General features: G+C 62.9%; 58 protein-coding genes (1 of these 58 cut by a window edge). 36 read left to right on the top strand and 22 right to left on the bottom strand.

What is annotated here, in order from left to right; translation table 11 throughout:
- The first annotated feature begins 31 nt into the window (after positions 1-31).
- Complete coding sequence (locus BR24_RS11495) at positions 32-985, top strand: diguanylate cyclase domain-containing protein (protein ID WP_496541623.1); 954 nt, start codon at positions 32-34, stop codon at positions 983-985.
- A 12-nt stretch (positions 986-997) separates the two neighbouring features.
- Here the strand turns inward: BR24_RS11495 and BR24_RS11500 are convergent, their stop codons facing one another.
- Together BR24_RS11500 and BR24_RS11505 are read right to left on the bottom strand one after the other, a co-directional pair.
- Entirely contained in the window at positions 998-1741 is a 744-nt protein-coding gene (locus BR24_RS11500; protein ID WP_496541624.1) for a UPF0280 family protein, read from the bottom strand.
- Positions 1742-1743: 2 nt separating this feature from the next.
- Complete coding sequence (locus BR24_RS11505; protein WP_496541625.1) at positions 1744-2397, bottom strand: lactate utilization protein; 654 nt, start codon at positions 2395-2397, stop codon at positions 1744-1746.
- A gap of 222 nt (positions 2398-2619) precedes the next feature.
- Here BR24_RS11505 and rpmH point away from each other — a divergent pair, with 222 nt between their 5' ends.
- From rpmH to BR24_RS11540, 7 genes are all read left to right on the top strand, one after another.
- Positions 2620-2754 carry a 50S ribosomal protein L34 gene (gene rpmH / locus BR24_RS11510; protein WP_018123721.1) on the top strand — a complete coding sequence of 45 codons (135 nt, stop codon included), beginning with the start codon at positions 2620-2622 and terminating at the stop codon, positions 2752-2754.
- Positions 2742-3125, top strand: coding sequence for a ribonuclease P protein component (gene rnpA, locus BR24_RS11515; RefSeq protein ID WP_496541731.1), 384 nt, complete (start codon positions 2742-2744; stop codon positions 3123-3125). Before rpmH ends, rnpA begins: the two co-directional genes overlap by 13 nt.
- Positions 3125-3370, top strand: coding sequence for a membrane protein insertion efficiency factor YidD (gene yidD / locus BR24_RS11520; RefSeq protein ID WP_018123719.1), 246 nt, complete (start codon positions 3125-3127; stop codon positions 3368-3370). Before rnpA ends, yidD begins: the two co-directional genes overlap by 1 nt.
- 4 nt (positions 3371-3374) lie before the next feature.
- Positions 3375-5030 carry a membrane protein insertase YidC gene (gene yidC, locus BR24_RS11525; RefSeq protein WP_496541626.1) on the top strand — a complete coding sequence of 552 codons (1656 nt, stop codon included), beginning with the start codon at positions 3375-3377 and terminating at the stop codon, positions 5028-5030.
- A gap of 51 nt (positions 5031-5081) precedes the next feature.
- Positions 5082-6197 carry a Jag family protein gene (locus BR24_RS11530; RefSeq protein ID WP_496541627.1) on the top strand — a complete coding sequence of 372 codons (1116 nt, stop codon included), beginning with the start codon at positions 5082-5084 and terminating at the stop codon, positions 6195-6197.
- A gap of 64 nt (positions 6198-6261) precedes the next feature.
- A complete protein-coding gene (gene mnmE, locus BR24_RS11535; RefSeq protein WP_496541628.1) occupies positions 6262-7653 on the top strand; it encodes a tRNA uridine-5-carboxymethylaminomethyl(34) synthesis GTPase MnmE in 1392 nt (463 codons plus the stop codon).
- Positions 7654-7655: 2 nt separating this feature from the next.
- A complete protein-coding gene (locus BR24_RS11540; RefSeq protein ID WP_496541629.1) occupies positions 7656-7913 on the top strand; it encodes a hypothetical protein in 258 nt (85 codons plus the stop codon).
- On the opposite strand, the gene BR24_RS11545 is transcribed toward BR24_RS11540, so the two are convergent.
- Positions 7910-8575 carry a TIGR04282 family arsenosugar biosynthesis glycosyltransferase gene (locus BR24_RS11545; RefSeq protein WP_496541630.1) on the bottom strand — a complete coding sequence of 222 codons (666 nt, stop codon included), beginning with the start codon at positions 8573-8575 and terminating at the stop codon, positions 7910-7912. The genes BR24_RS11540 and BR24_RS11545 overlap by 4 nt on opposite strands.
- Entirely contained in the window at positions 8572-9291 is a 720-nt protein-coding gene (locus BR24_RS11550) for a TIGR04283 family arsenosugar biosynthesis glycosyltransferase (RefSeq protein WP_496541631.1), read from the bottom strand. Before BR24_RS11550 ends, BR24_RS11545 begins: the two co-directional genes overlap by 4 nt.
- A gap of 47 nt (positions 9292-9338) precedes the next feature.
- On the opposite strand from BR24_RS11550, the gene BR24_RS11555 reads away from it, so the two are divergent.
- The 5 genes from BR24_RS11555 to BR24_RS11575 all read left to right on the top strand — a co-directional run bounded on the left by BR24_RS11555 (position 9339) and on the right by BR24_RS11575 (position 12383).
- Positions 9339-9788 (top strand): pyridoxamine 5'-phosphate oxidase family protein, encoded by a 450-nt coding sequence (locus tag BR24_RS11555; RefSeq protein ID WP_496541632.1) that lies wholly within the window; start codon positions 9339-9341, stop codon positions 9786-9788.
- Positions 9789-9790: 2 nt separating this feature from the next.
- Positions 9791-10384, top strand: a complete 594-nt coding sequence (locus tag BR24_RS11560; RefSeq protein ID WP_496541633.1) for a GDSL-type esterase/lipase family protein — start codon at positions 9791-9793, stop codon at positions 10382-10384.
- The gene (locus tag BR24_RS11565; RefSeq protein WP_496541634.1) at positions 10381-11412 is read left to right on the top strand and encodes a threonine aldolase family protein; all 1032 of its coding nucleotides are present in this window, start codon (positions 10381-10383) and stop codon (positions 11410-11412) included. Before BR24_RS11560 ends, BR24_RS11565 begins: the two co-directional genes overlap by 4 nt.
- Positions 11413-11420: 8 nt before the next feature.
- Positions 11421-12005 (top strand): LOG family protein, encoded by a 585-nt coding sequence (locus BR24_RS11570; RefSeq protein ID WP_496541635.1) that lies wholly within the window; start codon positions 11421-11423, stop codon positions 12003-12005.
- Positions 12006-12101: 96 nt separating this feature from the next.
- A complete protein-coding gene (locus BR24_RS11575) occupies positions 12102-12383 on the top strand; it encodes a peptidylprolyl isomerase (RefSeq protein ID WP_496541636.1) in 282 nt (93 codons plus the stop codon).
- A gap of 541 nt (positions 12384-12924) precedes the next feature.
- Here the strand turns inward: BR24_RS11575 and BR24_RS11580 are convergent.
- Entirely contained in the window at positions 12925-14748 is a 1824-nt protein-coding gene (locus BR24_RS11580; protein ID WP_496541637.1) for a bifunctional lysophospholipid acyltransferase family protein/GNAT family N-acetyltransferase, read from the bottom strand.
- Positions 14749-14921: 173 nt separating this feature from the next.
- Between BR24_RS11580 and BR24_RS11585 the strand changes: the two genes are divergently transcribed.
- The 3 genes from BR24_RS11585 to groL all read left to right on the top strand — a co-directional run bounded on the left by BR24_RS11585 (position 14922) and on the right by groL (position 17523).
- Positions 14922-15341: a bacteriohemerythrin gene (locus BR24_RS11585; protein ID WP_496541638.1), complete on the top strand. Its 420-nt coding sequence runs from the start codon at positions 14922-14924 to the stop codon at positions 15339-15341.
- 170 nt (positions 15342-15511) lie between these two features.
- The gene (gene groES, locus BR24_RS11590; RefSeq protein WP_496541639.1) at positions 15512-15799 is read left to right on the top strand and encodes a co-chaperone GroES; all 288 of its coding nucleotides are present in this window, start codon (positions 15512-15514) and stop codon (positions 15797-15799) included.
- A 71-nt stretch (positions 15800-15870) separates the two neighbouring features.
- Positions 15871-17523: a chaperonin GroEL gene (gene groL, locus BR24_RS11595; RefSeq protein ID WP_496541640.1), complete on the top strand. Its 1653-nt coding sequence runs from the start codon at positions 15871-15873 to the stop codon at positions 17521-17523.
- A 442-nt stretch (positions 17524-17965) separates the two neighbouring features.
- On the opposite strand, the gene BR24_RS11600 is transcribed toward groL, so the two are convergent.
- Positions 17966-18856: a LysR substrate-binding domain-containing protein gene (locus BR24_RS11600; protein WP_496541641.1), complete on the bottom strand. Its 891-nt coding sequence runs from the start codon at positions 18854-18856 to the stop codon at positions 17966-17968.
- 93 nt (positions 18857-18949) lie between these two features.
- Here BR24_RS11600 and BR24_RS11605 point away from each other — a divergent pair, with 93 nt between their 5' ends.
- Positions 18950-19321 (top strand): hypothetical protein, encoded by a 372-nt coding sequence (locus BR24_RS11605; RefSeq protein WP_496541642.1) that lies wholly within the window; start codon positions 18950-18952, stop codon positions 19319-19321.
- Here BR24_RS11605 and BR24_RS11610 read toward each other — a convergent pair.
- Both BR24_RS11610 and BR24_RS11615 read right to left on the bottom strand, forming a co-directional pair.
- Positions 19318-20187: a tetratricopeptide repeat protein gene (locus tag BR24_RS11610; protein ID WP_496541643.1), complete on the bottom strand. Its 870-nt coding sequence runs from the start codon at positions 20185-20187 to the stop codon at positions 19318-19320. The two genes, BR24_RS11605 and BR24_RS11610, sit on opposite strands and share 4 nt — an antisense overlap.
- 59 nt (positions 20188-20246) lie before the next feature.
- A complete protein-coding gene (locus tag BR24_RS11615; protein WP_496541644.1) occupies positions 20247-21032 on the bottom strand; it encodes a Mut7-C RNAse domain-containing protein in 786 nt (261 codons plus the stop codon).
- On the opposite strand from BR24_RS11615, the gene BR24_RS11620 reads away from it, so the two are divergent.
- The gene (locus tag BR24_RS11620) at positions 21031-22266 is read left to right on the top strand and encodes a M48 family metallopeptidase (protein ID WP_496541645.1); all 1236 of its coding nucleotides are present in this window, start codon (positions 21031-21033) and stop codon (positions 22264-22266) included. The two genes, BR24_RS11615 and BR24_RS11620, sit on opposite strands and share 2 nt — an antisense overlap.
- Here BR24_RS11620 and BR24_RS11625 read toward each other — a convergent pair.
- Complete coding sequence (locus BR24_RS11625; protein ID WP_496541646.1) at positions 22263-24119, bottom strand: methyl-accepting chemotaxis protein; 1857 nt, start codon at positions 24117-24119, stop codon at positions 22263-22265. The genes BR24_RS11620 and BR24_RS11625 overlap by 4 nt on opposite strands.
- 199 nt (positions 24120-24318) lie before the next feature.
- Between BR24_RS11625 and pgm the strand changes: the two genes are divergently transcribed.
- Entirely contained in the window at positions 24319-25962 is a 1644-nt protein-coding gene (gene pgm / locus BR24_RS11630; RefSeq protein WP_496541647.1) for a phosphoglucomutase (alpha-D-glucose-1,6-bisphosphate-dependent), read from the top strand.
- Positions 25963-25972: 10 nt separating this feature from the next.
- A complete protein-coding gene (locus BR24_RS11635) occupies positions 25973-26770 on the top strand; it encodes a substrate-binding periplasmic protein (protein ID WP_496541648.1) in 798 nt (265 codons plus the stop codon).
- 59 nt (positions 26771-26829) lie between these two features.
- On the opposite strand, the gene BR24_RS11640 is transcribed toward BR24_RS11635, so the two are convergent.
- Entirely contained in the window at positions 26830-29250 is a 2421-nt protein-coding gene (locus tag BR24_RS11640) for a diguanylate cyclase domain-containing protein (protein ID WP_496541649.1), read from the bottom strand.
- A 193-nt stretch (positions 29251-29443) separates the two neighbouring features.
- On the opposite strand from BR24_RS11640, the gene panC reads away from it, so the two are divergent.
- The 3 genes from panC to metK are packed head-to-tail and all read left to right on the top strand — an operon-like array spanning position 29444 to position 31880.
- Positions 29444-30292 (top strand): pantoate--beta-alanine ligase, encoded by an 849-nt coding sequence (panC, locus tag BR24_RS11645; protein WP_496541650.1) that lies wholly within the window; start codon positions 29444-29446, stop codon positions 30290-30292.
- A gap of 4 nt (positions 30293-30296) precedes the next feature.
- Positions 30297-30683 carry an aspartate 1-decarboxylase gene (panD, locus tag BR24_RS11650; protein WP_496541651.1) on the top strand — a complete coding sequence of 129 codons (387 nt, stop codon included), beginning with the start codon at positions 30297-30299 and terminating at the stop codon, positions 30681-30683.
- Positions 30684-30707: 24 nt separating this feature from the next.
- Positions 30708-31880 carry a methionine adenosyltransferase gene (metK, locus tag BR24_RS11655; RefSeq protein ID WP_496541652.1) on the top strand — a complete coding sequence of 391 codons (1173 nt, stop codon included), beginning with the start codon at positions 30708-30710 and terminating at the stop codon, positions 31878-31880.
- Between the two features lie 78 nt (positions 31881-31958).
- Here metK and BR24_RS11660 read toward each other — a convergent pair whose 3' ends face one another.
- On the bottom strand, positions 31959-32450 hold the full coding sequence (locus BR24_RS11660; protein ID WP_496541653.1) for a Spy/CpxP family protein refolding chaperone: 492 nt from the start codon (positions 32448-32450) through the stop codon (positions 31959-31961).
- 199 nt (positions 32451-32649) lie between these two features.
- Between BR24_RS11660 and BR24_RS11665 the strand changes: the two genes are divergently transcribed.
- Positions 32650-34923, top strand: a complete 2274-nt coding sequence (locus tag BR24_RS11665; protein WP_496541654.1) for a SpoIIE family protein phosphatase — start codon at positions 32650-32652, stop codon at positions 34921-34923.
- 2 nt (positions 34924-34925) lie between these two features.
- Here the strand turns inward: BR24_RS11665 and BR24_RS11670 are convergent, their stop codons facing one another.
- From BR24_RS11670 to BR24_RS11680, 3 genes are read right to left on the bottom strand one after another with little or no spacing between them, the layout of a single operon-like run.
- Positions 34926-36182: an EAL domain-containing protein gene (locus tag BR24_RS11670; protein WP_496541655.1), complete on the bottom strand. Its 1257-nt coding sequence runs from the start codon at positions 36180-36182 to the stop codon at positions 34926-34928.
- Between the two features lie 25 nt (positions 36183-36207).
- Entirely contained in the window at positions 36208-36540 is a 333-nt protein-coding gene (locus tag BR24_RS11675) for a P-II family nitrogen regulator (RefSeq protein WP_496541656.1), read from the bottom strand.
- A 34-nt stretch (positions 36541-36574) separates the two neighbouring features.
- Positions 36575-37936, bottom strand: coding sequence for an ammonium transporter (locus tag BR24_RS11680; protein WP_496541657.1), 1362 nt, complete (start codon positions 37934-37936; stop codon positions 36575-36577).
- A gap of 512 nt (positions 37937-38448) precedes the next feature.
- On the opposite strand from BR24_RS11680, the gene BR24_RS11685 reads away from it, so the two are divergent.
- The 12 genes from BR24_RS11685 to trpA all read left to right on the top strand — a co-directional run bounded on the left by BR24_RS11685 (position 38449) and on the right by trpA (position 49905).
- Positions 38449-39246: a 2-amino-3,7-dideoxy-D-threo-hept-6-ulosonate synthase gene (locus tag BR24_RS11685; protein WP_496541658.1), complete on the top strand. Its 798-nt coding sequence runs from the start codon at positions 38449-38451 to the stop codon at positions 39244-39246.
- 13 nt (positions 39247-39259) lie between these two features.
- Positions 39260-40234 (top strand): 3-dehydroquinate synthase II family protein, encoded by a 975-nt coding sequence (locus BR24_RS11690; protein WP_496541659.1) that lies wholly within the window; start codon positions 39260-39262, stop codon positions 40232-40234.
- Between the two features lie 2 nt (positions 40235-40236).
- Positions 40237-41328: a prephenate dehydratase gene (pheA, locus tag BR24_RS11695; RefSeq protein ID WP_496541660.1), complete on the top strand. Its 1092-nt coding sequence runs from the start codon at positions 40237-40239 to the stop codon at positions 41326-41328.
- Positions 41329-41333: 5 nt separating this feature from the next.
- Complete coding sequence (aroA, locus tag BR24_RS11700) at positions 41334-42689, top strand: 3-phosphoshikimate 1-carboxyvinyltransferase (RefSeq protein ID WP_496541661.1); 1356 nt, start codon at positions 41334-41336, stop codon at positions 42687-42689.
- Positions 42659-43477, top strand: coding sequence for a prephenate dehydrogenase/arogenate dehydrogenase family protein (locus BR24_RS11705; RefSeq protein ID WP_496541662.1), 819 nt, complete (start codon positions 42659-42661; stop codon positions 43475-43477). The genes aroA and BR24_RS11705 overlap by 31 nt, the downstream gene beginning before the upstream one ends.
- Positions 43478-43567: 90 nt before the next feature.
- The gene (locus tag BR24_RS11710) at positions 43568-44992 is read left to right on the top strand and encodes an anthranilate synthase component I family protein (RefSeq protein WP_496541663.1); all 1425 of its coding nucleotides are present in this window, start codon (positions 43568-43570) and stop codon (positions 44990-44992) included.
- Positions 44973-45545 (top strand): anthranilate synthase component II, encoded by a 573-nt coding sequence (locus BR24_RS11715; protein ID WP_496541664.1) that lies wholly within the window; start codon positions 44973-44975, stop codon positions 45543-45545. Before BR24_RS11710 ends, BR24_RS11715 begins: the two co-directional genes overlap by 20 nt.
- Positions 45546-45556: 11 nt before the next feature.
- The gene (trpD, locus tag BR24_RS11720; protein ID WP_496541665.1) at positions 45557-46567 is read left to right on the top strand and encodes an anthranilate phosphoribosyltransferase; all 1011 of its coding nucleotides are present in this window, start codon (positions 45557-45559) and stop codon (positions 46565-46567) included.
- On the top strand, positions 46557-47333 hold the full coding sequence (locus BR24_RS11725) for an indole-3-glycerol phosphate synthase TrpC (RefSeq protein WP_496541666.1): 777 nt from the start codon (positions 46557-46559) through the stop codon (positions 47331-47333). The genes trpD and BR24_RS11725 overlap by 11 nt, the downstream gene beginning before the upstream one ends.
- Positions 47330-47971: a phosphoribosylanthranilate isomerase gene (locus BR24_RS11730; RefSeq protein WP_496541667.1), complete on the top strand. Its 642-nt coding sequence runs from the start codon at positions 47330-47332 to the stop codon at positions 47969-47971. Before BR24_RS11725 ends, BR24_RS11730 begins: the two co-directional genes overlap by 4 nt.
- Positions 47968-49128: a tryptophan synthase subunit beta gene (gene trpB, locus BR24_RS11735; protein WP_496541668.1), complete on the top strand. Its 1161-nt coding sequence runs from the start codon at positions 47968-47970 to the stop codon at positions 49126-49128. The genes BR24_RS11730 and trpB overlap by 4 nt, the downstream gene beginning before the upstream one ends.
- 9 nt (positions 49129-49137) lie before the next feature.
- On the top strand, positions 49138-49905 hold the full coding sequence (gene trpA / locus BR24_RS11740) for a tryptophan synthase subunit alpha (protein WP_496541732.1): 768 nt from the start codon (positions 49138-49140) through the stop codon (positions 49903-49905).
- A gap of 121 nt (positions 49906-50026) precedes the next feature.
- Here the strand turns inward: trpA and BR24_RS11745 are convergent, their stop codons facing one another.
- The 8 genes in view from BR24_RS11745 to BR24_RS11780 are tightly spaced (at most 34 nt apart) and all read right to left on the bottom strand, a layout consistent with a single transcriptional unit that may run on beyond the window.
- Entirely contained in the window at positions 50027-50212 is a 186-nt protein-coding gene (locus BR24_RS11745; RefSeq protein WP_496541669.1) for a hypothetical protein, read from the bottom strand.
- A 15-nt stretch (positions 50213-50227) separates the two neighbouring features.
- Complete coding sequence (locus tag BR24_RS11750; protein ID WP_496541670.1) at positions 50228-50770, bottom strand: amphi-Trp domain-containing protein; 543 nt, start codon at positions 50768-50770, stop codon at positions 50228-50230.
- 34 nt (positions 50771-50804) lie between these two features.
- On the bottom strand, positions 50805-51989 hold the full coding sequence (locus BR24_RS11755; protein ID WP_496541671.1) for a GAK system CofD-like protein: 1185 nt from the start codon (positions 51987-51989) through the stop codon (positions 50805-50807).
- Between the two features lie 9 nt (positions 51990-51998).
- Complete coding sequence (locus tag BR24_RS11760) at positions 51999-53096, bottom strand: HprK-related kinase B (protein WP_496541672.1); 1098 nt, start codon at positions 53094-53096, stop codon at positions 51999-52001.
- Positions 53093-53965, bottom strand: coding sequence for a GAK system ATP-grasp enzyme (locus BR24_RS11765; RefSeq protein ID WP_496541673.1), 873 nt, complete (start codon positions 53963-53965; stop codon positions 53093-53095). The genes BR24_RS11760 and BR24_RS11765 overlap by 4 nt, the downstream gene beginning before the upstream one ends.
- A gap of 21 nt (positions 53966-53986) precedes the next feature.
- Positions 53987-55648 carry a phosphate signaling complex PhoU family protein gene (locus BR24_RS11770; RefSeq protein WP_496541674.1) on the bottom strand — a complete coding sequence of 554 codons (1662 nt, stop codon included), beginning with the start codon at positions 55646-55648 and terminating at the stop codon, positions 53987-53989.
- 3 nt (positions 55649-55651) lie between these two features.
- Entirely contained in the window at positions 55652-55918 is a 267-nt protein-coding gene (locus BR24_RS11775) for an amphi-Trp domain-containing protein (protein ID WP_496541675.1), read from the bottom strand.
- Positions 55919-55938: 20 nt separating this feature from the next.
- A protein-coding gene (locus tag BR24_RS11780; RefSeq protein ID WP_496541676.1) for a hypothetical protein crosses the window boundary here: on the bottom strand, positions 55939-55946 show its 3' end. 1147 nt of this gene lie beyond the right edge of the window; only the last 8 of its 1155 coding nucleotides appear in the window; the start codon falls outside the window, past its right edge; the stop codon is at positions 55939-55941.

Here is a 55946-nt window from a genome sequence, read left to right on the forward strand (position 1 = left end):
CAATCGTCGAATCGGTGGTAACCTTCAGGATATGCAGATACTTATCATTGACGATTCCGAGACTTCCCAATTGCTTCTGACTACCATACTCGGCAATGCCGGGTATTCCAATATCGTTTCGGCCTATTCTTACGAAGAGGCCCACCAGATACTTGATAACTGCCGGTCAAGGGAAGAATGTACCGACCTCGTCCTCATGGACATCAACATGCCCGGAGTGGACGGGATTCAGGCCACACGTCTGCTGAAGGCCGATTCGTCCACCGAAGACATTCCCATCATCGTCGTCACGGGTGTCGAAGACGAGATGCGGCTTCAGGCCGCATTTTCCGCCGGGGCGAACGATTATATCCAGAAACCCGTCAGCCGCGTCGAGCTTCAGGCCAGAGTCCGCTCCGCCCTCAAGCTGCGCGAGGAAATGCAGATGCGGCAGGCGCGCGAGAGGGAACTGGAAGACCTGAACGCCGAGCTGCTCAGGATTTCAAGCCTTGACGGGCTGACGGGGGTCGGCAACCGCCGCTGGTTCGACCAGCGCTTCGAAGAGGAGTGGAAGCGGGCGCGACGCGAACAGGCCCCTCTCTCCCTGCTGCTGATCGACATCGACGACTTCAAGCGGTTCAATGACTCCCGCGGGCATCTGGAAGGCGACAACTGTCTGCGGAAGGTGGCGGAGATACTGCAGCGCTCCGTCCGCCGCCCCGCAGACTTCGTGGCCCGCTACGGCGGCGAGGAGTTCGTCGTGGTGCTCCCGGACACGGACGCCTCAGGAGCGCGGGACATGGCCGGGATGATCTCGGAGCGTCTCAAGGGGGAATGCATCGAACACCCCGACTCGCCCACATCCGAGCACGTCACCGTGAGCATCGGCGTCGCAACGGCCACGCCCGACGGCTCTGCGGAGGGAGAGACCCTCATCCAGGCTGCCGACGGAGCGCTCTATCAGGCCAAGGCGAACGGCAGGAACCGCATCGAAAGCGCGGCCTGAAGCAAACGCCCGTCACACGGCCACCAGCTCCACATCACCCCACGCGGCCACCTGCCCGTCAACCTGCGCGAACACGCCCTCGAGCCCGTGGGCCGACAGACGCTCGGCCTCGGCCAGCAGGTCGTTGATCGAGTCCCTGTTGCGGAGCATGTTGCAGAGCGCCGTGGCCGCCGCGTCCGCGAGCGCCCCGCTTTTCGCCGCCACGGTCACGAGGTCTCCGGCGCCGAGGCTCAGGGAGTGGCCGATGGTCGCGCTCGAGGAGCAGACGGACAGGGGAAAGCGTTCGGCCGCGAGCCTGATGCCCACGCTCGACCCGGAATCCGGGTCCGGCAGCAGCGCAACCACCCTGTCGCGGGTCGAATACATGAAAATATCCCCGCCGTTCTCCACAATGAAGTCGGGCGAACGGGAAGCGAACTCGCGGGCCACGAACTCGGCCACGGTCCCTGCCACCGCCGCCATGGGCCCCACGCCGCACGGGGCCGCTCCCGCCGCCATGGCGCGGACGATCTCCGGGGCGGAGTCGGCCGGGTCCAGCGGCGCGAGCGATTCCGCAAACTCGGGATGAAAGAGAATGTGGTTCTTGATGGCCCCGCGCAGCCCGGAGACCACCCCCGCGACGTCGCGGGAGAGGTCCTCACGGGCCACGACCAGCAGGTCGGTCTGCTCCACCGCCACCTGAAAACGGACCTCGCTGCCCGAGGGGGCGACGGAGTCCCGGTACCTGCGGTTGGGGTCGGAATGAATCCGCTTCACTGCTAGAATCCGAGGTCTTCGTTCACGAGGATGACGTGGATGCGCCCCTTGGGGAAGCACTTTTCCTGAATCGTCCACGTGTTGCAGATGCGCTCGGGGCTGTCGCAGTCGTGACAGACGCCGGTCTTGCGACAGGGGGTCTTCATGTCCAGCCGCATGGCGTTGACAGGCGCGGAGTAGTCCTTGATGCGCTGCATGGCCTCCTCGAGTCCGGGAACCAGCTTGTTCCTTCCGCAGACCACGACCACGTTGCGCGGGCCAAAGGTCATGGCGGCCACCCGGTTTCCGATCATGTCGAGGTTCACCAGCCAGCCGTTCTCTGTCAGGGCGTTGGTGCCGGTGAAGTAGACATCGCAGTCGAGGGATTCGCGCCTGCGCTGAATCTTGGCTTCGCCCTCAAGGCTCTTGTCGTAGGTGTCGATGATCTCGAAGTCGCCTGCGTCGCGGATGGCGTGATAGAGCCCCGTGGACGTGAAAGACAGGGAGCCACCCCAGGAAACAGTCCCGGGCGCGAGCGACGGCAGCAGTTCGTCCCGTATCAGGGAAGCGGCCTCCTCCTTCGACTCGACGATCTTGGCATCGAAACCGTTCTTCTCGAGCGCGCCCGCGGCGGCGACCAGTTTGAGATTCCAGTAGATCTGTGTAGGATTATCCATGATTCCTCCTGCCGGGAGGGCATCCCGGTTTATTTTTTTCTTATCGTAATAAATACGGACTTGACTCTTTCCAGTATGTACAGCAAAAGCCGAACGGACGAAAGGCTCGGCGCGGACCGGGACGGAGAGCGAAGAACCCCTTGACGAGCGGGCTTCTTCTCGCTATATGCAACCGTTCGACGCCATAGGAACAGACACCATCATTTTAGGAGATATACAACCATGAAACGCACTTATCAGCCCAGTAAGATCCGTCGCAAGCGTACCCACGGTTTCCTCGTGCGCTCCCGCACCAAAAACGGCCGCGCCACCATCCGTCGCCGCCGCGCGAAAGGACGCAAGAGATTAGGCATCTAACATGGCCGAGGCAGCGTCGGCTGCTGAAACGCCCCGAATATGTGAGATGTTTTGATCAGGGTAGAAAGCATTTCACTCGAAATTTCATACTTTTCGGGCTGCTGCAGCCGGACAGGCCCTCCTTCAGGGTGGGCCTGACGGTCAGCAGGAAAACGGGGCATGCAGTGACGCGCAACCGCGTTAAACGAGTGTTGCGCGAGTTTTTCAGGCTGCATCAGGACAGGGTGGACCTCCCGCTCGACATCGTCGTGGTCCCCAAAAGAAATCTCGATCCGGAACGCCTGAACCTTGCCCTCGCCACGGATGAACTCCTGCCCGCGCTGAAACACCTGCAGCGCAAGGCGGCAGAGAGTTCCGCAGAGAGGACGTGATGCGCTACATCTTTCTGGCGCTCATCCGTTTTTACCAGATCTGCATCTCCCCCCTTCTTCCCGGCTCCTGCCGGTTTCTTCCATCGTGCTCCGAGTACGCCCGGGAAGCATTCATCGTGCACGGCGCCTTCAAGGGGCTGCTGCTGACGTCGTGGCGTCTGCTGCGCTGTCAGCCCCTGTGCAAGGGGGGCTATGACCCCGTCCCCGCCCAATGGCCCGTTCTGAACCACAAAGCGAGACAGTAAACAAATGGACAACAAACGATTCATACTTGCTCTGGCACTTTCCTTCGCCGTCTTCGTCGGCTGGCAGATGCTTTTCCCCCAGCCCGCGCCCAAGAGCAACGCTCCCGTGCAGGAACAGGCTCAACAGCAGCAGGCGCAGGGCGAAGCCCCGGCCCCCATCAACCCGCTCGCCGGTAAGGACGGGCAGCAGGGCTCTCCCTCCCCGCAGGACTTCGTGCCTACCGCAGGCAAGGACATCCACGTGGAGACCCCGCTCTTTCGCGCCACCTTCAACACTTCCGGCGGCGTTCTGGAGCGTTTCGTCCTCCGCAACTACCACGAAGGCATCGATGCCGACTCCATGCCGGTGGACCTCATTGGCGCCAAGTCCGTGTCCAAGGGCCCGCTGGGTGTCATCATCCGCAGGCGCGGCTCCGAAAACCACACGTGGCTCAACGGCAAATGGGCGTATGAGGGTGCCGAACAGATTTCCATCGACAAGGGTGAAAAGCACGTCCTGACCTTCAAGGGACGCGCGGCAGGTTTCGAACTGGAACGCCGCCTGACCATTCACTCCGACAGCTACCTCATCACCGAGGCGCTGACCATGGTGAACCTCGAGGAGCGCGGCACCGAGGCAGGGGTAGCGTTCACCGCAGCGGCCAAGTCCATGACCGCCGAGGACAACCAGTACAACCCCACGCGCATCGCGTGGCTGGTCAATGACGGCCGAGACGAGGAAGACGACCGCGAGACCCTTCAGGAAGAGGGCGTCTCCGCAGCGGGCGGCCTGAAGTGGGGCGCCATTGAGTCGAACTACTTCATCATGTCCATCGTCCCGGAGAATCCGGATGCGTCGCTGTTCGCCAGCGTGCAGAACGGAATCTTCCGCATGGCGGTGGATCAGTCCGACACCTTCCAGCCGGGCATGAGCAAGACGCTCGAGACCTCCTACTACCTGGGACCGGCGGACCGCGGCCTGCTCGCCGGCATGCCGAACGATCTGGACCAGGCAGTCAACTTCGGCTGGTTCGACCCGCTCGCGAAACCCATGCTCATGGCGCTGGTCTTCTTCAACCAGTACGTCAACAACTACGGTCTGGCCATCATCATCCTGACCATCATCATCAAGGTAATCTTCTGGCCCCTTTCCCAGAAGAGCTACAAGAGCATGGACAAGATGAAGCAGCTGCAGCCCATGATCCAGAAGCTGCGCGAAAAATACGGTGACGACAAACAGCGCCTCAATCAGGAGACCATGGCTCTGTACAAGACGTACAAGGTCAATCCGGCCAGCGGGTGTCTGCCCATGCTTGTTCAGATTCCCGTCTTCTTCGGTCTCTACAAGGCGCTGCTTGGGGCGATCGAACTGAGACACGCTCCATTCATCGAGTACCTGCCCGGAACCGACATTGTGTGGCTTGCGGACCTGTCCGCCAAGGACCCGCTCTACATCACTCCCATCATCATGGGTGCCACCATGTTCCTCCAGCAGAAGATGACCCCCTCGACGGGCGATCCGACACAGCAGAAGATCATGATGTTCATGCCTCTGGTGTTCACGTTCCTCTTCCTGCAGTTCCCCGCCGGGCTGGTCGTCTACTGGCTGATGAACAACGTGCTCTCCATCGGGCAGCAGTGGCTCATCACGTCGAAAAGCAGCAAGAAGAAAGCGGCCTAGATTACACGAAGCAACACGAGGCAAGGCCCCCTCCCGAACGAAGGAACCAGTATGAGCGAATTCAAGGAATTCCAGGGGAAAAACCTGGACGAAGCGATCAAGACGGCATGCAGTCACTTTGACCTGGACCGCGAAAAACTCGAGATCGAGATCATCAAGGGCGGCTCCACCGGCGTCTTCGGCATCGTCGGCGTGCGCAAGGCCACCATCAAGGCTCGTCCGCGCAAGGCGTTCAAGGCCGAGCCGCTGATGGACGAGTCGCAGAAGAAGAGCGAGCCCAAGTCCGGTCCGAAAAAGCCCAAACGCGAACCCAAGCCGAAGAAGACCGACAAGCCTGCCAAGGAAGCCGCGGCAGACAAGGCGCCGAAAGAAGACAAGGCACCCAAGGAGACCAAGGGCAAGGAAAAGCCTGCCAAGGAACCCAAAAAGGATGCCCCCGCTCCGAAAAAGGAACGCAAGTCCGCGCCCAAGCCGCAGCCGAATCCCGAACTCAAGGCCGCGTCCGAGGCAGGCGAAGCCGAGTCCGCCCCCGAGCAGGATGTCCCGCCACGCCCCGAGCCCGGAAACGAAGCCGTGCCCGAACAGAAGGCGCCCGTCGAAGACGTTGCCGATTTCGAGCAGGACACCGATGCTCCCGAGCCGGGCAACGAGGTCGCCAGCTCTCTGGATAACCTGGACAAGGCCGAAGTCGAAAAGGCCGTGCGCGAGATTCTGGGCCGCATGCTCGAACCCATCGTTGGCGAAGCCAAGCTCGACGTGACCTTCGACCCCGATCGCGTGAAGGTCTTCATCGATGACGAGGAAAACAGCGGGCTGATCATCGGTCGCGAGGGCCAGACCCTCTCCTCTCTTCAGTACCTGACCAATCGCCTCGTCTCCCGCCGCATGGAAGCCTCGGTCCGCATCCAGATCGACACCGGCGACTACCGCGAGCGTCAGGACGACAAGCTGCGCCAGCTGGCCTTCCATCTCGCCGAAAAAGCCGGCAATCACGGTCGCACCCAGAGCACCAAGCCCCTGAGCTCCTACCACAGGCGCGTGGTGCACCTCGCCCTGCAGGAAGACGACACGGTCTTCACTCGTTCCAAGGGAGACGGCCCGCTCAAGCGGGTGCTGATCATCCCGAAACGCCGCGGAGGCGGCCGCAGGAACAACGGCAGACGATAACGTATTCCACGGCCGGGGCTCCACAGGGGACCCCGGCCGTTTTCTTTCCATTCAGGAGCCTTCCATGCTCGACCCCGGTCGCAGAAAAGACACCATCGCCGCAGTCGCCACTCCCTCCGGCACCGGCGGCGTGGGTATCGTGCGCATCAGCGGCGCCAGAAGCCGCGAAACCGCCATGTCCATGTTCCGGCCCGCAGCGGAGTCCTTTGCCGCCCCAAAGCCCTACCGTCTTCATTACGGACACTTCCTCGACGTCGACGGCAACGTCATCGATGAGGGTTTGCTGGCATACATGCCCGGCCCCAAATCCTTCACGGGCGAGGACGTGGTGGAACTGAACTGCCACGGAGGACGCGCCGTAACCGCTTCGGTGCTGGAATCCGCCCTCTCCCGCGGCGCGCGGCTGGCGGAGCGCGGCGAGTTCACTTACAGAGCCTTCCTGAACGGGCGCATGGACCTGACGCAAGCCGAGGCCGTGGCCGAACTCATTCACGCGCCATCCAAGGCCGCCCTGCATCTGGCCCGGACGCGGCTTTCCGGAGCGCTCGGCAGCCGCATCGACACACTCAGGAGCCGGCTGGAGCATCTCAGAAAAGAGCTGTGCGTGGCCGTGGATTTCCCAGAGGAAGACGTCGAGTGCCTGCCTCCCGAGCGCATCTCCGCTGTCTCCCGCGAGGTTCGCGACGACGTTGAATCGCTGATCGCTTCTTTCGAACGGACCAAGGCGTGGCGGGAAGGTGCACTCGTCGTGCTTGCGGGGTTGGTCAACGCGGGCAAGTCGAGCCTCATGAACGCGCTGCTGGGCCACGACCGGGCCATCGTCACCGACACCCCCGGCACCACCCGTGACTATCTGGAGGAATCCGTCTCCCTCGGCGGCATGACCGTACGCCTCGCTGACACCGCCGGCATCCGAGACTCCGCGGACAACGTGGAACGCGCCGGCATCGAACGCAGCCGCGAGCTGATGGAACAGGCCGACCTGATCCTCTATGTGGTGGACGCCTCCGAGACCATCACCGACGAAGACGTGGACGCAGCCGTCGCTCTCGACCCGTCCAGAACCATCGCGGTCTTCAACAAATACGACCTGCCCGAGGCCCAGCCACCGGCATGGAAAGTATTCAAGCGGTTCATGATCGATATCGTCAAAGTCTCGGTGAAAAGCGGCAGGAACATGGACACGCTGGCGGACAAGATCGTCGAACGCCTCGGCTCCGGCGAATCCCAGCCCGATCCGGACGAAACGGTCCCCAATGCGCGTCAGGCGGAAACGCTGCGACACGCAGCACACGAGCTCGCCGCGCTGGAAGCTGACGCGACCGCGGGCCTGCCGCACGATCTGCTCGGCGTCCGACTTGAAGCCGCCTGTGACGCCATGGCGTCCATTACCGGACGCATCGCCCCCGACGAAGTGCTCAACGCCGTGTTCGACTCATTCTGCATCGGAAAATAGCCATGGAAAACATCCCCGAATTCGACCTGCAGAGCGTCACCTGCGGACTGGTCCCGGCCATGCTGGACTGCCTGAACAAGGCGGGTGCCGATGAAGTGCGCATCAAGGTGCGCCAGGGCATCCGAACCGAACTCTGGAACAGCTTCGGCTCCGGCGGCGACTGGGAAATCACCATCGAGGAAGACCTCTTCTGCGATGTGGTGCGGTTTCGCCGCGCCGAAAAAAAGACGCTCGACCCGCTGGGGCTGATGGATTTCTAGCTTCCGGTGACGGCCCGGGCCCGCTCCATGAACGGCGTGCCACGCCACGCGGAGGAATCCGAACTCTTGAGGAACTCCCGCAGGTCGTTGAGCGTGTCCACATCCATGTGTCTGGCCTTGAGCGACACGGACAGCCCGGTTCGCTGGATTGTCTCGTAAGTGGAACCGAACACGTTGTGCCCGCCCCATTTCATGCCGCTGAACGCCTGCGGCACGAATCCGTCCCGGTGAAAGCCTATCATGTAGTATCCGCCGTCGCCCGCGGGCCCGAGCACCGCCCGCTTGGGGGACAGGGCCTCGAGCGCGCTCCGGCAGTCTTCGCCCGTGAGGCCCGGAATATCGCTGCCCACGAGCACCGCCTTGCGGTAACCCATGAAGAATATCTCCCGGAAGGCGTTCTCCATCCGCCGCCCGAGATCCGGACCTTTCTGGGAAAGATAGACGCGCCCGCGACCGAGCCAGTCCAGCACCTGCGGACGCGCATCCTCCGGCGTGTAGCAGACCGCGGTTTCCACGCCGTCCTGCTCAAGGCGCTCCAGAACCGATGAAGCCATCAGCCGATACAGGTCACAGGCCGTCCGGTCCGAAGTGTCGGCGGCAAGCCGGGTCTTGACTTCTCCGGGCACGGGATTCCTGACGAAGAAGAGCACGCAACCGTTCATTTTCGCTCCAGCTGGCATTGCGGCCGGTAGTTCCCGGCCAGTGTACGCGGATCCGCACCGAATTGGTGGCGAAGACGAAGCCCCACGTTTCGCAGGGGACGAGAAAGGAGCCCTTCGGCCTCGTAACGGCGCGCGGAAGTGAGCACCCTCCGCCGCAAGAACACGGGCCGAACACCGGAAGCCGCGAGCTTCTGGAACATCTCCACGTCTTCCATGATGGGAATTTCAGGATATCCACCGAGGCGGTGAAAGGTCTCGGCGCGAAAAAAATGCGTCTGATCGCCGTAGGGAATACGCTCCAGTCGGGCTCGCAGGTTGCTCACCTCTCCAAGAAAACGGACCCAGCGCGAACGGGTGTCGTAACGCACCCTGAAAGCCCCGGCTTGATGCTCACGCATGGCCTCGCGGACATCCCGCAGAGCGTCTTGCGGCAGCCGCGTATCCGCATGGAGAAACAGCAGGACGTCGCCCGACGCGGCAGCGGCGCCAGCGTTCATCTGGGCTCCCCTGCCGGGCTGTGACCGCACCCCGATGACCTCCGGGTCCGAAAGCGCCGCGAGGGTGGAGCCGTCCGAATCACCGTCGGATACGATAATTTGGACGGAGAGGCCGCCCGCCGCATCGCGCACGTTGGACACCACCTCGTGGATGACGTCCGCCTCGCAGAGCGCAGGAATGATGACCGAGGTCAACCCGGCGGTTGTGTTCCGGAGCATGAGTCAGTAATAGACCCTTTGCCCGAAATGATAAAGGGGTTGATGCCATGAAGCAGGACACCACGACCGACAGAACCGCCGTCCACGACGTACTCGACAGGGCCGACGTTCTCTGGCTGGCCATATGCGACGAGCAGGGTCCTTACAGCCTGCCGGTGAATTTCGCCCGCGACGACGACACGCTGGTGCTTCACTCCAGTCGACGCGGACGCAAGGCGGACGCCCTGCGCTCCGGCATCGTGGTGGGCTTCAGCGTCGCCGTCGATATCGACGCACGCATGGAAGGCGATCTGGCCTGCAAGCTGGGATACAGTTTCCGCAGCGTGTGCGGCACCGCTGCTCCATGCGAGCTGTCCGGCGACGCGCACCGTAACGCGCTGCAGGCCATTACCATCAAATACTCCGGACGGGAGCTCCCGCTCGACGACCGCGCGGTGCAGGCCACTGCTGTTTTCGGCCTGAAAATCCGCTCCGCATCCGCACGCACCAAGGAATAGCCGTGATCTTTCTGTTCTTCGGAGACTCCCTCACCCTCGGTTATGGCGACGGCGGGGGACTCGGCCTCGCGGGACGCCTGGCCCTCCACGGCCCGGCAAGGCGGGCCGACGACACATGGTACAATCTGGGAGTTCGGGCCAGCACCTCTCGCCATCTGCTCTACCGCTGGCGCGGCGAGGCCGGACGCAGAGTCTCCGGCGACGCGCCGGTCAGGATCGCCCTCTGCGCCGGTACTGCCGATGCGGCACAGGACGTCCCTCCCAACCAGACCACAGGGCATCTGGATACACTGCTCACCGACATGGCCTCCATGGCGGAAGTGCTGCTCATCGGACCGCCGCCCGTCCTGCGCGACGGCCTGCGGGAGCGTCTCAGCGAGCTGGAACGGCAACTCCCGACAGTGGCCGCCAGACACGGTGCGCGCTTTGTATCGAGCGCCGCGCTACTCGCCCCGGACGAAGCCTTCCGCCTGTCGCTGCAACGCGGCGACGGAGTTCACCCCGATGCCGACGGCTATGCACGCTGGGCGGATTGTCTGGCAGACCAACCCCAAACCCGACGCTTTCTGAAACCAACAGGAGACGACCAGCAATGAAATCCTTCGCCAGCGACAACAACTCCGGAGCCCACCCCGCCGTACTGCAGGCCCTCACCGCCGCCGACGCCGGGTCTGCCAAGGCCTACGGCGAGGACGAAACCACCCGCAGGGCGCAGCAGCTTTTCTGCGACCACTTCGGCCCGCAGGCACGGACCTTTTTCGTGACCACCGGCACGGCGGCCAACGTCACCGGGCTTCGGTCGGTCTGCGAAACGTGGCAGTCCGTGATCTGCTCCGAGCACGCGCACATCACCTCTGACGAGTGCGGCGCGCCCGAGGCCGTGGGCGGGTTCAAGTCCGTAACCCTGCCAAGCAGTGACGGGCGCATCAGTCCGGATCAAGCCGTACCGCACCTGGCGGCGCAGGGCTTCGTGCATCGCAACCAACCCCGAGTGATATCCCTTACCCAGTGCACCGAGCTGGGCACGCTCTACAGACCCGAGGAAATTCGCGCTTGGTGTGAGTTCGCGCACGAAAACGACATGCTCGTTCACATCGACGGCGCCCGCCTTGCCAATGCCTGCGCCGCGCTCGACTGCTCCTTCCGCGAAATGACCACCGACCTCGGCGTGGACCTGCTTTCCTTCGGGGGCACCAAGAACGGGCTTGTCATGGGCGAAGCCGTTGTGCTGCTGAATCCGGAAATCGGCCCCGGCATGCCGTTTTTCCGCAAGCAGTTCATGCAGCTCGTGAGCAAGATGCGCTTCGTCTCGGCGCAGTTCATCCCGTACCTCGAAGACGGCATCTGGTTGGAGAACGCCCGGCACGCCAACGCCATGGCGAAACGGCTGGCGGAAAAGGCCGCAGCCGCAGAGGGCGTGGAGATTCTCGGCGAAGTGGAGACCAACGCGGTCTTTGCAAAGGTCCCGGAGCACGCGATCAGCCGGTTGCTCGACGAATACTATTTCTACATTTGGGATGAAACCGAGCGCAGCCTGCGCTGGATGCTCTCGTGGAACACCACCGAGGCCGAGGTGGACGAATTCGCTGCCTCGATCGAGGCCGCGGTGCAAAGCAAAGGATAGCTAAGAGCATGAACCGTATTTGCGTTTTTCTCGGCTCCAACCCCGGCCATGATTCACGATACACCGAAGCCGCAGTAGAGCTCGGCACCGAACTGGCGAAACGGGAGTTAGGCGTGGTTTACGGCGGTTCCGGCGTGGGCCTCATGGGTACCCTTGCCGACGCCGCGCTGGCCGCGGGCGGCAGCGTCATCGGCGTCATCCCCGAGCTGCTGGTGAAAAAGGAGGTGGCGCACCATGGCCTCACCGAACAGTATGTGGTACCTTCCATGCACGCCCGCAAGGCCAAGATGGCCGAACTGGCAGACGGCTTCATCGCCCTGCCCGGCGGCATCGGCACGCTTGAAGAATTCTTCGAGGTCCTCACGTGGAACCAGTTGGGCTACCACAGCAAACCTTGCGGTCTGCTGGACGTCAAAGGCTACTATTCCGAACTGGCGGGCTTTCTCGACAAGGTGGTGGACGAAGGATTCCTCGTCTCCGAACACCGCGGCATGGTGCTCACCGACGCTTCCCCCGGCGGCCTGCTCGACAAGTTCGATGGCTACGTTCCGCCTCAGGTGGACAAGTGGATCGATAAGAAGAAGGGGTTGTAGAACTGCTTCCAATTCGTAAGTTTTTTTGCGACCTACAAAGTCGTAACGGCCAATTCCCTGGCCCTTTAAATTATAATCAAGCTAATAGGAGCACACATGGCAAAAGCAACTGCCCGGCATCTTTTGGTTAGTGATGAACAAACCTGTCTGGACCTGAAAAAACAGATTCAGGACGGTGCTGATTTTGCTGAACTGGCAAAAAAACACTCCAGTTGCCCTTCTGGACAGCAAGGCGGCAATCTCGGTGAATTTGGCCCCGGCGCCATGGTCCCGGAATTTGACACCGTGGTGTTCAACGAAGCGGTCGGCGAAGTTCATGGCCCGGTAAAAACCCAGTTCGGTTACCATCTGCTGGAAATCACCAGCCGCGAAGACTAACCACTTCTTCATTTGTAATAAAGGCCCCGCACAGAATGCTGTGCGGGGCCTTTTGTTTTTGATCCGATGGCTTAAGTTGACTTAGTATCAATTTTTAGTTTTTTGAATATCAGATTAACAGATTATCAGCCCTTCTGGGCTGTCCAGCATGGGTATATCCCACGGTATCCCAGAGCACCCTCTTGCATTCAAGTGTATAGCAAACCCGTATAACAAGGCTTGATGAAGTGGATTTACCATTTATCGGGATGTGCTGACAGCAGTATGTCATATATGATCTTGGGAGAAAGGATCTCGAGGATCTCGCCCCGTAACCATTCGACCTATACCCAACTCGGCTACCACCAAAAGTCCGGCGGCCTGCTCGACAAGCTCGATGCCTTCATGCCGCCTCAGGTAGGACAAGCGGATTGAGAGGAAGAAGGGCTGTAGCCCATCGAAATGAAGGGTTTACCATCTGAAAATCGAACCTTGCCCATCTCTGATATAAAAAAGGGGCCCGCATCACTGCGGGCCCCTTTTCATTACATATATAAATGAATCAGGCCGCTACCGGCGCGACCTCGGTGATTTTTTCGTGGTGACGAAGAAAACTTCTGGCTCCATTGGCGCCCATGAAGCGCGAGAGGATTTTGGGGTCGGTGTGCACGAGGTCCACGAGAATCAGGCCGTCGAGGCAGTCGCCGAAGTCAGGGTCCACGTTGAAGCCGAGGATTTTGCCGCCGAGCTTCAGGTACTGCTTGAGCAACACCGGGATGCCGCGCCCCTCGACCTCCGTGACCACGGAGCCGAGGTCTTCCGGGTCGCTGAGGGCGGCCTCGGAGAGCGCCACGTCCAGCCGCTTCAGGGCCTTGTCCTTGAGCGGGGTGGATGGCGTGACCATCCGGGACAGCTCCTTGTCGAAACAGTGGCGCTTGAGGAAGCCGGCCATGAGCTCCCGGGAAAGCGGCGAGTAGTCGCCGGAAATACTCACGCAACCGAATAATTTGGAGTATCGCGGGTTCTTCACGATAAACGCGGCAAGTCCTTTCCAGAGCATCAGGAGCGGCTGGTAGCTGCGCTGATATTTGGCGCGCACGAAGGAGCGCCCCAGTTCCAGCGCGGGCTGCAATTCCTCGAGAAATCCCGGCGAGAAGCGGAACAGCGAAGCCGAATAGATGCCCTTGGCCCCCTGTGCGGCCATAATCTCGTCGCTCAGGGCGAAGCGGTAGGCCCCGCAGACCTCGCGCTCCTTGTCGTTCCAGAGCACAAGGTGACGGTAGGTGTCATCGTATTCGTCGATGTCCGTAGGGTTGCCGGTGCCCTCGCCCACGGCGCGGAACGTCTTTTCGCGAAGCACGCCGATCTCCCGCAGCACGCGGGGGATGCGCCACGCCTCGGCCTGAAAGACCTTCAGATCGCCGCTCTGCACCAGCAGGTTCTCGTCCGGCAGGGCCGCCACTTCGCTGGCGAGGATGTGCTTGGACATGCTGCCCGCCAGCGGCGCCATGCTGCGCGGCGCTTTTTCCTTGCCGGACCGGAACGGGAGCGGCTTCTGGCGTCTGAGCACATAGGTGCGAAAACGAAGGTATTCCGTAAGCTCCGTGTCGGTTCCGAAGGATTCCAGCCGTTCAAAGGCGATGGGTCCGCCAACGCTGACCTGAACGGTGCGGCTGGCCTTCTTGAGGTTCTCGTGCGGCAGCAGCACCGTGCGAAGGCGCGGGTGGATCATCCCTGCCGCCTGAAAGACCGCGCTGTTGCGGCCGTTGAAAAACATGGGGACCACGGGGCTGCGGGTCTTTCTGACCATGCGGGCCACGGTGTCGCTCCACTGCGGGTCGGCCACCATGCGCCTGCCCACCTTGAGGCTGGAGACCTCGCCCGCCGGGAATACGGCCAGCAGGTGACCGTCCCTGAGCCAGCGCATGCTCTCCTTGAGCCCCGAAATATTGGCCTTTGCGGATTTGTCGGTCCCGAACGGGTCCACCTGAATGAGGTGCTCGCGCATCTCGGGAATCTTGCCGAGCATGTAGTTGGCCATGACCTTGACATCGGGCCGAATCTGTTTCAGCAGCTTGACGAGGATGACCCCTTCGATGGCGCCGAAGGGGTGGTTGGCAACAACCACGAGCGGTCCCTGAGCCGGAACCTTGGACAGCGGCCTGCCGCCCATCTCGATGCGGATGCCGAACATGTCCAGCACGCGATCCACGAATTCGCCGCCGAGCTCCTCCTGCCGATAGCGGTCGTACAGGCTGTTGAGCGTATCGAAACGCAGCAGCTTGGTGAGCGGCTTCGAGGCGATGTTGAACAGAGCGCGCTTGAACGGGGTTGCGGACGGATTTTCAAGCCTGAATAGCTGATTCTCGACAGTCTGTTGCTGCATGGCGTGCTCCTTCCCTGCGGGTTTGCGGGATTCTACTGCGCACACGCGCCAAACCGGTTTCCCTCCTGTTACGCCTTGTCAAAATGCGGTCACGGAGCCGTTACCGGCAACCTCTGGACAGGACCGGCCCGGCCCATTACAAGGGCGAGTCAATCAGTTCACGGAGGAATGTGATGACGCTTGCCTCAAAGGGCTCCCCCGCCGGGGACCTCACCGGCATCAGGCAGCTCGACGATCTTCACGAGAGATTCTCGCACCTGCTTGAGTCGTTGACCGAAATGATCCGCGACATGAACACGCCGCTGGATGATCAGGCCGAGCGCCGCCACCTGCTCATCGCCGTGGAGCGACTGCGGGACAACGCCCTCATGCTTTTCCGGCGTGAGGAGGAGTTGCTTCGCGAGCAGGCCTGCCCGGCGCTTGATGAACACCGGCTGGACCATGACCGGTTCATGGCCGAGACACTCGAACTCATGGGAAGGCTCGAAGGCGGGGCCGCCATGACCGCAGCCTGCGTGCGAGACCACCTGTACGCATGGTTCCGCACGCACACGCTCCTCCCCGACCGTGCCGCTGGGCTTGTCACCGGCTGAGTCTTCTCCGCTTCCCCCGCTCCCCGCACAAAAATTTCACGCCCCCCGCTTGACAGCCCGGCGAGTGTGCTTATTTATCCCCGAGTCTTCCGCTGCTCAGCGCGGAGCCCGGCTCCCTCAGGCCGGGACAAACGCACAAAAAACCCAACGATACCCGGAGGTATAGACGAATGAAGCTGAAACCGCTGAACGACCGTGTGCTGGTGAAGCGTCTGGAAATGGAAGAGAAGACCACAGGCGGCATCATCATCCCTGATTCCGCCAAGGAAAAGCCCATGAAGGGCGAGGTCGTCGCCGCCGGTCCCGGCAAGCTGGATGACGCCGGCAAGCGTGTTGAACTGACCGTCAAGACCGGCGACACCGTGCTGTTCGCCAAGTACGCCGGAACCGAAGTAAAGATCGACGGCAACGAACATCTCGTGATGCGTGAGGACGACATCCTCGCCGTCGTCGAGTAGTCGTAGTCCGGCATATAGACAATTAAGGCTCTTTTTTAGACGAAATAGTTCATTATTGAAGGAGATACCCAATGGCCAAAGAAATTCTCTTCGACGCCAAAGCCCGTGAAAAACTGAAAGCAGGCGTGGACAAGCTCGCCAACGCCGTCAAGGTGACCCTCGGCCCCAAGGGCCGCAACGTCGTGATCGAAAAGAGCTTCGGCGCTCCGGTCATCACCAAGGACGGCGTGACCGTCGCCAAGGAAATCGAACTCGAAGACAAGTTCGAGAACATGGGCGCACAGATGGTCAAGGAAGTCGCCTCCAAGACTTCCGACGTGGCCGGTGACGGTACCACCACCGCTACCATTCTGGCCCAGTCCGTCTTCACCGAAGGCGTCAAGCTCGTGGCCGCCGGCCGCAGCCCCATGGCCATCAAGCGCGGCATCGACAAAGCCGTCGGCGCCGTTGTCGAAGAACTCGGCAACGTCACCAAGCCGACCCGCGACCAGAAAGAAATCGCTCAGGTCGGAACCATCTCCGCCAACAACGACGCCACCATCGGCAACATCATCGCCGAGGCCATGAACAAGGTCGGCAAGGAAGGCGTCATCACCGTTGAGGAAGCCAAGGGCCTCGAAACCACTCTGGATGTCGTCGAAGGCATGCAGTTCGACCGCGGCTACCTCTCCCCCTACTTCGTCACCAATCCCGAGCGCATGACCTGCGAAATGGAAGAGCCGCTCATCCTGCTCAACGAAAAGAAGATCTCCAACATGAAGGAACTTCTGCCCGTTCTGGAGCAGGTCGCCAAGATGTCCCGTCCGCTGCTCATCATCGGTGAAGACATCGAAGGCGAAGCTCTGGCCACCCTCGTGGTCAACAAGCTGCGCGGCACCCTGAACGTGTCCGCCATCAAGGCTCCGGGCTTCGGCGAGCGCCGCAAGGCCATGCTCAAGGACATCGCCGTCCTCACCGGCGGCCAGGTCGTCTCCGAAGACCTCGGCATCAAGCTCGAGAACCTCACCGTCAACGATCTCGGTTCCGCCAAGCGCGTGGTCATCGACAAGGACAACACCACCGTTGTCGACGGCGCCGGCGACGCTGAGGAAATCAAGGCCCGCATCAAGCAGATCCGCGCCGAAATCAACGAGTCCTCCTCCGACTACGATCGCGAAAAGCTCCAGGAGCGCCTCGCCAAGATCGTGGGCGGTGTCGCCGTCATTCACGTCGGTGCAGCCACCGAAATCGAAATGAAGGAAAAGAAGGACCGCGTGGAAGACGCCCTGAACGCCACCCGCGCTGCCGTGGAAGAAGGCATCGTGCCCGGCGGCGGTGTGGCCCTTGCCCGCGCCACCAAGGCCCTCAAGGACCTCAAGCCGGTCGATGACGACGAAGCCGCAGGCATCGCCATCATCACCCGCGCCATCGAAGAGCCGCTGCGCCAGATCGCCGGCAACGCCGGTTTCGAAGGCTCCATCGTCGTGGAGAAGATCAAGGAAGGCAAGGACGGCTTCGGTTTCAACGCCGCCACCTCCGAGTACGAAGACCTCATCAAGGTCGGCGTCATCGATCCCAAGAAGGTCACCCGCACCGCGCTGCAGAACGCTGCTTCCGTGGCCGGCCTGCTGCTGACCACCGAATGCGCCATCGCCGAAAAGCCTGAAAAGGACAGCGGCGCTCCGGCCATGCCCGGCGGCATGGGCGGCATGGGCGGAATGGGCGGAATGGGCGGAATGTACTAGTCCGACCCGACTGAACCAGCCCGATATCAAGGCCCCCCGCACAGGATGCGGGGGGCCTTTCTTATGCGGCCCCATGTCAGGGACTCCCATTCTTCGTGATTCATCCACCTGACAGGCCGCGATCGAGCCTCACCCCGCGGCTGACTTTGGGTCGCCTCCGGCCGGTTCGCAAGCAGGGCCGAAACAGTTCGCGCAGGCTCCACGGCAATCCCGCGAGACTCGCCCCTCACGGCGTAGAGACCTTACGGGATCAAATGAATGAATGGATGGTATTGGACAGCACGGCGTGAGAAACACGACGGCGGGACACATAGCCAGATGCCCATCAGCGCGCAGACACCGGGAACTTACCGGTATACGATCACGGCGAACTCTGTGGAGACAGACGACAGTAAGGTGGCGTTTTCATGCCCCTGCGGGGCATTTGGCGCAGCCGGACGAGCTATCCGGTTTCCGTAAACTCCGATGCCACCTCAAGCAGACGCTCCATCACGGGTCCGTGCCCATGCCGGGGCCATACGATGGAGACTTCCCACGGCGGGAGCCCTTGCTCCAGCGATACGATTCCCACCCCCTGCGGACAACCGTTCTCCGACGAGGCCGGAACCAGCGCGACGCCCATGCCCGCCGCCACCAGCGCCAGCGTGCTCTGCTCGGTGTTCGCCTCCTGCACGATGTCCGGCGTGACACCGGCCCGTTCAAAGGCGGCGATGAGCGCGTCATGCAGCTTTGGCTGATAATGCCGCGGATAAAAGATCATGTCCTCACCGTGCAGGTCCGACAGCGACACCCCCCTGCGTCCGTGAAGACGATGCCCCGCCGGAATCGCCAACGCGTACGGTTCGCGCAGAAACAGCCTCGTATTCAAGCCATGCATGTCATGACCGAAGAGCCGGGCGAAGCCGGCATCGAGCCGTCCTCGATTCATCAGGTCCAGCTGATGATACGTGGACATGGCTCGGATTGTCAGCCTGATGTTCGGAAATCTGCGCCGGAACTCGCGCACCACCTCGGGGAAACGGCTCAGGCTCGCGGGACCGACGAACCCGACCTTGAGCGCCCCCTCCTCCCCGGAAGCAACGCTCCTCACGGTCCTGCCCGCTTCGTCCAGCACCGCCATGGCCTTGTTCACCTCCGCCATGTAGTACCGTCCGGCCGCTGTAAGCTCCACACGGCGGCTGCTTCTCTCGAACAGCTCGACGCCCAGCTCCTCTTCAAGCTGTCGTATCTGACGGCTCAGGGGCGGCTGGGAAACATGCAGCCGCCGCGCAGCCTTGCCGAAATGCAACTCCTCGGCCACCGCCATGAAATACTTCAAGTGACGCAGCTCCATTCATACCTCCGAAGTATCAATCAAGACACAAACGCATATTGGACATATCAATGTCCGCTTTTTAGAGTTCGGTCAAGCAACCCGGAGGATATCATGCTCAGGATCAAACTGTTTCTGCTGGCCGCCCTTGTCCTGATTCCCGCCCTTGCCGAGGCAGCTTCCATGCTGACGGACGGGCACGGCAACATCTACACCGCCGAACGGCACGCCGTGTTCTGCCGCACGCCCGACGGCGAACGCGTGGAGGTGGCACGCTTCGAGGCCGCCGTGCTGGATATTGCCATGTCACGCAGAGGCAGGCTGTTCGCGCTCGACACCGACGGCACGGTCTGGGCCCTCTCGCGCACGGGCGGCAGGCGTCCCGTACTGCGCGATGCCGAAAACGCAAGCGCAATCACCGTCGATCGCGACGGAAAGCTGCTCATTGGAAATGGAAACGGAGGGATTCGGGCCCTGCGGCCCTAGATGTCGAGCTTGATGGCCTTGCCCGAGCCGGAACCGGAGCCGCCGGAACGGGATTTCCCGCCAGCACCGTAAATCTTCGGCTCGGTCTTCTTGACGATCTTCTCGGCCTCGAGGTTGAGCGGGTTTTTCTGAACCACCGCGGCGGCGTACTTGTTGGCCTCGCCCCATTCACGGCGCGAGAGGTGCAATTTGGCAAGCCGCAGCTCCAGCGACTCGTTGACGCCGAGCCTGCGCATGGCCTCCTTCACCGTCTCGATGGCCTTGGCGGTCTCCCCAAGTCCCTCGTAACACATGATCAACGAGCTGTAGGCCCGGTTGTCCGAGGGGTTCTGCTCCAGCGCACGCTTGAGATACTCGACTGCTTCCTGAAGCAGCCCGCCCATCATCAGCCGCGTGCCGATGTCGGAGTTCAGGCCTTCGATCTCCGTAAAGGTGTCGGATGCCGTTCGGAACAGCTTTCTCGCCTCCAGCGGATTCTCGTCCTCCATGTGCTTCTGGGCTTCCAGCAGCATCTCGTCGAGCTTCCAGAGGTGTTCGCGCTGCTTGGCGACGCGCGCCTTCTCCATGGCGTCCTTCAGCCGTGCGGCCAGACGGACCAGCGTTTTGTAGAGCTGCGCCTCCTTGCCCCGCTGGTAGTTGAGCCCGCTCGGGAAGAGCTTCTTGACCACGGCCATGCCGTTCAGGTCGCGGAAGGCCTCCTCGAGAAGCGCCTGCACCTCGAACTTCTCGCGGCCATACACCTGACTGCCGGCTACGCCCTTCACGGCGCGCGCAAGCGCTTCCAGCGAGCGCAGATAGTCATTGCGTCCGATGTAGGCTTTCGCCCGTGCTATGTCTTCACGAATTGTCTTGGCGGTGGCGCTCATGCTTGTCCTCAATAATCTTCGGGAGATTTGCCTGACGGTAATACACCGTCTTCATTAAATCAAGCTTCGTCGGCGGTTAGCGCCGCCTGTGCGGGAATGGCGACCCCGGATCGGGCCAGCCTGTTGACAAGGCGCGCATAGTGCCCGCCCCGCCAGTACACATTGCCGCATCCGGGACATCTTCTGAAATGATTGAAATATTTTTTCGTCTTCGGCTCGAGCAGATGCAGGATTTCCACTTTTTCCACAGGTTCGGTCGGCAGATTGCAGCGCAGGCAGCGGCGCATGAACTGTTCTGTGGGAACAAGCCCGAAATGCCGGACGATTTCCGCTAACTGTGCGTCGGTCCCTTCGGCTCGCAGCAGCCGCCCGTGCGTCACCACCGCACGCTTGAGCAGCCCCCGGTCCCGCGAGAGCACCACCCTTTTTTCCTCAGCTGCCCGCCGTGCGAGGGCTGCGTCGCCCTCCAGCCCGTCGCGAGCCGCATCGAGCCCCATGGCCCGCAGCAGCGGCGCCAGTCCGGCCACGTTCTCATCCACCAGAAACGCCGCACGCGGCAGCGCGGGCCGCAACGGATGCCCGGCCGTCACGTCAGACGGCTCGGGCACGGAGCGGACCTCGAGGCGCTGTCCCTGTCGCGGCTGGTAGCCGAACCCGACGCTGCGGTCGCCGGCAGCGAGGAGCTCTCCCACTTCGGTGTGCGGCACCCCCAGCGACTCCACCATGTCCTTGATTGACTGGCCCCTTCGCGCCCGGTAGCGTATCTCGCCATCATCGGCCTTTCGGGTCAACAGCTCCGACAGCCCGGCATCAAACACAAGTACCACCGCATCCGGAGGATTCATGAACATATACCTCGCTCTCATTCTGGCATCACTCGTGGCCGCGTGGGCCCTCGGGATGATCTCCCGCCACCTCGACGCGAAAAACCTCTCCACCAGTCCGCCCGAGGAGTTCCGGGACATCATCGACGACGAGGCCTACCGTCGTTCACAGGAATACAATCTCGCCAAGATGCGACTTGAATCCGTGGAAGACACGCTCTCCACCATCATCTCCATCGTCTTCATTGTCGCGGGGGGCTTCGCGTGGGCCGACGCGGCCGTGCGGTCGCTCGGCTTCGGCCCCGTGGTCACGGGATTGCTCTTCTTCGGCCTGCTCGGGCTCCTGAGCATGATCCCGGGCCTGCCCTTTTCGGTCTATAGAACCTTTGTGCTGGAAAACCGCTTCGGATTCAACAAGACCACGCCCGGAACCTTCGTGGCCGACCGCGTCAAGGGGATCCTTCTGGCAGCGGTCATCGGCGGGCCTCTGCTGGCGGGCATCCTGCTGTTCTTCCGCTGGGCCGGACCGGACGCATGGCTCTGGTGCTGGGGCTTCACCACGCTCTTCAGCCTCGGCGTCACCTATGTGGCCCCGCAGTGGATTCTGCCGCTGTTCAACCGCTTCACATCGCTGGAGCAGGGCGAATTGCGCCGGATGCTTGAGAGCTACGCGGATTCACAGGGCTTCGAACTGGAAGGACTGTACCTGATGGACGGCTCCAAGCGCAGCACCAAGGCCAACGCCTTTTTCACCGGATTCGGCAAAAAACGGCGCATCGCCCTGTTCGACACGCTTGTGGAGCGGCACACGCCCGGGGAGATCACGGCGGTGCTGGCGCACGAGGTCGGCCACGCCAAGCTGGGGCACGTCCGCAAGATGCTCGCGGCCTCGGTGCTCAAGACAGGACTCATGTTCTGGCTGCTTTCATTCTTCCTCGAGACGCCGGGGCTGTTCGAGGCGTTCGGCGTGGAGCAGATGAGCGTCCACGCCGGGCTGGTGTTCTTCGCCCTGCTCTATACCCCGGTCTCCATGCTGCTCTCGCTGGCTGACGGCGCGCTCTCCAGAAAACACGAGTATCAGGCGGACGCCTTTGCAGCGCGCACCACCGGGCGCCCCGGAGAGCTGGCTTCAGCGCTCAAGCGGCTTTCGGCGGACTCGCTGTCGAATCTCACGCCGCACCCGTTCACGGTGTGGCTTCAGTATTCGCACCCGCCCGTGGTCAAGCGGGTGCGCGCCCTGAAGGATGCAGCCTAGACAGCTTCGGGAAGGGCCTGCGACCGGCTACCGGCCGCATCAGGCTCACCGGACTCGTCCACCCGGAAGAAGCGCATGACCTCGAGCATGCTCTCGGCCCGGGTCCGCAACTCCTCGGCCGTGGAGGCCAGCTGCTCGGATGCCGCCGCGTTCCCCTGCACCACGGTGTCGAGCGCGGAAACGGCCTCGTTGACCTGCGTCACCCCGGCGTGCTGTTCACGGCTCGCCTCGGTGACCTTTTCCACGAGCTCGGCGTTGTCGCGGATATGCCGGACAACCGTGTCGAGCACGTCTCCGGCGTCTTCGGCCACCTCGAGGCTTCGCCCCGAAAGCTCGGCAATCTCGGCGGCGGCGTCGCCGCTTCGCTCCGCCAGCTTGCGCACTTCGGCCGCCACGACCGCGAATCCCTTTCCGGATTCGCCGGCCCTCGCGGCCTCGATGGCCGCGTTCAGTGCCAGCAGGTTGGTCTGCCGCGCGATCTCGCCCACCACGGCGATTTTGTCCACTATCTCACGCATGGCTCCCACCGTGCGCCGGACGGCTTCGCCGCCCCGCTCCGCCTCGTCGGCCACCTGTCCGGCCTGCTTTCCGGCCCGCTCGGCATGTTCCATGTTGGTGCCGATGTTGCCGTTCACCTGTTCCACGGAGGCGGAAATCTCCTCGACGCTCGCGGCCTGCTCCGCCGCATCCTGCGAGAGCCGCTCGGACAGCGCGGAGACCTCTCTGCTGCCGGAGACCACAACCGAGGCCCCCTGCTGCACCTCGCCCACGACGCCGCTCACGCGATGCGTCATCGCATTGAGGGCCGCCATCAGCCGCGCCATCTCGTTCTCACCCCGCACGTCGGCCATGGCGCTTAGATCGCCCGAGGCCATGGAGGACGCCAGCGAAAGGCCCTTGCCGACGGGTACGGACACCAACCTCCGGAACGCCAAGACCACGATGCCTCCTATCAACAGGACCACCCCGCCCCCGATCCCCAGGAGCACGTTGCGCTGCATCACCGCAGTCGAGGCAATCTCCGACACATACGCCGACATGCAGATCACCCAGCCCGTGGCTTCGTTCTCACGGAAGACCATCATCTTCTCGTCGTCCTGCCATTCGTACAGGTGGGTCCCGTTTCGCCGTTCCAGCGCCTCCCTTGCGAAATCGTATCCGCTCAGGTCCTCCCCGACGCGGGAGCTGTCGGCGGCGTGCGCGGCCAGCCGCCCCTCGCCGTCGAGAATGAACCCGTAGCCCCGCTCGCCGATGCGCACGGGCTCCAGAAAACGCTCCACGAAGTCGCTCCACAGGGGAAGCACGGCGACACCGCCGGTGATGTTTCCGAAGCGGTCGCGCACGATCTGGGAAATGCCGAGGATGGTCCTGCCGTTGCCGGAATGGGACGTCATCACTCTGGGGACTATCCAGGTCTCCTCGCCGCCGAGCACCTTTTGCACGTACTCCCGCCCGGAACGGTCGGCTCCGGTGAGGTCGTCGCCGTTGGCGTTGAACCCGGCAAGCACCTTGCCTTCCGAATCGAAGATGAGCACGGCCCAGAGGCCGGGGTAGTTGTCGATCACATTCCGGGTGGCCGTCACCGCGTGAATGCGGTCCCAGCCGTCCAGCGCCCGGATGACGGAGGGCATCCCCGCCACGGTCTTCACGCACCCGGTCATGTCCTCCAGATACCGGTTCAACGTCCCGGCCACGGAGTCGGCCAGCTCCGCGGCCGCCGCGTTCTGGTTTCGCATGACCATCTCGTACGAACTCTCGCTGACGAAATAAATAATTCCCGAAATCCCGAGAAACATGACAAGAAGTACCGGCAGGAGCACCGCCGCAGCCATTTTCCGCCGCAGAATCCGCATATATCCTCCTAGAGGTTCAGTCCGGTTTTCACGGGTTTTAGTACCCGGCCCCTCGGCCCGAACATGACAGGCACAAGACATCATCGTTACGGTTGCACGAATGCGCCGAAACTTCCGCACCGCCACCGGTCGACACCTTGTGATAATGCTCGCGGCCTGATATTCCGGTAGGCTAGGTAACGCAAACAACGGAGGCTTCATGTCGCTTCACCCGATGGCCGGGAAATCCCCGACCCATGACATGCTGGAAAACATCCCCCGGCTCGTCACGGCTTTCTATTCACGGAAACCGGACCCCAAGAATCCGGACGAAATAGTATCCTTCGGCACATCCGGACACCGGGGCTGCTCGCTCACGTCCACCTTCAACGAGTCGCACGTCATGGCCGTGTGTCAGGCCGTCTGTGAACACCGCAGAATGCGCGGCATCGACGGACCGCTGTTTCTGGGCATGGACACGCACGCCCTCTCCGAACCGGCCTTTACCACCGCGCTCGAAGTTTTCGCCGCCAACGGCGTGGCCGTGCGCTACCAGATGGGCTTCGGCTACACGCCGACGCCCGTCATCTCGCACGCCATCCTGAGCTGGAACCGCGACCGGACCTCGGGACTGGCGGACGGCGTGGTCATCACTCCTTCTCACAATCCCCCGCGCGACGGCGGCATCAAGTACAACCCGCCGGACGGCGGACCCGCTGATTTCCGTACCACCGCAGCCATTCAGGACGGGGCCAACCAGATCCTCATCGACAAGCTGGTGAGCGTGAAGCGCGTCCCGCTGGCGCAGGCGCTGGCAACCGACGGCGTGGAGGCCATCGACTACGTCATGCCCTATGTGCGCGACCTGGGCAGCATCCTGAACCTCGAAGCCGTTGCCGCCGAGGGGCTCAAGATCGGCGCGGACCCGCTGGGCGGCTCGGGGCTGGCCTACTGGGAGCCCATCGCGGACGAGTACGGGCTGGACATCACCGTCACCAACGACGCACCCGACCCGACCTTCAGCTTCATGAGCGTGGACAAGGACGGCAAGATCCGCATGGACTGCTCCTCGCCCTACGCCATGGCCGGGCTCATCGCCATGCGCGACCGCTTCGACATCGCCTTCGGCAACGACCCGGACTTCGACAGGCACGGCATCGTGACCCGCGCCTCGGGGCTGCTCAACCCGAACCACTACCTCTCCGTGGCGGTGGACTACCTGTTCCGCAGCCGCGAGCAGTGGTCCAACGAAACAGCCATCGGCAAAACCGTGGTCACCAGCTCCATGATCGACCGCGTGGCCGAGGGGCTGAACCGCGACATTTTCGAAGTTCCGGTAGGCTTCAAGTGGTTCGTGGGGCCGCTGCTCAAGGGCACCTGTGCCTTCGGCGGGGAGGAGTCCGCCGGGGCCAGCTTCGTGCGGTTCGACGGCAGCCCGTGGAGCACGGACAAGGACGGCATCATCCTGAACCTGCTCGCTGCCGAGATCACGGCCGTCACCGGACGCGACCCCGGCGAGCTGTACAAGGAGCTCGAGCAGAAGCACGGCGCCCCCATCTATCGCCGCAGCGACGCCCCGGCCACCAACGAGCAGAAGGCCGCCTTCAAGCGACTCACCCCGGACTCCGTCCGCACCGAGACGCTGGCTGGCGATGCCATCACCTCGCGCATGACCCACGCGCCCGGCAACGGCGAGCCCATCGGCGGCCTCAAGGTCAGCACCGACAACGGCTGGTTTGCGGCGCGACCGTCCGGGACCGAGGAAATCTACAAAATCTACGCGGAGAGCTTCCGCGACGAAAAACACCTCGACGCCATCGAGGCGGAAGCCAGAACGATCGTCGAGGCGTTGTTCTCCAAGTGAGGCACGGTCCATGAACCGAGCCGCGACTCTCGCCATCCTCGCCCTTGCGGCGGCCGTCACCCTCTTGGCCGCCGCAGCGGGCGTTGCCGCGCCGGCGATAGAAAAGGTGCGGGCCTGCGACGACATCTCCGAGTGGCCGCCCTACATATTCTACGAACGGGAAGGCGAAGAGGCCGGGACGCTCACCGGGCTTTCCGTCGACGTGCTCGAAGAGATTCTCGACGCGCACGGCATGGAGCTTGAGGTCTCCCTCATGCCTTGGAACCAATGCATGGAGCGCACGCAAAAAGGCACGCTCGACGTGGTGCTCAACGCCGCCTACAGCCCGGAGCGGGCCGCGAGCTTCCTGCTCTCCGAACGCTTCTACCTGACGACCCCGACCATCCTCTATTCCACGCAGCGCTACCCGCTCGGCCCTTACGTCAAGTCGGCCGAGGATCTGCATGCCATGAAGGGCTGCGGCGTGAAAGGCTTCGGCTACCATCAGTTCGGGATTCCGCCGGAAGGGTTTGACACATCCTCCACCACCATCGTTCAGGCCGTGAAGAAACTGCTCCAGCAGCGGTGCGACTACATCCCCATCGCCTACGAGCCCTATGCGGCCTACGTCATGACCGGCATCGAAATCCTCTCCGACCCGGCCCTAGGGCACGCGCCGGTGCCGGGCCTGCCGAAAACGCCTTACCACATGCTGCTGCCCCGCTCCCCGCGCGGCGAAAAACTTCGCACCATCATCGACGAAGGCCTGCGGCGCATGAAGTCCAACGGCCGTCTGCTGGAGTTGCTCGAAGAATACGGCATCCGCTGAAAAAACGACCCCGAAGCCGAAGCCCCGGGGTCGTTTCGTCATTCTGAAGCATTAACCGCTCAGGACTCGGGAATCCTGCCCGCCACCTGATCGGCCTCGGCGTCCTTGCCCTGCGCCCGAAGGGCCCGGACCAGCACGCCCAGATAGTCGCCGCGCTCCGGACGAAGGGCCGCGCTCTGCCTCGCCAACACCTCCGCGATCTGCGGGTCCTCGCCGCCTTCCATGTACAGCAGCGCCAGCATGTACATGGCGTGGGCGTCGTTGTGGTTGGCGTTGAGCGCCAGATGAAGATATTCGCGCGCCTGCTCCAGATCGCCGCGTTTCCACGCGGTGCGGGCCAACGGACGGTACGCCAACGTCTCCCCGCCCCTGAGGGTGGAGCCTTTGAGATACAGACGCTCGGCCTCGTCGAGGTTCCCTTCCCGCTCGGAGAGGTTGCCCAGCCGCACGAGGCTGAAAATGTGCTCCGGCTCCTGCGCAAGGCAGCGGTCGTACGCCACCCGCGCCTCGTCGAGGCGTCCCATGCGGTGCAGCACGCGCCCGAGGTTGTACAGGGCCATAACGTCGTCCGGCTCCCGCTCCAGAACCGTGGAGAACTCCTCCCGCGCCTCCTCCAGCTTGCCAAGATGCGCGTAGCAGATGGCAAGCGAGTTGCGCGCCGTGGAGTTTCCCGGCTCCAGCTCGAGCGCCATGCGGTAGCGGTCCAGCGCGCCGTAGACGTCGCCGTCGGCCCACATCCTGTCGCCGGTGAGGTTGAGCGTCACGGAGTCGAACACGGCCACGCGGGGCGCCGGCAGCAGCAGGGCGTGGTCCAGCGCGTCACGCACGCTGGCGAGGGTCTCGCCGGGCTTGAAGTCGAGGCAGGGGTGGACCGCGCCCGCCGCGCAGACGTCAACGGCCAGCTTGCTCTCGCAGCGGGTCGCGATCTCCGCGCACGCGTCCCTGAGGGCTGCGTCGGAAATGTCGGGAACAAGAAAGATTAATCCGCCGAGGCCATAGTTTCCGCCCACGGCCTCCGTCCCGAGCACGTCGCGGGAAACCGTGGCCGCGTGCCGAGTCATGGTCTCCATGTGCGCGCGGTAACTGGCAACGGACTCCGGCGGCTCGCTCAGTATCTTCACGATGCACAGGCCGAACGCGCCCTCGCCCCGATATTCCTCGAACCGGCCCATGAAGGCGCGGAATTCCAGTAGCCCTGATTCCTCGTCGCGGGTCTCGGTGCCCCCGGCGGTGTCGAAAATGCTCTGTTGTTCGGTGACAAGCACCAGCCGGTCGCCGGGCTCCACGGGCCACGCCGCGTCCGCCAGATGCAGCACCTCGGCGAAGGCGATGTCCTCCTGCGCGTCCACGATGACGGCCTCGGCCTTGTACATGGACGGATAGCGACCGGAGATGCGCTCGTCCGCGGTCAGCGCCGCGTCTGCCGGACGGCCCGAGATGGTGGACCGGATCAGGAAACGCTGTCCCACCCGCGCGCCCACCGTGGTGCCGAGACTCACGGCCATACGATCCAGCGGAAGCGTCTCCAGCACACGACCGCCCTTTTCAAGGATGTCCCTGTACCCAAAGACGCGGTTGCGGCCCATGTCCTTGGCGACAGCGGCGGCACGGCGCGCCTTGCGCAACACGATGCGCCCCTGCTCCGAGGCGTCGAGGCCGTACTGGCGGCCATCCAGCGCCTGCGGATAGGAGGCGTAGCCTATGCTCAGGCTCACCCGCACGCGGTCGCCGGAGACCGGGTCGTCGAAATGCAGCTTCTCCACGCTCTCGCGGATCACCTCCGCCAGTTGAAAACAGGCGCGACGGTTGGCGTCCGGCAGCAGCACGGCGAACTTGTCGTTGCCGTAGCGCGAGGCGGCTGCGAAACCCGGGCACACATCGGCCAGACACCGGCCCACCTCGGCCACGATGCGGTCGCCGAAGGGATAGCCGTAGCGGTCGTTCACGGTCTGGAAACGATCCAAATCAAGAAAAAGCACGCCGAGGTTGCCGGAAAAGGTGGGCATCTCCGTGTCCGTGTTCTCACAGGCGGCCAGCCCGCCGGCTCCGGGCACGAGGCAGCCCTTCACGCGGTCCACGGCGCGCGTCAGCACGGAGAGGTAGTGTTCGCGGTTGAACAGCCCTGTGAGCCGGTCCGTGACACAGTGTTTTCTGAGGGCGATGATCTCCAGCGCCGCGTTGGCGATGCCCGCCAGATACTTCGGGGCCACGCTGGGCGCCTGCACCGTGACGTCGCGCACCACGAAATACGCCAGCATTCTTCTGCCCTGCACCAGCGGCAGCAGCAGCTCCCGGTCCTCCCGCCGGTATTCCGGTTCCGGAGGCTCCGCCTCGGGGTCCGTTGACCTCGGGAAAAACAGGCTGTAGGAGGAGAAGCTCAGATATTTCGCCACGGCGTCCTTGACGTCGTGTTCGTGATCGATGATTTCCTGACGCGTCAGAACCGCGCCGCCGTGTGATGAACCGTCGATTTTTCTCATGATCGCGGACACTACAACGGCTCCGCACTTTGCACAAGAGCGCGTGCGCGCTCCCTGAGGAAACAGTGGACACGCGTCGGGAAATGTCATAGCAGGGCATCCCTTGGGCGCGCCCGGGCAAGGCAGTCCGGGCCAAGGAGCGGCACCGGTCCCGAAGGCCGGGAATGGCATCAAACCGCCCGGGAAGATCGCAATGAAAATCATACGTCATCCCAGAGAGCTGCAGCAGCTGTGCATGGACTGGGAAAGCGAAGGCCTGCGCATCGGCCTCGTCCCCACCATGGGCTATTTCCATGAAGGACACCTGAGCCTCATGGACAGCTGCCGCAAACGCTGCGACAGGCTCGTTGTTTCGCTTTTCGTCAACCCCACCCAGTTCGGTCCCGGCGAGGACCTCGAGACCTACCCCCGCGACGAGGAACGCGACGCGCGCCTAGCCGAGGAGCACGGCGCGGACGTCCTGTTCGTTCCCGAGCCGGGGAGCATGTACGAGCCGGACCACGGCACCTGGGTTCAGGTGCCCGAAATGGCCAAGGGCCTTTGCGGCGCATCCCGCCCGGATCACTTCCGCGGCGTGTGCACCGTGGTCTGCAAGCTGTTCATGCTCGCGCGGCCGAGCGTCGCGGTGTTCGGACAGAAGGACTGGCAGCAGCTGGCAATCATCCGCCGCATGGTCCGCGACCTGAACATTCCGGTGGAGATCGCGGGGCACCCCATCGTGCGCGAGGCGGACGGCCTTGCACTGAGTTCCCGCAACGTCTACCTTACCGAAGAGGAACGGCGCAACGCGCCGAACATCCACGCCGTCCTGCGCAGCGCCGCGGAAAAGGCGAAGACCGGAACCACGGACGCCGCTACCCTTAAACGGTTCATCCGCGACGAGCTGGCGGCCAAGGTTCCCGGCGGCAGGCCCGATTATATCGAAATAGTCGACCCCGATTCCCTCGAAACCGTGAACGAAATTCGGCAAAAAGCCCTCGTCGCGGTGGCGATCTTCATGAGCCGGGCTCGACTGATAGACAATTTTTCAATAGAGGTGTAAGGCTGTGTCCCAGAGAAACTTTCTCAGCGCCAAGATACACGGCGCGACCATAACCTGTGCGAAGCTGGAGTACCACGGCAGCCTGTCCATCGACACGAAGCTGCTGAAAGCCGCGGGCATCCTCCCTTTTGAGCGGGTCGATATTTACAATCTCGACAACGGAGAACGGCTCTCCACCTATGCCATCCCCGGCGGCCCCGGGGAAATATGCATGAACGGAGCGGCCGCTCACAAGGGAAGCAAGGGCCAGCGGATCATCATCGCCACCTACCAGTGGCTGGACGAATCCGAGATGATCGGCGCAAAGCCCAAGGTGATCATCGCCGGGCCCGACAACTCCATCCAAGAGACCATCGACTATGAAATAAACGTTGTACCCAATGCATCGTAATAATAGACACTGAAGGAGGAATCGATGCTTTTTCCCAAAGGCAAGTACCTGTTCACGTCCGAGTCCGTGACAGAAGGACACCCCGACAAAGTGGCCGACCAGATTTCCGACGCCATTCTCGACGCCATCATGGCCGAAGACCCGAACTGCCGCGTGGCGTGCGAAACCCTCGTGACAACCGGTATGGCGTTTATCGCGGGTGAAATCTCCACAACTGCCTATGCCGACTTCCCCGACATCGTCCGCAACACGATCAAGGACATCGGGTACAACAGCTCCGACAAGATGGGCTTCGACTGGGAGACCTGCGCCGTCATCTCTTCCATCGACAAACAGTCCCCGGACATCGCGCAGGGCGTGGACCGCAAGAGCCCCGAAGAGCAGGGCGCGGGCGACCAGGGCATGATGTTCGGCTTCGCCACCAACGAGACCCCGAGCCTGATGCCGACCCCCATCTATTACGCGCACAAACTTTCCCGCCGCCTGACCTACGTCCGCAAGAAAGGCGTGCTGGACTTCCTGCGCCCGGACGGCAAAACTCAGGTCTGCGTAGAGTTCGTAGACGGCAAGCCCAGCCGCATCGACAACGTGGTCGTCTCCACCCAGCATGACGAAAACATCGCCTATGCCGACCTGCAGGAAGCCATCATGCGCGAAGTGGTCATGAAGACCCTGCCTGAGCATCTGGTGGACGACAAGATCAAGACCTACATCAACCCCACCGGACGCTTCGTCATCGGCGGCCCCGTGGGCGACGCAGGACTGACCGGCCGCAAGATCATCAACGACACCTACGGTGGCGCCGGCGCACACGGCGGCGGCGCGTTCTCCGGCAAGGACCCCTCCAAGGTGGACCGCTCCGGCGCCTACATGGCCCGCTACGTTGCCAAGAACATCGTGGCAGCCGGCCTCGCAGAGGAATGCGAAGTCCAGATCGCCTACGCCATCGGCGTGGCCGAGCCGGTCTCCGTGGTGGTCAGCTCCCGCGGCACCGGACAGGTCCCCGACGATGTGCTGACCAAGGCCGTGAACGAGGTCTTCGACCTGCGCCCCTACTACATTCAGGAGCGCCTGAAGCTTCACCGCCCCATCTTCCGCAAGACCACCAACTACGGTCACTTCGGTCGCGAACTCCCCGAATTCCAGTGGGAACAGACCGACGCAGTGGACGACCTGCGCACCGCCTGCAAGATCTAGCGGCAACACAAGACACGACAAAGGGCGGATGCTTCGGCATCCGCCCTTTTTTCATTGTTCATTCAGAACGGCGAATCGCTAGTTCCCGTAGCCATGGTAGTCATGATAGCCGCGCTTCATGCCACGGCCCATCATGCCGCCGTGATAACCGCCGCCCATCATGCCGCCACCGTGCATCATGCCGCCGCCCATCATGCCGGAGCAGGCGCCGTAGGACAGGCCCTTTTCGCGCATGTCCATGAACATCTTCACGCGCATCTGATATCCCTTGGACATGAGGTCTCCCACTTCTCCGGCGAGCTTCTCCACCCGATCGCGATCCACCTTTTCATTGGCGAGCTCGCCCGACAACTGGGCGCGCTTGGACCAGATCTTTTCCGAGAGCTCCGCAAAGGAGTCCTGATACTTGGCGTGAATCTCGCGGGAGGCTTCCACCTGCTCCTCGGTAAGCCCGTATCCGCCCCCGTAACCGGAGCCGCCCATCATGTGACCGGACCCCATCTGGGCGAAAGCCTGAGCCGCAATGATGGAAAGGCAGAGCGAAAGCAGAATTGTCAATGTCTTCTTCATGGTCAAGAACCTCCTGATTCTGTTTTGGCGACAACGATACCATGAGGATGGCGCTTATGCATTATTATCGGGATGAAAATGTTGCCGAACGCGTTTTCTGCACATGGTTGCCACAGCCGCCTCACGGGGATAGAAAGGATATGTCCGTCGTAGCGCCTCAAAACGCGCCCCGGAATTCGCAACCCCATCGGGAGTTACCATGCGCATCCGTTTCAAGCTGCTGATTCTACTGCTTTCCATTGCCCTGATACCGCTGCTGGCCGTTCAGTTGAGCGTCCGGGAGGATATCACGCAACTCGGCGGCACCCTTGCGGAACGAAGCGAAGATACGCTTGTGCGCAAAGCCGGTTCCGGGCTGGAACGCATCGCCATGGACCACGCCCGCATCCTGCGCCGGGAAGGTCAGCTTCTCGAGGCCGCCTCCCTCCTGCTGGCCTCCAAGATAGAAGGCGTGCTTTACGGACACTCCCACACCGCCCCGAACCCCGACTTTTCCCCGCCCGAATCGACCATACCGTATCTGGAAGACTACACGCTGCGGCTGGGCAGTGACTCCAGCATCCCGCTCGAAGTAAACTTTCGCGAACTGGGAGTGTTCAAGCCGGACGGTGCCGTTGACGACGACAACGCGGCCAAGGCCCTCGAGTCGCTCGTGCCCCTGCTCGGCCGCATCAAGTTCGACTACCCCGACCTCGTGCTCTGGGTGCGCGTGCATCTGGAGAACGGCACCACCCTCATCTACCCCGACATTGAGCCCACCACCTCCCGGGGGCCCGGCATGGGAATGGGCATGAGGATGGGCGGCAGGATGGGCCGCGATCACATGCGAGGCAGGATGGATGCCGGAACGATGCCCGAAAACATGCTCGAAGGCATGCGAAGCGGTATGCACGGCATGCGGAGCAGAACGCCTCTGGGACCGCCTGTGGGACAGGAGCTGGAGACCCGCCTCGCGTGGTCGCTGCCTTCCCCTGACGAGCTCACGAAGCGCATGGCCTTCCGCATCACCGCTCCCATCCGCGACACGGCCGGAAAAACCATGGGCAATCTGAGCATCGTGGTCCCCATAGACTCGCTGCTGGGCCGCAGGCACAAGGCCGACATCTATTCCGGTGACTCCGAGGCCCTGCTCGTGCGGCCGGACGATGACGCTGACGAAACAGGCAGGCTCAAGATTCTCGCACGGGAAACCTCCACTCGCGGGCAGCGGCAGGGCAACTGGATGGTCCCGGAAGGCAAACGCTTTCTCTCACGGCCCGACAACGAATCCTTCGCCGCCGCGCTCAAACGCATCCAAAACAGCGAGACCGGGATGACACACATCGCCGGTGACGGGCAGGACACCCTCTGGGCCTTCTCTCCCGTGGACGAGACCGGCACCTCGCTGCTGCTGATCGTGCCAAGGGAGGATGTGGTCCGCGACGCCGAGCAGGCCCGCGAATTCGTTCTCGCGCAGGTCAACGAACACACGCGGGACATGGGCATCATCATCCTCGTGGTGGCCGGGCTTGTGGTCGGTGTGGCGATGATTCTCTCCAAGCTCTATACCCGCAACCTCATCGAACTGGCCTCGGCCGTGCGCAGCGTGGCCCTCGGCAACTTCAACACGCGCGCCGCCGTGCGCTCCACGGACGAAATCGGCCAGCTCAGTCACGCCTTCAACCAGATGGTCCCCGAACTGCGGGAGCGAGTCGCCATGAAGAACGCGCTCGAAGTGGCGCAGCAGGTGCAGCAGGACCTTCTTCCCGCCGCCCCTCCCGAGAGCGACGTCTACGACATCGCGGCTGACAGCGCCTACTGCGATGAAACCGGCGGCGACTATTACGGATTCATCACCCGAGGCGCCGCGGGCGACCGCCTCCTCGCGGCAGTGGGCGACGTCACGGGCCACGGCGTCCCGGCGGCGCTGATGATGGCCTCAGTCCGGGCCTACCTGCGCTCCCGCGCCGCAGCGGACCAGCCGCTGGACGAGATCGCGCGCTCCGTGAACCGCCTCGTTTCCGAGGACGTGGACGGCACCGGGCGCTTCATGACCCTCTTCCTGCTGGAATTCGATCAGGGTCGCCGCGTGAGCTGGGTGCGCGCCGGACACGACCCGGCCCTGCTCTACGATCCCGCCACCGACGGCTTCGAGGAACTCGGGGGCGAGGGGCTGCCGCTGGGCGTGACTGACGACGCGGACTTCGAGCTCCGCAGCCGGGAACTGGACGAGGGGATGATGCTGCTGGTCGGCACCGACGGCATCTGGGAAACAAAATCTCCCGAAGGCGAAATGTACGGCAAGGAACGGCTCATGGCCCTCATGCGCGAGCGCGCCGGAGCGTCGGCCGGGAGCGTGCTGGCGGCGCTCTTCGAAAATCTTCACGAGTTCCGAGACGACGCGCCGCAAGAGGACGACGTCACCTGCGCGGTCTTCCGTGTGGGTTTCTCCGAGGAAACCGAGCCGCCTGCTCCGGAAGAGCTCGCCTACTGATCCTATTCGTCCATGGACACGCAGTAGGGCTCCGCGTCGAACGCGGTCATGTCCACGCACAGGATAAGGTCCACGCCGGAAGGCGAGTGTCGGAACCGGCGGGCGTGCGTCACGCAGCGGTTGCCCGAGGCAAGGGAGATATAGGGGCGCGTCACGTGTCTGGATAATCCCGCCCGGATGGGGATGTAGTAATCCTTCAGCGAATGGTCGGCGCCGACCTCCGCCGGAGCGTAAAGCACCCTTCTCGTTCGCATGAGCACGTCCGGATCGCATACGCTGGAGGTGACCTGCGTGCCGCGGATGTCCAGCACATACATGCACTCGAGCCCCGGCCCCTCCTCGATGCACCCGGCCAGTTCCTCGTCCATCCTGTCCAGCGGGATAGCCGCCAGCCGCATGCAGAGCGACAGCATCACGGCGTCCATCGCCGCGCTGTGCTCGTGTCGTCCGCTGATGCGGCGCGTACTCCGCGCCCGGTGCCCTGCCGCGACCTCCTCAGCCATACGGATCGATCCGCGATAACTCGCGCCCGGTTGTTCCGGCACGGCGTAGAGAAACCCCTGATGCAGGTCCACACCGCAATCAAGCACGCACAGTGCCTCTTCCGGGGTTTCCACCCCTTCGGCCACGACCAGTGCGCCGATGCGGGCCGCCAGTCGCACAAGGCAGCGGACGACTTCGAGTTTGTGGAAATGTTCGTGAATCCCGGAAATAAGCGACCTGTCCAATTTGAGCACGTCCGGCTTGAGAAGCGGGATGCGATCCAGATTGGAATGCCCCGCGCCCACATCGTCCAGGGCAATGAGAAAGCCTCTACGCCGGTAGTAACTTACGAAATCCATCAGCGCGGAAAGGTCCGCAGCCTTCGATTCGACCAATTCCAGAATAACGTTGTTGGGAGAAACTCCGAGGTCCTTGACCATGCGGTTCAGGGCATGGGAACCGCGCGAACCGTATTCGAGGACGGAAACATCGGTGTTGAGAGAGAGCATGACGCTGCCGTCGCTGTGGTGCATCGGGCCGAAGGCCTGGAGGGCCTTGCGGCTGCACATGGCGTCCAGCTCTGTTCCGAGACCGCCCCCGGCCCTGCCGAAAAGCAGTGCCGGGGGGATGATCTCGTGGGTGTCCGGTTCAAGGCCTCTGGAGAGCGCCTCCACAGCGAAGACCGAGCGCCGGGATATGGAAACGACGGGCTGAAAGAGCGTCTTTACCGATCCGGCTTCGAGGATTTTCCGTACATCGGGGAAACCGTCTTCCATGCCCGTCATTCCTTTTATTGTATGGTTAGAGGATGCCGTCTTCTTCGGTGCGGATGCGCAGCGCCCGGGCCAGCTCCACCACGAAGATCACGCCGTCGCCCTCGTTGCCGGTCTGCCCGGCGGACTTGATGGCGTCGATGGCGGGCTCGAGGAAGTCGTCGTTGACGCCGATCTCCAGTCGAACCTTCTTGAGCAGATTCACTTCCATGGTCACGCCGCGCCAGGTCTCGGTGAACCCTTTCTGACGGCCGGAGCCGAGGACGTTGGTGACGGTCATGGAGTAGATTTCCTTGGCGTAGAGGGCCTGCTTCACGTCGTTGAGACGTTCGGGCCTGATGTATGCGATAACCAGCTTCATGGTTCTTTCTCCTTTGGTTTCAGTTCGTTTCCGGCTACTCGGTGGTGAAGAGCTGGAAGCCGTTGTAGGATTCGGAACCGTGCTCGGCGATATCGAGACCCTTGAGTTCCTCGTCCTTCTTGACCCTGAGGCCCATGAGGCCCTTGAGGATGGAGAACATCACCCAGCCGACGCCGAAGGCCCAGACGAAGAAGGCGCCCACGCCGATGAGCTGCACGCCCAGGAGCTTGAAACCGCCGCCGAAGAACAGGCCGCCGTCGATGTTGAACAGACCGCAGGCAAGGGTTCCCCATGCGCCGCACACGCCGTGAACGCTGGATGCGCCGACGGGATCGTCGATCTTGAGCACCTTGTCGATGAACTCGATGGAGAGTACCACGAGCAGACCGGCGACGAGACCGATGACGATGGAGGAGCCGGGGCCGACCGTGGCGCAACCGGCGGTGATGCCGACCAGCCCTGCGAGGGCGCCGTTCATGGTCATGGAGATGTCCGGCTTGCCGAAGCGGAACCAGGAGATGAACATGGCACCGAGCACGCCGCCGCCGGCAGCGAGAGAGGTGTTCATGGCGATCATGCCGATGGTGTTGTCGGCCGTGGTGGTGGAACCGGGGTTGAAGCCGAACCAGCCGAACCACAGGATGAACACGCCCAGACCGGCAAGCGGAATGTTGTGTCCGGGAATGGCCTTGGCCTTTCCGTCCTCTGTGTACTTGCCCACGCGGGGGCCGAGCACCATGGCACCGGCCAGGGCAAGCCAGCCGCCCACGGAGTGGACCACGGAGGATCCTGCAAAGTCGTTGAAGCCGAGCCCTTCGAGCCAGCCGGCGCCGGCGTCGCCGAGCCACAGGCTACCCCAGGCCCAGTGGCCGGAGATGGGGTAGATCAGGCCGGTGACGAGTGCGCTGACCACGACGTAGGTGCCGAATTTGGTGCGCTCGGCCATGCCTCCGGAGACGATGGTGGCCGCAGTGGCCGCGAATACGCTCTGGAAGAACCAGAAGGTATAGGTCCAGGGCAGATCACCTTCGGCCACGCCGCCGAGGCTGAACCCGGAGGTTCCGATAAAGCCTCCCATGTCCGTGCCGAACATGAGCGCGAAGCCGAAAAGGAAAAAGATGATGGTCCCCGCCGAAAAGTCGAGGAAGTTCTTCATCATGATGTTCCCCGCACTCTTGGCGCGAGTGAAACCGGCCTCGACGCATCCGAATCCGGCCTGCATGAGCATGACCAGAATGGCGGCGACGAGGGTCCAAAGGATGTTTGCGTTCGACTGAGTCAGGAACTCCGCGTCCCCCGCATGTGCCCACGCGGGGAGGAACGTGGCACTCATGAAAGCCGCGGCGATGGCCAAACGTGCGTTTTTGCCGACCGGGTTCCGCAGAATTGACAGCATGGTGGTCCTCCTTGAAGGTTTGCGTTGATGCACCACCATGGCAAGGTTGGTGCCAAAACCACCAATGGTCTGAAAAGATACACTTTTCTCTGCAAGGCGAAGATTATAACCTCTCCGGATTTACACATTTTTGTTCACCGACGACCGCTCTCTTTGAGCATATTTTACAAAAAAATTATTTATTGCGTAACAAGAACTCACTCACTAAAAATAGATTGCTTTTTTTGTCAAAATCTTCTTTTCAAAATTCCTTGTTGACATATAACCCGGCTTTCGCATAGGTCAAAAGACATGAACAAAATCTTTGCCAACTACTCCCTCTTTACCTACCTGTATTTTTGGTTTTGGTACGGACGCGTCCGCGTTTCCGGAGAGGGTGTGTTGTAGCAGGGAGACCTGAAAACAACCTCGAAGGGGCCGCGGGCGGAAAGCCGGCGGCCCCTTTTTTCGTTCGGTGAAAAGGGCAGACGCCGCAGGATGTTGGCGGTTCCGAAAGCAAAGGAGACTGGGAAATGCACATAGGCAAAGCCATCCGGTTGGAGCGCATCTTCAACCGAAACACCGGAAGAACCATCGTGGTCCCCATGGATCACGGCGTCACGGTCGGGCCCATAGACGGGCTGGTGGACATGAAGGACGCGGTATCCAGAGTCGTCGAGGGCGGGGCCAACGCCGTCATCGAACACAAGGGCCTCGTCCGATGCGGCCACCGAGCCGAAGGCCGCGACATCGGCCTCATTGTCCACCTCTCCGCCTCCACATCCATATCCCCCTTCCCCAACGCCAAGACCCTCGTCGCCACAGTCGAAGACGCCATCCGCCTCGGCGCCGACGCAGTCAGCATCCACTGCAATCTCGGCGACGAAACCGAAGCCAGAATGCTCAACGATTTCGGAAAAGTTTCCGCCTCCGCGGCCGAATGGGGCATCCCCCTGCTGGCCATGGTCTATGCCCGCGGCCCCAAGGTCTCCGACGAATACGCCCCCGAAGTGGTGGCCCATTGCGCCCGAGTGGGGACCGAGCTGGGCGCGGACGTGGTCAAGGTCCCCTACACCGGCGACCCCGAGACCTTCACCCGAGTCTGCGACTCCTGCTGCATCCCGGTCGTCATCGCGGGAGGCCCCAAGCTCGACTCCACCCGCGACTTCCTGCAGATGGTGCACGACTCCATCGAGGCAGGCGGCGCAGGCCTCTCCGTGGGACGCAACGTGTTCCAGCACAGCGACCCCACCCGCCTCTGCGAAGCCCTGAACATGGTCGTCCATCAGGACGCGAACGTGGAAGACGCCCTCGCGCACGTCGGGGAATAAGGACCATCCGGACATGAAACGCATCATCTTCAAGGCCGTCCCTTTCGACAAAACCCTGCTCACCCTCGCGCTGGAATCCGGCGTGGACGCCATTCTGGCAGAGCCTGACATGGTGGACGACATCAAGGCGCTCGGCCGCGTGGACGTCGTCACCACCAACGAGATGCCCACCGTTGCCGTAAACGAGAAGGCCGACGAGGAATCCGCCGTGGCCCGCATGCAGGCCGGAGAGAACGTCATCCTCGAAAGAGGGTGGGAGATCATCCCGGTGGAGAACATCCTCGCGCAGGTGCCCGACGTGGCGCTGGAGGTGGAAAATCTCGAGCGGGCCCGCCTCGCCGCCGGCATTCTGGAGCGCGGCGCCGAGACCATGGTGGTCCTTCCCGAAGCGGCCGCCGAACTCAAGGCCATCGTCTCCGAACTCAAACTTGCGCAGGGAACCGTGGAACTTGCACCGGCCACCATCACCAGAATCGCCTCCGCGGGCCTCGGCCACCGCGTATGCGTGGACACCATCTCCATCCTCAAGAAAGGTCAGGGGATGCTCGTGGGCAACTCTTCCGCCTTCACCTTCCTCGTCCACGCCGAAACCGAATCAAACCCTTACGTCGCGGCCCGCCCCTTCCGCATCAACGCGGGCGCGGTGCACGCCTACTGCAAGATGCCGGGCGACCGCACCAATTATCTCGAAGAACTTTCCTCGGGCGATGACGTCCTCATCGTGGGCGCGGACGGCCAGACCGGCCTCGCCACCGTCGGCCGCTGCAAGACCGAAGTGCGGCCCATGCTGCTCATCGAGGCCGAGACCGAATCCGGCGCCAAGGGACAGGTCTTTCTCCAGAACGCGGAAACCATCCGCGTGGTCTCCGAATCCGGCGAGCCCGTGAGCGTGGTCACGCTGAAGGAAGGCGACAGGATTCTGGCCGCCACGGATGAGGCCGGACGCCATTTCGGCATGCGGGTCAAAGAGGAAATCAAGGAAGACTAACCATGAGCGGCGATACCAATCTGAACAAGCTCCGTGAGGAGATCGACAAGCTGGACAGGCAGCTCATCGACGTCCTCAACGCCCGCGCCCGGGTGAGCCTCGACGTGGGCCGCTGGAAGTCCGAACGCGACGAGCCCATCTACGCTCCCTTCCGCGAGAAGGAGGTCATGGACCGCATCGCCGGAGGCAACCCCGGCCCGCTGCCGGAAAAACACCTGCGCTCCATCTATCGCGAGATAATGTCCTCGTCCCGCAGGCTGCAACGCCCGGAACGCACGGTCTACCTCGGCCCCGAAGGGACCTTCTCCCACGTGGCCGCCCTGACCCACATGGGCCACTCCCAGCACCTCACCCCCAAAGACAACTTCGAAGACATCTTCCGGGCCGTGGCCGACGAGGGCGCGGAACTGGGCGTGGTCCCGCTGGAGAACTCCCTTGAAGGCACCGTGGGGCAGGTGGTGGACCTGTTCATGAAGTATCCCGTTTTCATCCAGTCCGAACTTTACGTGCGCATCAGCCACAGCCTCATGAGCCGCGAGGAGTCCCTCGAGGAGATCACCGAGGTCCACTCCCACACGCAGCCGCTGGAGCAGTGCCGCGACTGGCTCAACTCCCACCTCAAGGGTGTGCCGCGCTTCACCGCCGACTCCACGGCCGCGGCCGCGAAGACCGTCGCCCAGCGTCCCGGCGCGGCCGTTGTGGGACACGAACAGCTTGCCGAGCTGCACGACCTGAACGTGCTCTCCAGACGCATCGAGGACCACCCGGACAACTGGACCCGTTTTCTGGTCATCGGCCCCTCCCCCACCCGCGAGGAACGGCGCGACAAGACCAGCATTCTCTTCACGCTGCCGGACCGTCCCGGCTCCCTCGCCGGCGTGCTCAACACGCTTGCGGGCCGGGGCATCAACATGACCAAGCTGGAATCGCGTCCGTTCCGGGGAGAAAAGTGGAAGTACGTCTTCTTCACCGACCTCGAATGCGACCTGAGCACCAGCGGATACGAGTCCATGCTGAACATGCTGCGCGAGCAGTGCCACACCCTGCGCGTACTGGGGACCTACCCCGCCGCGCCCAGAGGAACGGAGGTCTAACCACAATGCACAACGACACCATCATCATACAGGCCCCGGCCTCCAAGTCCCTGTCGCACCGCACCCTCATCGCCGGCGCACTGGCTCCCGGCCGCTCGATCATCTCCGGGCTGCTCGACAGTGACGACATCCACCGCACCCGAGGCTGTCTCGAAGCCTGCGGCATCGCTTTCGAGGACATGCCCCACGGCGCCATCGCCGTCACCGGCACCGAGACCGGTCCGCAGGGCGGCAATCACGACGGCCGAGACAGGGACGCGGCCCCGGCACAGATGTATTTTCACGAATCCGGCACCACCGCCCGGCTCATGACCGCCGTGGCCGCCGCCGGACGCGGCCGCTTCCGCGCCGACGGAGCCCCCCGCATGCAGGAGCGCCCCATGAGGGAGCTCTGCGACGCCCTGACCGCCCTCGGCGTGGACATCACCTATGAGGTGGAGCAGGGATTCCTGCCCTTCGTCATGGACAGCGCGGGATATGGCAAGGGGCCGGTGGACATCACCCTCGAGGAATCCAGCCAGTACCTTTCCGGCCTGCTGCTCGGCGCGCCGCTTTCGGACTCCGAGACCATCATCAACGTCACGGGGAAGAAGGCGGTGTCCTGGCCTTATGTGGCCCTGACCCTGCGCATCATGGAAGACTTCAAGGCCGACTTCTCGGTGCAGACGCTTCAGGACGGCCAGTGGACAGACACCCCGTGGAAGGCCATCCGGACCGTGGAGCCGGGCACCCTGCGTTTCGTGGTCCGCCCCGGCGGATACCGCTGCACCGATTACCGCGTGGAAGGCGACTGGAGCAACGCCTCCTACTTCCTCGCCGCCGGAGCCGTGGGCAAGAAGGCCGTCAACATCCGCGGCGTCACCGCCGACTCGCTTCAGGGTGACCGGGCCATCATCGACATTCTCGCCCAGATGGGCGCGGGCATCAACGTCACCCCGGACAAGGGCGTGACCATCTACCCCCGCAAGCTGCGCGGCATCACCGTGGATATGGGCAAATGCCCGGACATCGTGCCCACCGTGGCCGTGGCGGCGGCCTTCGCGGTCAGCCCCACCACCATCACAAACGTGGCGCATCTGCGCATCAAGGAGTCGGACCGGCTTCAGGCCTGCGCCGACCAGATCGCCAAGACAGGGTGCGGCGTGGAGCTGTTCGAGGACGGCATCCGCATCGACCCGAAGCCGCTGCCCGACGGCGGCGCCATCGGCTTCGAGACATACGGCGACCACCGCATTGCCATGAGCATGTCCATCTTCGGACTGGCGGGAATCGACGTGGAGCTGGACAACCCGGCCTGTGTCGGCAAGTCGTTCCCGGGCTTCCACGACGCATGGAAGATCATCATGGAGGGGCAGGACTGATGCAGCCCGCCTTTGCCCGCATAGCCGTGGCCGGCTCCGACGGCCAGATGGGCGCGCTGCTCATGGAACGCTTCCGCGCGCTCGGCGCCGACGTGAAAGGTTACGATCACGCGACAAATCCCGCCGAGGTCGCCGAAGTCGTTGCCGATTGCGACCTGCTGTTGCTATGTGTTCCGGTAACGGCTTTTCCTTCCGTGCTTGGCGCGGCGAGGGAGAGCCTGCACCCCGACACCGTGCTGGCGGACGTCTGCTCGGTGAAGGTCAAACCCATGAAGGAAATGATGGACGCGCACGACGGCCCCGTGGTGGGCACCCACCCCCTCTTCGGACCGGTGATCCCGGAAGGCTTCGAGCCGCGCGTCGCCGTGGCCGAAGGCCGGGACGCCGACGCCGCAAGTCGGGTGGCCGCGCTCTTCGACGCCTGCGGGTACGACACCTTCATGACCACCGCCGAGGAACACGACCGCGCCATGGCCGCCATTCAGGGGCTGAACTACATCACCACCGCCGCCTACCTCGGCATGGCCTCGCGCCTGCCCAACGCGGACAAGTTCGTGACCCCGTCCTTCAACCGCCGCCTCGACGCCGCCCGCAAGATGCTCACTCAGGACTCCGAGCTCTTCGCGGACATCTCCGAGGCCAACCCCTACCTTCAGGAAACCGCTCGCGGTTTCATGTCCTTCCTGTCCCTCGCCGCCGGCGGGGACTTTGATCTGCTGACCTCCCTCGCCCAGTGGTGGTGGCGCGAAGACAATACAGGGGAGGGGTGCATCCGAAAAACGGACTAGCACGAAGGCAACACTGAACTCAGGTTTCAAGGCCGCATCCCTCCCGGATGCGGCCTTTTTGTTTTTTGTCAAACCATAAACGGAGGAACGATGAAACCCATTCAACTCAAGCAGTACGGGAAATGGCTCCCGGCGGACGTCCAGACCCCCATCAGCCTGTATCTCGGGCTTGTGGGCGACGCCCCCGGCATCCTGCTGGAATCCGCCGAGGTGGACGGTCGACTCGGACGCTACACCCTGATCGCCTGGGACTTCCGCCTCTCGCTGCGCCCCGAGAACGGCAAGCTCGCCGTGGAAGCCACGGATGAACGCCTCAAGCCGCTGGAAAAACTCTCGGGCATGAACTTCCTCGACGGCCTGCGCCGCGTGCTTCGCGCCGTTGCCGTGGAACAGGAGACCGACGACGGCCCGCTGCCCGCACTGACGCGCGGCCTTTACGGCTATCTTGGATACGGCATCGCCGGAATGCTGGAACCCAAGCTGGCCGATAGCGTCAAGCCCGAGGACGCCGAGGCGTGCCTGAACCTGCCGGGCCAGATGGTGCTGTTCGACCACCTGCGCCACTCCTGCTGCTATCTCTCGCTGGACAAGGGTTCCGTGCCGCGTCCGGCCGCCGCCGAATGGGGCACCGACCTCGCCGCTCCGGAAGCCAGCGAACCGAAGATGTATCCCGAACGCGACGAATACCTGCGCGCCGTGGAAAAGACCAAGGAACTCATCGCGGACGGCGAATGCATTCAGGCCGTGCTCTCCACGCGCTTCACCGTGCCCCTTCCGGACGATCCGTTCCGCATCTACCGCAGACTCAGGCAGGCCAACCCTTCGCCGTTCATGTTCTTCATGAAGCTGCCCGGCTGCGACGGGACCCTGCTCGGCTCCTCGCCGGAGATGATGGTCCGCTGCGAAGAGGGACGGCTCGAAGTGCGCCCCATCGCCGGCACCCGCCCGCGCGGCGGCAACGAGAGCGAAGACCTCGCCCTCGCCGACGAGTTGCTGGCCGACCCCAAGGAGCGCGCCGAACACGTCATGCTGGTGGATCTCGGCCGCAACGACCTCGGTCGCATCTCCAACCCCGGCACCGTGGAAGTGAAGCGGTTCATGAATGTGGAGCGGTTTTCCCACGTCATGCACCTGACCTCCTATGTGGAAGGCGAGCTTCAGGACGGACTGGACGCGGTGGACGTGCTCCGCGCCACCTTCCCGGCAGGGACGCTTTCAGGGGCGCCCAAGGTTCGGGCCATGGAGATCATCTCCGAAATGGAACCGCAGGAACGCGGCCCCTACGGCGGCTGCATCGGCTTCCTCGGCCTCGACTCAGATTCGGTCAGCCTCGACACGGGCATCACCATCCGCAGCCTGTGGGTCCGCAACGGCCAGTGCCACTGGCAGGCGGGCGCGGGCATCGTTCACGACTCGGTGCCCGAAAAGGAATGGGAGGAATGCCGCAACAAGGCGCGCGTTCTCATGGAAGTCATCAACGGACGCGGAGGAACCGATGTTTTTGCTCATAGATAACTACGACTCGTTCACCTTCAATCTGGTGCAGGCCTTCCAGCAGCTCGGAGCCGACCCGGTCGTGGTGAAGAACGACAGACCCGAACTGCTGGACATGGCCGCGGACGGACGCCTCGACCGCGTGTGCATCTCTCCCGGCCCCAGCAACCCCGACAACGCGGGCTATTGCCTCGAGTTCCTGAACCGCCTGCCGCACGTGGTGCCGGTGCTGGGCGTCTGCCTCGGTCACCAGTGCCTCGGACACCATGCCGGAGCCAAGGTCACCCGCGCCGGACGGATCATGCACGGCAAGACCTCCAAGGTGTTCCACGAGAACGAAGGTCTGTTCGAGGGCCTGCCCTCGGGCATGGAGGTCTGCCGCTACCATTCGCTCATCGTGGAGCCCGACGGCACACGGGCCTTTGACGTGACCGCCACCGCGGGCCGCGGCGAGATCATGGGGCTCAGGTACCGCGACAGGCCGTGGCACGGCGTCCAGTTCCACCCGGAGTCCATCCTGACCCCGGACGGCCCGAAGCTGCTCAAGAACTTCCTGAACATCAGCGGTCTGTAAGGAGGCCCGAGATGACGACACCAGCCAATATATTGGACACTCTGGCAAAAGGCGAAAGCCTCACCGACGAACAGGCCAGCACCATGTTCGACAGCCTCATGAACGGCGACCTGCACCCCGCACAGGCCGGGGCCTTTCTCATGGGCCTTCGCGCCAAGGGCGAGGACTCCACCGATATCGCCGCAGGCGTGCGGGCCGGGCTGGAGCGCGCCCTGAAGATTCCCGGCTACGAAGGCCCCAACGGCAGACCGGTCATCGACACCTGCGGCACCGGCGGCGACGGCTCCATGAGCTTCAACTGCTCCACCGCCACCGCCCTGTTCCTCGCGGATATGGGACACTGCGTGGCCAAGCACGGCAACCGCGCCCTGTCATCGTCCTGCGGCAGCGCGGACGCCCTCGAAGACATCGGCGTGCCCATCGAGAACGCCCCGGAGGAAGCCGCGAAGCAGCTCGACCAAACCAACTTCACATTCCTGTTCGCGCCAGCCTACCACCCGGCCTTCAAGCACGTCATGCCCATCCGGCAGGCGCTGGGCATCCGCACCGTCTTCAACCTCATGGGTCCGCTGCTGAATCCGGCCCGCCCGTCGCACCAGCTCATGGGCGTGGGCGACCCCGAACGGCTGCAGATCATGGGCGAGGCCCTGCTGCTCACCGGCGTGGATCGCGCCTTCGTCATCTCCGGCACCGGTGGATTCGACGAGGTGACCACCTTCGGCCCGGCGCGCGGCTACTTCATCCACGACGGCATCATGGAAAAGACCACCATCAACCCCGACAGGATGGGCTTCAAGGCCCATTCACCCGGAGACGTGCGCGTGCAGGACCGCGCGCAGGCCGTTGCGGTGCTGCGGGAAATCCTTGACGGGAACGGCCCAAGAGCCATGATGGACATGGTGGCGGTAAACCTCGCGGCCTGCCTGAACCTGCTGGGCGAAGGCACCCTGCGCGAGTGCGCGGACATCGCGCGAGACAAGGTCAACGAAGGGCTTTCCGGAGGCATCCCCAATGCTGGATAAGTTCCGCAAGGCGAAACAGGCCGAGATAGACATGCTCCACGCGGAGTTCGCGCAGGGCCGCATCCCGGCCGCGTTTCAGGGAGAGCGCCCGTCCTTTGTCGCGGCCATCCGTGCGCTCGGACCCGGCGCCGTGATCGCGGAGTTCAAGCCCAAGTCCCCTTCAAAGGGCCGGCTTCGCGAGCACGCCAACATTCTCGACACCGCCGAGCTGTATGAACGTCACGGAGCCGCCGCCATGTCGGTGCTCACGGAACCGGAATACTTCGGCGGCGTGCCGGAATACCTGTTCATGGCGCGTCAGACCTGCAGGCTGCCGCTGCTGCGCAAGGACTTCATCCTCGACCCGTTGCAGATCGCCCAGACCGCATCCACACCTGCCTCGGCCGTATTGCTCATCGCGCGGATGTTTCAGGACTCCGCCGAACTCAGGGACATGGTCCGCCTGACGACCTCCGCAGGCCTGACCCCGGTGGTGGAGATCTTCGACGAAGCCGATCTGATCCGCTCTCGCGAAGCCGAAGCGGAGGTGATTCAGGTGAACAACCGCGACCTCGACACCCTGAAGACCACGCTGACGATTTCGCGCAGGCTGGTGCAGGACAGGGCAGAGGGCGAACTCTGGATCAGCGCCAGCGGCGTGGATACACGAGAACAGGTGGAGGAGGTCGCGGCCATGGGTTTTGACGCGGTGCTTGTCGGCACGAGCCTGATGCTCGCCGACGATCCGGCCGCCAAGCTGGACCGGCTGACGGGAGCAAGTGAATGATCCTTTACGGCAACCGCCCCCGGCCGCTGATAAAAGTCTGCGGCATGACGCGCATGGAAGACGTGAAGCTGTGCACGGCTCTCGGCGTGGACATGATCGGTTTCATCTTCCACGAACCCAGCCCGCGCTGCGCGGAACCGGATTTCGTGCGGTCCGTCCCCGAAGGCTTTCCGGAAAAGGTCGGGGTGTTCGTGCGTCAGGACGCGCAGGAGATACGTTCCATAATGGACGCATGTCGGCTCGATCTGGCCCAGCTGCACGGCGACCACGGCCCCGAGATCTGCGAGGCCGTCGGACGCGACCGGGTCATCAAGGTGCTGTGGCCCCAGCGGCACGAGTCCGCCGCCTCGCTTCAGGACCAGGTGGACCGCTTCTCGCCCTATTGCAGGCACTTACTGTTCGACGCCGGTACCAAGGGCGGCGGGCACGGGGAGAGCTTCGACTTCACAACCTTACAAAATATTGAAATGATTAAACCATGGTTCCTTGCAGGCAATATCGGAAGCCACAACGTACAGGCCGCCCTCCAGACGGGCGCCTGCGGGCTTGACCTCAATTCGAGCGTCGAGTCCGGGCCGGGAATCAAGGACAGCAAAAAAATCCGGGACGTTTTCTCCCGGTTGAGGGAAGAGTCATGAAAAAAGGATACTTCGGAGATTTCGGCGGTCAGTTCGTGCCGGAACTGCTCATGCCGCCGCTCATCGAACTGGAGCGCGCACTGGACGAAATCCTCTACACCGAGGATTTTCAGAACGACTTCAAGCGACTGCTCAAGGACAACGTGGGGCGCCCCTCGGCGCTCACGCCCTGTCCCAACCTCTCGAAAGATACGGGCGTCAACATCTGGCTCAAGCGCGAGGACCTGAACCATTCGGGCGCGCACAAGATCAACAACACCCTCGGACAGGCGCTGCTGGCCCGCAAAATGGGCAAAGAGGTGCTGCTGACCGAGACCGGCGCGGGCATGAACGGCGTCGCCGTAGCCACAGCCGCCGCCATGATGGACATGAAATGTCTCGTCTACATGGGCGCCAAGGACGTGGAGCGGCAGGAACCCAACGTGCGCCGCATGGAAGTGCTGGGAGCCGAGATCATCCCGGTGGAGTCCGGCACCCGCACGCTCAAGGACGCCATCAACGCCGCCCTGCGCCGCTGGATCGCCACACAGAGCGACACGCACTACTGCTTCGGCACGGCGGCCGGTCCGCATCCGTTCCCGCTGCTGGTGCGCGAGCTGCAGGCCGTCATCAGCGAGGAAGCCAGACAGCAATTTCTTGACCGCACCGGCCGTCTGCCCGACGCGATTTCCGCCTGCGTCGGCGGCGGCTCCAACGCCATCGGCGCGTTCCATCACTTCGTGCCCGACGAATCCGTGCGGCTGGTGGGCGTCGAGGCCGCCGGGTCCGGCGAGGAAGGCTGCCACAACTCCGCTCCGCTGAACCTCGGCACGGAAGGCGTGCTGCACGGCATGCGCACGCGCCTGCTCCAGACCGACGAAGGCCAGATTCTGCCGTCGCACTCCATCGCCCCGGGGCTGGACTACCCCGGCGTGGGCCCGGAGCACGCGGGGCTGCAACAGTGCGGCCGTGCCGAATACGTGACCATCAACGACTCGCAGGCCCTGAACGCTTTCAAGCTCCTTGCCCGCCGCGAAGGCATCATCCCCGCGCTCGAATCCTCCCACGCGCTGGCATGGGCGCTTGAGAACGCGGACGACCTTCAGGGACAGCACATTCTCGTGAACCTTTCCGGACGCGGCGACAAGGACATGGGCATCGTCGCGGGCCTCATCTAAAGGAGACGCATCATGACTTCAATTCTGACCAAGCGCATCCGGGAGGCCAACGAACAGGGCCGCACCGCCCTGATCCCCTTCCTCCCCGCCGGATTCCCGGACCTCGACCGCTTCTGGACCGAACTGGAAGCGCTGGACCAAGCCGGAGCGTCCGTCATCGAAATCGGCATGCCCTTTTCCGATCCGGTCGCGGACGGACCCGCCGTGGAAGCAGCCTCCCTGCGCTCGCTGGAACTCGGGGTGAACCTCGACTATATCCTCGACGGCCTCATGGAACGCAAAGGACGCTTCAACGCCGGACTGCTGCTCATGGGCTACCTGAACCCCGTCCTCCAGTACGGCCCGGAACGATTCGCCCGGCGTTGCGAACAGGCCGGCATCAGCGGTCTGATCATCGCCGACATGCCCGCGGACGAATCCGCCGCACTGCGCGAAACCCTCGAGGCACACGGTGTATCGCTCATCCCGCTCGTGGGACTCAACACCGGCCCCGAACGCATGACCCTCTACGCCGAATGCGGCAGCGGCTTCTGCTACTTCGTCTCCGTGCTCGGCACCACCGGCCAGCGCGACGAGCTGCCCGCGGAAGTTCTCGACAAACTGCGCGAAGCCAAGGCGGCCTTCGACATTCCCGTGGCGCTCGGCTTCGGCATCCACAAGCCGGAACAGCTGGAGGAGCTGCAGGGGCTTGCGGACGCCGCGGTGTTCGGCTCCGCTCTCATCAACCATATCAACGACGGCGGGGACTGCGCCTCCTTCATGGAGCGCTGGAAATAAGACGGACCACCACCTCATGCACAAAAGCAAAAGGGACCTCGCGAGAATTCGCAGGTCCCTTTTCCGCTCCATTCGGGCCGCCCGGCGAACAATGCACGGCCGGGCGGCGGCGTGAAGTCCACTACTCTCCGGTCAGAGCGATCTTTCTCAGCACGTAATCGCGACCGTACTCGTCAGCTATCGCGTTGATTTTATCAAGAATCTTCCTGCGCTGCCCCTCGTCGGAGACCTCCGACTCCTGAATGTGGAAGATGTCCCGCAGTTCATTCCAGTCAAAAACGTCGTCAGGCCGTTCCTTGGTTTCCATAGCAGTGCTCCATCCTTATTTTTTGGCCGTCTTCGCCTTCGACGCGGGAGCGCTCTTGCCCTTCGCGGCCGTCTTTTTGGCGGCGGGCTTGGACGCAGACTTGGCTGCCGCCTTGGAGGCCTTTGGCTTTCCAGCCACCCCGTCCGCCTCGGCATTCCCTGCGTCCGCTTCCGTGGCCGGCTCCGGGGCGGCCTCATCGGGCTTCGCCGAAGCAGTCTCGCCGCAGGGACAAGGCGCGGCAGCGGCTTTATGTTTCGAAGCCGCTTCGTCAGCCTCGCCGGACTTGTCCCCAACAGACTCGGGGAGCTTGTCGGAAATGGAGAACCCGCTGTCGGTGGTGTCCTCCCAGGAAGCCTCGAACGAGAACTTGTGTCTGCCCTTCTTGGTCTTGGCGCCGATGGTCAAGTGCAGCTGCTCCGCAGGCTCCATCGAGACCACCTCGTCATCCTTGCGAATGACCACCCGCCCCGACTTGAGACTCGCCAAAAAGCTCTCGAGATACTCGACAGCCTCCTCGTAGGGAAGCATCATCTTGACTTCAAGTTTCTGTTTTTCCATCGCAAACCTCCTGGGGTTACATATCCTTTGAAGACTATGTCAGCGACAGCAGGATATCGGCCAGCAGTCGGTCATCGACCTTGGCGCCGTCCTCTCTTGCCGCAAAACCGCAGTCCACGACCCTGATGCCCATTTCGGAAATCCTTTCCAGCTCCAGCCCGTTGGGATACAGGCCGCCCCGACTGTCCACGAGCACGTACCCGAGCGCGGCAGCCGGGTCACCGGCCCCGCTTTCGGCCAGATAATCCAGAAGCAGCCGCGTCTGGTCCGCGACGCTCAGTCCGAGCGCCTCCACGTCGTGCCCGGGGTTGGGGACGAATATCTTGGGGCAGCGGTTGGCCTCCACCGCCCCGCCGACCCCCTCGGGAAGGATGTTCGCCACCACGCTTGAATAGAAGCTGCCTATGGGGAAGCATATCAGCTCCGCTTCCGCTATCCTCTCCTTCACCTTGTTGCGGATGCCCGCATGTGCAGGGCGCTCGTCCTCGAGCGATCCGGTGAGCCAGATCTTTTCCACCGGGGAGGAGATGGGGGGCGTGCTCTTCCCGGTCATGCGGTGCTGTCCGACGATGACGCGGCCGTCCTGCAGCCTGACCGCGAGGTGCAGGTTCTTGGTCACGATGGGGCGAACCACGCCGCAGACCTGCACGAGCTTGGAGAAAATGTAGATCACCGGATCCATCTGTCTTCTGTTGAACAGATACCCCGAGGTCAGCATCAGGTTGCCGAGGCTCGCGCCGCGCAGGTCGAAGTCCGTCGGCATGGAATCGATGAACTGGTGGAAGTGGTTGCGGATGATCTTGCGCATGGGGTCCGGGATGCGCCGCACCAGCCGGTGCTTGCCCCGGGCGAGAGAGTCGAGCTCCGCGCACAGGGAGTCCTGCGACTTGTCCTTGGGCAGCCTGTAGGCGAACAGGTCGAATATCTCCGGATTGCCTTGAACCGACTGGTCCGCGAGGGACATGAGGCGGTTTCGGATGTCGCCCACCGCGAGCATGTTGAACGCCTGCCTGAGCACGGCGGAGCTGCCGCCGGAGTCGAAAGGCGTTATGAAGTGGATGGAGTTGTGCGTATACCGCGTCAACTCCCGCGAGACCCCGCGAAGCGCCGATCCGCCGCTGAAGAAGAGAACCCGTGGCCCCATCTCCGGAGCGCGCTTGTACCGCTCCAGCTTGAGCGGGTCGGGTATGCCGACCTCTCTGGTGATGCTGATTCGCATTCGGCTCCCTCAGTGCTCATCCACGTCGCCGGTTTTCATGTACCGGATGCACGCGTCCGCCGCCGCGTCGAAGTCCACGCCGCCGGAAATCTCCAGCAGGTCGGCCTTTGCGAGCAGTTCGGCGTATTGATCTTCACCGGGGTCCTCCTCGCGCGAGGGGTCGTCGGGCAGGTAGAACAGGCCGGTCGCCTTCATGAATGCCGGGAGCAGATCGCGCCGCTCACGCGGATCGACCTTGGCAAGTCTCATGGCTCCGTGGCCGCGCTTCCAGTTCAGGATGACGAGGGCGTTCATCCCGCAGCGCAGCCGGAACCGCCCCGGACCGTAACATTCGTCGATGAGCGCGTCGTACTTGTGCTCCAGCTGCCAAAGCTCCTCTTTGGGCATGGACATGAACGCTTCCCGCAACTCCGGCTCGACGATATCGCACAGGTCCGGGTTGTTCAGCGCGGTGCCGGGGTTGATTCTGGGCTGCTTGGCCACGCCGTACATGGTCAGGCCGGCGCCGTTGTTCTCCACGATGACGCGGTCGTTGCTGACGAAAGTCGTGCCCCTGCTCATGAGGTGCAGCGCCAGCGTGCTCTTGCCGGCACCGGAGAATCCCGCAAGAGAGATACCGCGCCCGTCATGGATCACACCGGCCGCGTGGCCGAGGAATCCGCCCCGGTTCAGCTTCCACTCGATGAAGCGGTTGTTGATGAAGTTGATGACCTGATTGGAATTTTCAAGACACGGCCCCACCGCAACGTTATCGCCCCGGCCGAACACGAAGTACATGCCCGTGATCCGCTTCTTCACGATGCGCCCGTCCGGCAGGTCCACCCATTCTTCCTTGATCTTGGTCTTGCCCGGATCGGGCTGCTTGACGTTGAACTCGAAGTCCGTTTCCGGGACCGCGGTTTCGTGGGCGGTTATCACGATGTCCGGCTCGCCGGACGCGATGGTGAATTCCTTGAAATAATCCGCAAGCGCGTCATGCAGGGCGTCCGAACTGCTGCGCGCCGCCATGACGCAGCCGCCCAGATCCAGAAGCAGCTCCCTCACTGCGGGGACGCTCTCGCGCACCGCTTCCGCCATCTCCCGAACAGTGGTTCCGGTGAGTCTCATGCCTTCACCTTCCTCATGACGTAGTCGACGTATCGCTGCGCGGCGTCGATGCCGCTGGTTTCCTGAATACCGCGGAAGCCGCCGAAGGCGGATACTTCGAACACGTAGGGACCGTCATCCGTCATGGCCACGTCCACGCAGGTGAAGTCCAGGTCGAACCGCGACTGGGCCTTGTAGGCGAGGTCGATGACCTCCTGCGGGGGCTCGTACGCCCGGTACTTGCCGCCGGAAGCGGTGGTGGTGTTCCACGCTCCGTTGGTCTTGCAGCGGGCGTAGGTGGTGATGTACTCGCCGCCGAGGAAGGCTATGCCCAGATCAAGGTCGCCCAGCTCGATGGTCTTCTGGATGTACATGATCGGGTTCTCCGCCTTGTATTCCTCGATGGCCTTGCGGGCGCCCGGGCCGTCCTTGAGCACGAACATGCCCCGCGCCTTGGAGGTGTAAAGGGGTTTGAACACCGCCTCGCCGTACTCCGCCACCGCGTGCAGGGCCTGATCCACGCTCTCCGTGATGGTCGTGGGCGGCATGGGGATGTCCTCGAGCTGCAGGGTGATGGTGCAGCTCAGGCGGTCCAGCACGCGAAGGATGGACAGGGGGGAGCTGAAGATCCTCGTCCCCTTTTCAGAAATGTAGCGGAGGACTTCAAGCCGATCCAGCAGGTCGGGCGAGTAGCGCGAACCGATCTTCTTGATGATCAGGGCGTCGAAGTCCCTGAGATTGTGCCCGTTGTAGTATGCGTTTCCCGAGGGCAGATCCAGGCGGACCTGATCCATGCTGATGAGAACTCTCTCTCCGGTCTTTTCGGCGACGGTGTCCGCAAGTTTCTCCGAAGACCAGCCGCCGCTGGTGCCGATTACTCCAATTTTCACGCCTAAGCTCCTCGTTGACGGCTAGTAGTACAGAACATCCGTGGGCAGGGAGAACTGCTCCCAGTCCCCGTCCCTGAAGTGATAGATTTTCTCCAGCAGGAACATGGACCTGTTGAACATCTCGCGGGCGAACTTGTAGTTGAGCTCGAACCGCGTGGACGTATAGAAGGACCGCGCCAGCGCGAAGGCCATCCTCGCCTCGAAGGTGGGGTCCTCATGCTCTTGCGCGAAGCCCTTGCAGAACCGGTAGAACTGCCGGATCACATTGTTGATGCGGCTCCTGTGCGCCTCGTCGAACACCGGCATCCGGAAGTTCGAGATCAGGAACACCGAAGCGTCCTGAACATAGTCGAAGTCTCTGGAACGGTAGAGGTCGATGTAGTGGACCTGCTGGGCCCCGTGATTGTAGACGATGTTGTTGATGTTGAAGTCGCCGTGGATGAACACGGAGAAGGGCGCCTCGATTTCGCTTTCGAAACTCGCGCACTCGCGGAGGAGCTCCTCGGTGGACTCCACTTCGGTGCCGCCGAGATTCTGCGGTGTGCGCCAGAACTCCGGGTGCATCTGAAGCACGTCGTCGAGTCGGGACTGTATCTGCCCTATGTAGTTGGTCTTCACGGGCAGGCGCTCCATGGTGGTCGTCCATGTGTCCAGCACCGTGCTCTCGAAGATGAACAGGGCGTTTCGCACGAAGTCGTCCTCTCCGGACAGAACAACCTCGTCGAGCGTGCAGCCGTTGAGGAACTCCACCAGCATGGCCCCCTTGTCCGCGTCCTCGTGAAAGCCGTATATCTCGGCCACGAGTCCCGGAAACAGGGACTGCCAGCGTTTGATGCTCATGCGCTCCTTGCGGATCTTCTCCAGATTTCCTTCCTTGTATATGCTGCCGTGCTTCTCGGCCAGCGAGCGCCCTTCCTGCTCCTGCCCTTCGCGCTGCTCGACCTTGCCGATGCGGCAGCCGGAGCGCGTGCCCCAGATGGCCCGGAAGTCGATGTCCGAGAACGAGTCGCTGAACCCGGACTTGCTCAGGGTCTGCTGCAGCGCGTCGAACTGCTCGATCTTGATGCGCTCGCCCAGCAGCGAGAAGATGACGGCCTCGCCAATGTTCAGCAGGGCGTCGCCCACCCGCTCCAGATACCGATAGATGAACAGCACGGTCACAAGGCTCTGGGCGTCGCGGCCCATGCCCATCTCATTGAGAATCCTGTCGAAGTTCTGCTTGTAGACGGTATCCAGCTCGGGCTCCGCCTTGCAGATCGTCAGGGCCTTGGACATGTCCTCCTCGTGGAACGCGGGCCGGATGAGCGCAAAGGTGTCAGTGATCAGTTCAAAGCTCCTTTCGAAGTCGAACCGGTCCATGAACCCGTTGTCGTCGAGGTACTGCATCTGCTTGACGATGTTCACGAAATGGTCGGCTATGCGCTCCAGATTGACTGCCATGATCTGGACCGCCCTGATCTTGTTGAGCTGGTTGCGGTCCAGATCGCGGTCGGAATGTATCCGCGAATAGCACTTGTTCTCGATGATCGTCTTCAGGTTGTCGATGTAGTCGTCCCGCGAGGTGATTCTGGAGAACCTCTTTCGCGAGGGGGCCTCGATGAAGCGCTGCGCCGACCGGGCCTGATTATCCACTTCCAGGACAAGGAACTTGAAGTTCTCGTCGAGTCCTTCGAATGTGATCATGAGCTATCGAACCTTCAGGGATCCCGGCTCGCCTTCTCTGGGGCCGGAGGTCTGCTTCCAGTTGACTTTAAGAGCGAGCTTGTTCTCGCCCCCCTTGCGCTTGGCCTTTACCGTGAAATTCAGCAGCCCTTCCGGATGCATGACGATCTCGTCACCGTTCGTGGACAGGGTGATGCTGCCCTTTCTGAAACCCTCTGTCAGGGACTCCAGAAACGAGCAGATGGACTCGCAGTCCTGCAGCGAATCGAAAAGGAACTTTTCTTCAGACATGACTTTCCTCCGTTATCCGGCTATCCGG

Source organism: Pseudodesulfovibrio halophilus DSM 5663, from assembly GCF_059568665.1.

Bases quoted from the DNA above. Each gene is read 5' to 3' on its own strand.
- BR24_RS11495 (WP_496541623.1), top strand. From the start codon at position 32: ATGCAGATACTTATCATTGACGATTCCGAGACTTCCCAATTGCTTCTG.
- BR24_RS11505 (WP_496541625.1), bottom strand. From the start codon at position 2,397: ATGGATAATCCTACACAGATCTACTGGAATCTCAAACTGGTCGCCGCC.
- rpmH (WP_018123721.1), top strand. From the start codon at position 2,620: ATGAAACGCACTTATCAGCCCAGTAAGATCCGTCGCAAGCGTACCCAC.
- yidD (WP_018123719.1), top strand. From the start codon at position 3,125: ATGCGCTACATCTTTCTGGCGCTCATCCGTTTTTACCAGATCTGCATC.
- yidC (WP_496541626.1), top strand. From the start codon at position 3,375: ATGGACAACAAACGATTCATACTTGCTCTGGCACTTTCCTTCGCCGTC.
- BR24_RS11530 (WP_496541627.1), top strand. From the start codon at position 5,082: ATGAGCGAATTCAAGGAATTCCAGGGGAAAAACCTGGACGAAGCGATC.
- mnmE (WP_496541628.1), top strand. From the start codon at position 6,262: ATGCTCGACCCCGGTCGCAGAAAAGACACCATCGCCGCAGTCGCCACT.
- BR24_RS11540 (WP_496541629.1), top strand. From the start codon at position 7,656: ATGGAAAACATCCCCGAATTCGACCTGCAGAGCGTCACCTGCGGACTG.
- BR24_RS11545 (WP_496541630.1), bottom strand. From the start codon at position 8,575: ATGAACGGTTGCGTGCTCTTCTTCGTCAGGAATCCCGTGCCCGGAGAA.
- BR24_RS11550 (WP_496541631.1), bottom strand. From the start codon at position 9,291: ATGCTCCGGAACACAACCGCCGGGTTGACCTCGGTCATCATTCCTGCG.
- BR24_RS11555 (WP_496541632.1), top strand. From the start codon at position 9,339: ATGAAGCAGGACACCACGACCGACAGAACCGCCGTCCACGACGTACTC.
- BR24_RS11565 (WP_496541634.1), top strand. From the start codon at position 10,381: ATGAAATCCTTCGCCAGCGACAACAACTCCGGAGCCCACCCCGCCGTA.
- BR24_RS11570 (WP_496541635.1), top strand. From the start codon at position 11,421: ATGAACCGTATTTGCGTTTTTCTCGGCTCCAACCCCGGCCATGATTCA.
- BR24_RS11575 (WP_496541636.1), top strand. From the start codon at position 12,102: ATGGCAAAAGCAACTGCCCGGCATCTTTTGGTTAGTGATGAACAAACC.
- BR24_RS11580 (WP_496541637.1), bottom strand. From the start codon at position 14,748: ATGCAGCAACAGACTGTCGAGAATCAGCTATTCAGGCTTGAAAATCCG.
- BR24_RS11585 (WP_496541638.1), top strand. From the start codon at position 14,922: ATGACGCTTGCCTCAAAGGGCTCCCCCGCCGGGGACCTCACCGGCATC.
- groES (WP_496541639.1), top strand. From the start codon at position 15,512: ATGAAGCTGAAACCGCTGAACGACCGTGTGCTGGTGAAGCGTCTGGAA.
- groL (WP_496541640.1), top strand. From the start codon at position 15,871: ATGGCCAAAGAAATTCTCTTCGACGCCAAAGCCCGTGAAAAACTGAAA.
- BR24_RS11600 (WP_496541641.1), bottom strand. From the start codon at position 18,856: ATGGAGCTGCGTCACTTGAAGTATTTCATGGCGGTGGCCGAGGAGTTG.
- BR24_RS11605 (WP_496541642.1), top strand. From the start codon at position 18,950: ATGCTCAGGATCAAACTGTTTCTGCTGGCCGCCCTTGTCCTGATTCCC.
- BR24_RS11610 (WP_496541643.1), bottom strand. From the start codon at position 20,187: ATGAGCGCCACCGCCAAGACAATTCGTGAAGACATAGCACGGGCGAAA.
- BR24_RS11620 (WP_496541645.1), top strand. From the start codon at position 21,031: ATGAACATATACCTCGCTCTCATTCTGGCATCACTCGTGGCCGCGTGG.
- BR24_RS11615 (WP_496541644.1), bottom strand. From the start codon at position 21,032: ATGAATCCTCCGGATGCGGTGGTACTTGTGTTTGATGCCGGGCTGTCG.
- BR24_RS11625 (WP_496541646.1), bottom strand. From the start codon at position 24,119: ATGCGGATTCTGCGGCGGAAAATGGCTGCGGCGGTGCTCCTGCCGGTA.
- pgm (WP_496541647.1), top strand. From the start codon at position 24,319: ATGTCGCTTCACCCGATGGCCGGGAAATCCCCGACCCATGACATGCTG.
- BR24_RS11635 (WP_496541648.1), top strand. From the start codon at position 25,973: ATGAACCGAGCCGCGACTCTCGCCATCCTCGCCCTTGCGGCGGCCGTC.
- BR24_RS11640 (WP_496541649.1), bottom strand. From the start codon at position 29,250: ATGAGAAAAATCGACGGTTCATCACACGGCGGCGCGGTTCTGACGCGT.
- panC (WP_496541650.1), top strand. From the start codon at position 29,444: ATGAAAATCATACGTCATCCCAGAGAGCTGCAGCAGCTGTGCATGGAC.
- metK (WP_496541652.1), top strand. From the start codon at position 30,708: ATGCTTTTTCCCAAAGGCAAGTACCTGTTCACGTCCGAGTCCGTGACA.
- BR24_RS11660 (WP_496541653.1), bottom strand. From the start codon at position 32,450: ATGAAGAAGACATTGACAATTCTGCTTTCGCTCTGCCTTTCCATCATT.
- BR24_RS11665 (WP_496541654.1), top strand. From the start codon at position 32,650: ATGCGCATCCGTTTCAAGCTGCTGATTCTACTGCTTTCCATTGCCCTG.
- BR24_RS11670 (WP_496541655.1), bottom strand. From the start codon at position 36,182: ATGGAAGACGGTTTCCCCGATGTACGGAAAATCCTCGAAGCCGGATCG.
- BR24_RS11675 (WP_496541656.1), bottom strand. From the start codon at position 36,540: ATGAAGCTGGTTATCGCATACATCAGGCCCGAACGTCTCAACGACGTG.
- BR24_RS11680 (WP_496541657.1), bottom strand. From the start codon at position 37,936: ATGCTGTCAATTCTGCGGAACCCGGTCGGCAAAAACGCACGTTTGGCC.
- BR24_RS11685 (WP_496541658.1), top strand. From the start codon at position 38,449: ATGCACATAGGCAAAGCCATCCGGTTGGAGCGCATCTTCAACCGAAAC.
- BR24_RS11690 (WP_496541659.1), top strand. From the start codon at position 39,260: ATGAAACGCATCATCTTCAAGGCCGTCCCTTTCGACAAAACCCTGCTC.
- pheA (WP_496541660.1), top strand. From the start codon at position 40,237: ATGAGCGGCGATACCAATCTGAACAAGCTCCGTGAGGAGATCGACAAG.
- aroA (WP_496541661.1), top strand. From the start codon at position 41,334: ATGCACAACGACACCATCATCATACAGGCCCCGGCCTCCAAGTCCCTG.
- BR24_RS11705 (WP_496541662.1), top strand. From the start codon at position 42,659: ATGGAAGATCATCATGGAGGGGCAGGACTGATGCAGCCCGCCTTTGCC.
- BR24_RS11710 (WP_496541663.1), top strand. From the start codon at position 43,568: ATGAAACCCATTCAACTCAAGCAGTACGGGAAATGGCTCCCGGCGGAC.
- BR24_RS11715 (WP_496541664.1), top strand. From the start codon at position 44,973: ATGTTTTTGCTCATAGATAACTACGACTCGTTCACCTTCAATCTGGTG.
- trpD (WP_496541665.1), top strand. From the start codon at position 45,557: ATGACGACACCAGCCAATATATTGGACACTCTGGCAAAAGGCGAAAGC.
- BR24_RS11725 (WP_496541666.1), top strand. From the start codon at position 46,557: ATGCTGGATAAGTTCCGCAAGGCGAAACAGGCCGAGATAGACATGCTC.
- BR24_RS11730 (WP_496541667.1), top strand. From the start codon at position 47,330: ATGATCCTTTACGGCAACCGCCCCCGGCCGCTGATAAAAGTCTGCGGC.
- trpB (WP_496541668.1), top strand. From the start codon at position 47,968: ATGAAAAAAGGATACTTCGGAGATTTCGGCGGTCAGTTCGTGCCGGAA.
- BR24_RS11745 (WP_496541669.1), bottom strand. From the start codon at position 50,212: ATGGAAACCAAGGAACGGCCTGACGACGTTTTTGACTGGAATGAACTG.
- BR24_RS11750 (WP_496541670.1), bottom strand. From the start codon at position 50,770: ATGGAAAAACAGAAACTTGAAGTCAAGATGATGCTTCCCTACGAGGAG.
- BR24_RS11755 (WP_496541671.1), bottom strand. From the start codon at position 51,989: ATGCGAATCAGCATCACCAGAGAGGTCGGCATACCCGACCCGCTCAAG.
- BR24_RS11760 (WP_496541672.1), bottom strand. From the start codon at position 53,096: ATGAGACTCACCGGAACCACTGTTCGGGAGATGGCGGAAGCGGTGCGC.
- BR24_RS11770 (WP_496541674.1), bottom strand. From the start codon at position 55,648: ATGATCACATTCGAAGGACTCGACGAGAACTTCAAGTTCCTTGTCCTG.
- BR24_RS11775 (WP_496541675.1), bottom strand. From the start codon at position 55,918: ATGTCTGAAGAAAAGTTCCTTTTCGATTCGCTGCAGGACTGCGAGTCC.